The 56,063-nt window shown below is 60.7% G+C and carries 58 protein-coding genes (2 of these 58 cut by a window edge); 52 read left to right on the plus strand and 6 right to left on the minus strand.

Translation table 11 applies throughout. From position 1 onward, the window contains the following. Positions 1 to 35 carry the 5' portion of a hypothetical protein gene (locus ACIQAL_RS27890; RefSeq protein WP_166598006.1) on the minus strand. The gene continues 364 nt to the left of window position 1, outside the view, so only the first 35 of its 399 coding nucleotides appear in the window; its start codon is at positions 33 to 35; its stop codon lies off the left edge, out of view. Positions 36 to 419: 384 nt separating this feature from the next. Here ACIQAL_RS27890 and ACIQAL_RS27895 point away from each other — a divergent pair, with 384 nt between their 5' ends. From ACIQAL_RS27895 to ACIQAL_RS28095, 41 genes are all read left to right on the plus strand, one after another. Beyond that, positions 420 to 1,271: a flagellin domain-containing protein gene (locus ACIQAL_RS27895; RefSeq protein WP_401151141.1), complete on the plus strand. Its 852-nt coding sequence runs from the start codon at positions 420 to 422 to the stop codon at positions 1,269 to 1,271. A gap of 292 nt (positions 1,272 to 1,563) precedes the next feature. Continuing rightward, complete coding sequence (locus ACIQAL_RS27900; protein ID WP_401151144.1) at positions 1,564 to 2,412, plus strand: flagellin domain-containing protein; 849 nt, start codon at positions 1,564 to 1,566, stop codon at positions 2,410 to 2,412. Positions 2,413 to 2,485: 73 nt separating this feature from the next. After that, positions 2,486 to 2,872, plus strand: a complete 387-nt coding sequence (locus ACIQAL_RS27905) for a flagellar protein FlaG (RefSeq protein WP_401151146.1) — start codon at positions 2,486 to 2,488, stop codon at positions 2,870 to 2,872. A 76-nt stretch (positions 2,873 to 2,948) separates the two neighbouring features. Beyond that, the gene (fliD, locus tag ACIQAL_RS27910; protein WP_401151149.1) at positions 2,949 to 4,397 is read left to right on the plus strand and encodes a flagellar filament capping protein FliD; all 1,449 of its coding nucleotides are present in this window, start codon (positions 2,949 to 2,951) and stop codon (positions 4,395 to 4,397) included. Between the two features lie 124 nt (positions 4,398 to 4,521). Beyond that, positions 4,522 to 4,917, plus strand: coding sequence for a flagellar export chaperone FliS (gene fliS, locus ACIQAL_RS27915; RefSeq protein ID WP_166598001.1), 396 nt, complete (start codon positions 4,522 to 4,524; stop codon positions 4,915 to 4,917). 11 nt (positions 4,918 to 4,928) lie between these two features. Then, positions 4,929 to 5,225, plus strand: coding sequence for a flagellar protein FliT (gene fliT / locus ACIQAL_RS27920; protein ID WP_166598000.1), 297 nt, complete (start codon positions 4,929 to 4,931; stop codon positions 5,223 to 5,225). Between the two features lie 171 nt (positions 5,226 to 5,396). Continuing rightward, the gene (locus tag ACIQAL_RS27925; RefSeq protein WP_401151153.1) at positions 5,397 to 6,872 is read left to right on the plus strand and encodes a sigma-54 dependent transcriptional regulator; all 1,476 of its coding nucleotides are present in this window, start codon (positions 5,397 to 5,399) and stop codon (positions 6,870 to 6,872) included. Between the two features lie 138 nt (positions 6,873 to 7,010). After that, positions 7,011 to 8,219: a sensor histidine kinase gene (locus ACIQAL_RS27930; protein ID WP_401151155.1), complete on the plus strand. Its 1,209-nt coding sequence runs from the start codon at positions 7,011 to 7,013 to the stop codon at positions 8,217 to 8,219. Further along, positions 8,216 to 9,643, plus strand: coding sequence for a sigma-54-dependent transcriptional regulator (locus ACIQAL_RS27935; protein WP_401151158.1), 1,428 nt, complete (start codon positions 8,216 to 8,218; stop codon positions 9,641 to 9,643). Before ACIQAL_RS27930 ends, ACIQAL_RS27935 begins: the two co-directional genes overlap by 4 nt. A 296-nt stretch (positions 9,644 to 9,939) precedes the next feature. Further along, complete coding sequence (gene fliE, locus ACIQAL_RS27940) at positions 9,940 to 10,269, plus strand: flagellar hook-basal body complex protein FliE (protein WP_296182560.1); 330 nt, start codon at positions 9,940 to 9,942, stop codon at positions 10,267 to 10,269. 14 nt (positions 10,270 to 10,283) lie between these two features. Beyond that, complete coding sequence (fliF, locus tag ACIQAL_RS27945; protein WP_401151162.1) at positions 10,284 to 12,062, plus strand: flagellar basal-body MS-ring/collar protein FliF; 1,779 nt, start codon at positions 10,284 to 10,286, stop codon at positions 12,060 to 12,062. Beyond that, the gene (fliG, locus tag ACIQAL_RS27950) at positions 12,055 to 13,074 is read left to right on the plus strand and encodes a flagellar motor switch protein FliG (protein WP_074758780.1); all 1,020 of its coding nucleotides are present in this window, start codon (positions 12,055 to 12,057) and stop codon (positions 13,072 to 13,074) included. The genes fliF and fliG overlap by 8 nt, the downstream gene beginning before the upstream one ends. 15 nt (positions 13,075 to 13,089) lie before the next feature. Next, the gene (fliH, locus tag ACIQAL_RS27955; protein WP_401151166.1) at positions 13,090 to 13,905 is read left to right on the plus strand and encodes a flagellar assembly protein FliH; all 816 of its coding nucleotides are present in this window, start codon (positions 13,090 to 13,092) and stop codon (positions 13,903 to 13,905) included. Beyond that, a complete protein-coding gene (fliI, locus tag ACIQAL_RS27960) occupies positions 13,895 to 15,253 on the plus strand; it encodes a flagellar protein export ATPase FliI (protein ID WP_341958963.1) in 1,359 nt (452 codons plus the stop codon). The genes fliH and fliI overlap by 11 nt, the downstream gene beginning before the upstream one ends. 6 nt (positions 15,254 to 15,259) lie before the next feature. Beyond that, complete coding sequence (gene fliJ / locus ACIQAL_RS27965) at positions 15,260 to 15,712, plus strand: flagellar export protein FliJ (protein WP_401151170.1); 453 nt, start codon at positions 15,260 to 15,262, stop codon at positions 15,710 to 15,712. A 760-nt stretch (positions 15,713 to 16,472) separates the two neighbouring features. Next, the gene (locus ACIQAL_RS27970) at positions 16,473 to 16,775 is read left to right on the plus strand and encodes an STAS domain-containing protein (RefSeq protein ID WP_166598688.1); all 303 of its coding nucleotides are present in this window, start codon (positions 16,473 to 16,475) and stop codon (positions 16,773 to 16,775) included. Next, positions 16,775 to 18,487 carry a SpoIIE family protein phosphatase gene (locus ACIQAL_RS27975; protein WP_401151173.1) on the plus strand — a complete coding sequence of 571 codons (1,713 nt, stop codon included), beginning with the start codon at positions 16,775 to 16,777 and terminating at the stop codon, positions 18,485 to 18,487. Before ACIQAL_RS27970 ends, ACIQAL_RS27975 begins: the two co-directional genes overlap by 1 nt. Positions 18,488 to 18,520: 33 nt before the next feature. Continuing rightward, positions 18,521 to 18,910 carry an Hpt domain-containing protein gene (locus tag ACIQAL_RS27980; protein WP_401151176.1) on the plus strand — a complete coding sequence of 130 codons (390 nt, stop codon included), beginning with the start codon at positions 18,521 to 18,523 and terminating at the stop codon, positions 18,908 to 18,910. A gap of 90 nt (positions 18,911 to 19,000) precedes the next feature. Further along, positions 19,001 to 20,446, plus strand: a complete 1,446-nt coding sequence (locus ACIQAL_RS27985; protein WP_401151178.1) for a flagellar hook-length control protein FliK — start codon at positions 19,001 to 19,003, stop codon at positions 20,444 to 20,446. Between the two features lie 352 nt (positions 20,447 to 20,798). Further along, positions 20,799 to 21,302, plus strand: a complete 504-nt coding sequence (gene fliL / locus ACIQAL_RS27990; protein ID WP_166598684.1) for a flagellar basal body-associated protein FliL — start codon at positions 20,799 to 20,801, stop codon at positions 21,300 to 21,302. A gap of 9 nt (positions 21,303 to 21,311) precedes the next feature. Beyond that, entirely contained in the window at positions 21,312 to 22,280 is a 969-nt protein-coding gene (fliM, locus tag ACIQAL_RS27995; RefSeq protein ID WP_166598683.1) for a flagellar motor switch protein FliM, read from the plus strand. Between the two features lie 60 nt (positions 22,281 to 22,340). Further along, positions 22,341 to 22,802, plus strand: coding sequence for a flagellar motor switch protein FliN (gene fliN / locus ACIQAL_RS28000; protein WP_341958959.1), 462 nt, complete (start codon positions 22,341 to 22,343; stop codon positions 22,800 to 22,802). 72 nt (positions 22,803 to 22,874) lie between these two features. Continuing rightward, positions 22,875 to 23,399, plus strand: a complete 525-nt coding sequence (fliO, locus tag ACIQAL_RS28005) for a flagellar biosynthetic protein FliO (RefSeq protein ID WP_401151385.1) — start codon at positions 22,875 to 22,877, stop codon at positions 23,397 to 23,399. Next, positions 23,399 to 24,142, plus strand: coding sequence for a flagellar type III secretion system pore protein FliP (gene fliP / locus ACIQAL_RS28010; protein WP_401151181.1), 744 nt, complete (start codon positions 23,399 to 23,401; stop codon positions 24,140 to 24,142). The genes fliO and fliP overlap by 1 nt, the downstream gene beginning before the upstream one ends. A 25-nt stretch (positions 24,143 to 24,167) precedes the next feature. Continuing rightward, the gene (gene fliQ / locus ACIQAL_RS28015) at positions 24,168 to 24,437 is read left to right on the plus strand and encodes a flagellar biosynthesis protein FliQ (protein WP_166598680.1); all 270 of its coding nucleotides are present in this window, start codon (positions 24,168 to 24,170) and stop codon (positions 24,435 to 24,437) included. Between the two features lie 7 nt (positions 24,438 to 24,444). After that, on the plus strand, positions 24,445 to 25,230 hold the full coding sequence (fliR, locus tag ACIQAL_RS28020) for a flagellar biosynthetic protein FliR (protein ID WP_166598679.1): 786 nt from the start codon (positions 24,445 to 24,447) through the stop codon (positions 25,228 to 25,230). 1 nt (position 25,231) lies between these two features. Beyond that, positions 25,232 to 26,371 (plus strand): flagellar biosynthesis protein FlhB, encoded by a 1,140-nt coding sequence (gene flhB / locus ACIQAL_RS28025; RefSeq protein WP_166598678.1) that lies wholly within the window; start codon positions 25,232 to 25,234, stop codon positions 26,369 to 26,371. A gap of 293 nt (positions 26,372 to 26,664) precedes the next feature. Continuing rightward, positions 26,665 to 28,794 (plus strand): flagellar biosynthesis protein FlhA, encoded by a 2,130-nt coding sequence (flhA, locus tag ACIQAL_RS28030; protein ID WP_166598677.1) that lies wholly within the window; start codon positions 26,665 to 26,667, stop codon positions 28,792 to 28,794. A gap of 11 nt (positions 28,795 to 28,805) precedes the next feature. Further along, positions 28,806 to 30,161, plus strand: coding sequence for a flagellar biosynthesis protein FlhF (gene flhF, locus ACIQAL_RS28035; protein ID WP_166598676.1), 1,356 nt, complete (start codon positions 28,806 to 28,808; stop codon positions 30,159 to 30,161). A gap of 118 nt (positions 30,162 to 30,279) precedes the next feature. After that, complete coding sequence (gene fleN, locus ACIQAL_RS28040) at positions 30,280 to 31,113, plus strand: flagellar synthesis regulator FleN (RefSeq protein ID WP_166598675.1); 834 nt, start codon at positions 30,280 to 30,282, stop codon at positions 31,111 to 31,113. Beyond that, complete coding sequence (gene fliA / locus ACIQAL_RS28045) at positions 31,110 to 31,850, plus strand: RNA polymerase sigma factor FliA (RefSeq protein WP_081568863.1); 741 nt, start codon at positions 31,110 to 31,112, stop codon at positions 31,848 to 31,850. The genes fleN and fliA overlap by 4 nt, the downstream gene beginning before the upstream one ends. Positions 31,851 to 32,122: 272 nt before the next feature. Next, the gene (locus tag ACIQAL_RS28050; RefSeq protein ID WP_175500148.1) at positions 32,123 to 32,497 is read left to right on the plus strand and encodes a chemotaxis response regulator CheY; all 375 of its coding nucleotides are present in this window, start codon (positions 32,123 to 32,125) and stop codon (positions 32,495 to 32,497) included. Positions 32,498 to 32,516: 19 nt separating this feature from the next. Beyond that, on the plus strand, positions 32,517 to 33,305 hold the full coding sequence (locus ACIQAL_RS28055; protein WP_166598674.1) for a protein phosphatase CheZ: 789 nt from the start codon (positions 32,517 to 32,519) through the stop codon (positions 33,303 to 33,305). 129 nt (positions 33,306 to 33,434) lie between these two features. Beyond that, on the plus strand, positions 33,435 to 35,765 hold the full coding sequence (locus tag ACIQAL_RS28060) for a chemotaxis protein CheA (protein ID WP_401151188.1): 2,331 nt from the start codon (positions 33,435 to 33,437) through the stop codon (positions 35,763 to 35,765). A gap of 196 nt (positions 35,766 to 35,961) precedes the next feature. Then, complete coding sequence (locus ACIQAL_RS28065; RefSeq protein ID WP_341958953.1) at positions 35,962 to 37,110, plus strand: chemotaxis response regulator protein-glutamate methylesterase; 1,149 nt, start codon at positions 35,962 to 35,964, stop codon at positions 37,108 to 37,110. After that, entirely contained in the window at positions 37,110 to 37,850 is a 741-nt protein-coding gene (locus tag ACIQAL_RS28070; RefSeq protein WP_341958952.1) for a flagellar motor protein, read from the plus strand. Before ACIQAL_RS28065 ends, ACIQAL_RS28070 begins: the two co-directional genes overlap by 1 nt. A gap of 7 nt (positions 37,851 to 37,857) precedes the next feature. Next, entirely contained in the window at positions 37,858 to 38,742 is an 885-nt protein-coding gene (motD, locus tag ACIQAL_RS28075) for a flagellar motor protein MotD (protein ID WP_166598670.1), read from the plus strand. 45 nt (positions 38,743 to 38,787) lie between these two features. Continuing rightward, a complete protein-coding gene (locus ACIQAL_RS28080) occupies positions 38,788 to 39,576 on the plus strand; it encodes a ParA family protein (protein ID WP_401151193.1) in 789 nt (262 codons plus the stop codon). 114 nt (positions 39,577 to 39,690) lie between these two features. Then, positions 39,691 to 40,620, plus strand: coding sequence for a CheW domain-containing protein (locus ACIQAL_RS28085; RefSeq protein ID WP_401151195.1), 930 nt, complete (start codon positions 39,691 to 39,693; stop codon positions 40,618 to 40,620). An 83-nt stretch (positions 40,621 to 40,703) separates the two neighbouring features. Continuing rightward, the gene (locus ACIQAL_RS28090; protein ID WP_062385949.1) at positions 40,704 to 41,183 is read left to right on the plus strand and encodes a chemotaxis protein CheW; all 480 of its coding nucleotides are present in this window, start codon (positions 40,704 to 40,706) and stop codon (positions 41,181 to 41,183) included. Continuing rightward, positions 41,184 to 41,579 carry a DUF2802 domain-containing protein gene (locus ACIQAL_RS28095; RefSeq protein ID WP_401151198.1) on the plus strand — a complete coding sequence of 132 codons (396 nt, stop codon included), beginning with the start codon at positions 41,184 to 41,186 and terminating at the stop codon, positions 41,577 to 41,579. It begins immediately after the preceding gene. 655 nt (positions 41,580 to 42,234) lie between these two features. On the opposite strand, the gene ACIQAL_RS28100 is transcribed toward ACIQAL_RS28095, so the two are convergent. Then, positions 42,235 to 42,555: an EscU/YscU/HrcU family type III secretion system export apparatus switch protein gene (locus tag ACIQAL_RS28100; protein ID WP_401151201.1), complete on the minus strand. Its 321-nt coding sequence runs from the start codon at positions 42,553 to 42,555 to the stop codon at positions 42,235 to 42,237. Continuing rightward, the gene (locus tag ACIQAL_RS28105) at positions 42,555 to 44,189 is read right to left on the minus strand and encodes a flagellar hook-length control protein FliK (RefSeq protein WP_401151204.1); all 1,635 of its coding nucleotides are present in this window, start codon (positions 44,187 to 44,189) and stop codon (positions 42,555 to 42,557) included. Before ACIQAL_RS28105 ends, ACIQAL_RS28100 begins: the two co-directional genes overlap by 1 nt. 148 nt (positions 44,190 to 44,337) lie before the next feature. Between ACIQAL_RS28105 and ccmA the strand changes: the two genes are divergently transcribed. The 11 genes from ccmA to ACIQAL_RS28160 all read left to right on the plus strand — a co-directional run bounded on the left by ccmA (position 44,338) and on the right by ACIQAL_RS28160 (position 53,925). Next, positions 44,338 to 44,973 (plus strand): cytochrome c biogenesis heme-transporting ATPase CcmA, encoded by a 636-nt coding sequence (ccmA, locus tag ACIQAL_RS28110; protein WP_401151207.1) that lies wholly within the window; start codon positions 44,338 to 44,340, stop codon positions 44,971 to 44,973. Then, a complete protein-coding gene (gene ccmB, locus ACIQAL_RS28115; RefSeq protein WP_401151210.1) occupies positions 44,970 to 45,641 on the plus strand; it encodes a heme exporter protein CcmB in 672 nt (223 codons plus the stop codon). The genes ccmA and ccmB overlap by 4 nt, the downstream gene beginning before the upstream one ends. A gap of 168 nt (positions 45,642 to 45,809) precedes the next feature. Continuing rightward, a complete protein-coding gene (locus ACIQAL_RS28120; protein WP_401151212.1) occupies positions 45,810 to 46,613 on the plus strand; it encodes a heme ABC transporter permease in 804 nt (267 codons plus the stop codon). After that, positions 46,610 to 46,786 (plus strand): heme exporter protein CcmD, encoded by a 177-nt coding sequence (gene ccmD / locus ACIQAL_RS28125; protein ID WP_401151214.1) that lies wholly within the window; start codon positions 46,610 to 46,612, stop codon positions 46,784 to 46,786. Before ACIQAL_RS28120 ends, ccmD begins: the two co-directional genes overlap by 4 nt. Next, a complete protein-coding gene (gene ccmE, locus ACIQAL_RS28130; protein WP_401151217.1) occupies positions 46,783 to 47,262 on the plus strand; it encodes a cytochrome c maturation protein CcmE in 480 nt (159 codons plus the stop codon). Before ccmD ends, ccmE begins: the two co-directional genes overlap by 4 nt. 3 nt (positions 47,263 to 47,265) lie before the next feature. Continuing rightward, positions 47,266 to 49,239, plus strand: coding sequence for a heme lyase CcmF/NrfE family subunit (locus ACIQAL_RS28135; RefSeq protein WP_401151219.1), 1,974 nt, complete (start codon positions 47,266 to 47,268; stop codon positions 49,237 to 49,239). Beyond that, entirely contained in the window at positions 49,236 to 49,772 is a 537-nt protein-coding gene (locus tag ACIQAL_RS28140; protein WP_341958940.1) for a DsbE family thiol:disulfide interchange protein, read from the plus strand. Before ACIQAL_RS28135 ends, ACIQAL_RS28140 begins: the two co-directional genes overlap by 4 nt. A gap of 338 nt (positions 49,773 to 50,110) precedes the next feature. Next, entirely contained in the window at positions 50,111 to 50,572 is a 462-nt protein-coding gene (locus tag ACIQAL_RS28145) for a cytochrome c-type biogenesis protein (protein ID WP_401151387.1), read from the plus strand. Further along, positions 50,569 to 51,774 (plus strand): c-type cytochrome biogenesis protein CcmI, encoded by a 1,206-nt coding sequence (ccmI, locus tag ACIQAL_RS28150; RefSeq protein ID WP_401151221.1) that lies wholly within the window; start codon positions 50,569 to 50,571, stop codon positions 51,772 to 51,774. Before ACIQAL_RS28145 ends, ccmI begins: the two co-directional genes overlap by 4 nt. A 47-nt stretch (positions 51,775 to 51,821) precedes the next feature. Continuing rightward, positions 51,822 to 52,247 (plus strand): hypothetical protein, encoded by a 426-nt coding sequence (locus ACIQAL_RS28155; protein ID WP_401151224.1) that lies wholly within the window; start codon positions 51,822 to 51,824, stop codon positions 52,245 to 52,247. A gap of 310 nt (positions 52,248 to 52,557) precedes the next feature. Next, positions 52,558 to 53,925: a hypothetical protein gene (locus ACIQAL_RS28160; RefSeq protein WP_401151227.1), complete on the plus strand. Its 1,368-nt coding sequence runs from the start codon at positions 52,558 to 52,560 to the stop codon at positions 53,923 to 53,925. 24 nt (positions 53,926 to 53,949) lie between these two features. On the opposite strand, the gene ACIQAL_RS28165 is transcribed toward ACIQAL_RS28160, so the two are convergent. The 3 genes from ACIQAL_RS28165 to ACIQAL_RS28175 all read right to left on the minus strand — a co-directional run. Then, entirely contained in the window at positions 53,950 to 54,948 is a 999-nt protein-coding gene (locus ACIQAL_RS28165; protein WP_401151229.1) for a sulfate ABC transporter substrate-binding protein, read from the minus strand. A gap of 111 nt (positions 54,949 to 55,059) precedes the next feature. Next, positions 55,060 to 55,917 (minus strand): ion transporter, encoded by an 858-nt coding sequence (locus ACIQAL_RS28170; protein ID WP_401151231.1) that lies wholly within the window; start codon positions 55,915 to 55,917, stop codon positions 55,060 to 55,062. A 45-nt stretch (positions 55,918 to 55,962) separates the two neighbouring features. Next, a protein-coding gene (locus tag ACIQAL_RS28175) for an urea transporter (RefSeq protein ID WP_401151233.1) crosses the window boundary here: on the minus strand, positions 55,963 to 56,063 show its 3' end. It continues 784 nt past the right edge of the window; the window shows 101 of its 885 coding nt (coding positions 785-885); the start codon falls outside the window, past its right edge — the gene reads right to left on this strand; it ends in the stop codon at positions 55,963 to 55,965.

The following is a 56,063-nucleotide window of genomic DNA, read 5'->3' on the forward strand; positions in this document are numbered from 1 at the left end:
GATGCTAAGGTCGATACGATTTTTTTTGTTTTCATTATGATGATCTCGCATTTATTAATTTGTGGTTTTGCTGTGACGCAAAATCACGTAACTCTTCCTGCAAAATATTATCAATGCTGAAATTTCTGACCGACATGTAGGAACTTTCTTTTGCGTGTCTACAATGGATGCCATCAGTCTTGGTGGCGATATTTTTTGAGAACGGCATGTTTTGGAAAAAAACCTTTGCTATTCGTTATGTTGGATTTCTTTTTGTCCTACACATGTAGTGGTGGCATCTTCTTTTGAGGAGGGTTACCTAAATATTTTTACTAAAGTCAGCTTTTTCTGAGGCGATAACGAAGTTGTAGGTTTTCCGGGAGAAATGGACTTCCCCGCTTTTTGAAAACCTGCCGTTTCTATCAACGAGGGAATTCCAGATGGCTTTAACCGTAAATACCAACATTGCGTCGTTGTCTATCCAAACCAAACTCAACCGCACCAGCGATGCGTTGAGCACATCAATGAGTCGCTTATCTTCGGGGTTGCGTATCAACAGTGCCAAGGACGATGCCGCTGGCCTCCAGCTCGCAACAATGATGAGCAGCGAAATCCGAGGGCAGACTGTGGCGCTTCGAAATGCCAGTAATGGATTATCGATCGCTCAGGCGGCGGAGGGAGCTCTTCACGAAACGGCCCAGATCCTCATCAGGATGAAAGAGTTAGCAGTTCAGGCTCGTGATGACACAAATGGGCCTGATCAACGCGTCGCAATGAATAGCGAATTCGCAAAGATGAGCGATGAACTGACGCGCCTTTCTGAAAGCTCGAAACTTAACGGTCGACCACTTCTTGATGGAACAGCTGGGGTTTTGGAATTGCAGGTGGGCACTGGGACTGCTGCCGCAGACCGCATCAGTTTGGAGCTGAGTGCTAAATTTGATGCCGCTTCCTTAAGCGTTGCTTCCTCGACGCTAGCGTTGTCAGGTGCCACGACCTCAGATGCTCACGCTAATGCAGATGCAGCTATGTCTGCAGTTGATGCAGCGTTGGCACTTGTGACCTCGACGCGGGCAGGTTTGGGTGCTGCTCAGAACAGGCTGACCTCGACCGTTGCCAACCTCCAAAGCATGCGTGAGAACACTGATGCTGCTCGCGGCCGCATTCAAGACGTCGACTTCGCCGCCGAAACCGCCGAGCTGACCAAACAACAAACCCTCCAACAGGCTTCCACGGCCATTCTTGCCCAGGCGAACCAACTGCCTGCGGCGGTGTTGAAGCTGCTTCAGTAAGGCGGGTCTTTTCAGGTAAACCGCTGAACCGGGCACGTCCAGGCGACGTGTCCGTCTTGAATCCCGTTGGTAATCATAGGTTTAACGTCTTGATTAAAGCTTGCGAGGATCGCGCCGAAACGCTGTGTAACCCCCGTCGAAAGCAGGGGTGGCGCTCTGGTGGCAAAAAATTTTTGAAAAGCCCTCAAGCTCCTGGCAACCACGACGATAAACATTACGAAGGTTCTCTAGGCCACACCCGGCGCTTGCCAGGGCCGGAAAGCCGCAGTACCCAACCAACGAGGAATTCATCATGGCTTTAGGCGTAAACACTAACGTAGCTTCCCTCTCCGTTCAGAAGAACCTTGGTAAAGCTTCCGACGCTCTGGCAACTTCCATGCAGCGCCTGTCTTCCGGCCTGAAAATCAACAGCGCCAAAGACGACGCCGCCGGCCTGCAGATCGCTACTCGCGAAACTTCGCAAATCCGTGGTCAGACCGTAGCAATCAAGAACGCCAACGACGGTATCTCGATGGCTCAGACCGCTGAAGGCGCTCTGCAAGAATCGACCAACATTCTGCAACGTATGCGTGAACTGGCTGTTCAGTCGCGAAACGACACCAACGGCTCGGCTGACCGTACCGCTCTGAACGCTGAATTCGCTCAGATGTCGGACGAACTGACCCGTATCTCGGCTTCGACCAACCTCAACGGCAAGAACCTGCTCGACGGCTCCGCCGGCAGCATGACTCTGCAAGTGGGTTCGGACGTAGGTTCGGCTAACCAGATCACCCTGACCCTGACCGGCAAGTTCGACGCCACTTCCCTGTCGGTTGCCAGCGGTTCGGTTGCCATCTCCGGTACCAGCTCCACTGCTTCGGGCAACATTGACAAGGCGATCACTTCGATCGACGCGGCTCTGGCCTCGATCAACTCCACCCGTGCTGCTCTCGGTGCTTCGCAAAACCGTCTGACCAGCACCATTTCCAACCTGCAAAACGTCAACGAAAACGCCACCGCTGCACTGGGCCGTATTCAAGACACCGACTTCGCAGCTGAAACCGCTAACCTGACCAAACAGCAAACTCTGCAACAAGCTTCCACCGCTGTTCTGGCCCAGGCTAACCAACTGCCTTCCGCTGTACTGAAACTGCTTCAGTAATATCGGAATGAGTTTTGGCGGGGGAGTGTGCTTGCGTACTCTCCCGCTTTTTACTTTTGAGAGGTGAGTAGACATGGACATAAGTACGCGGCTGAATCTGTCTTATGCTGCTGTGCAGACGACGCCATTGGTCACGGATAAGACCCCGGTATCTCCTCCGGTTATTCCTGCTCCCGTTCCCGTGTCGGCTTCTGATACGGACACGAACAAAAGTAAAGACTCAAACTCCGACAAAGGTGATCAAGCCTTGAAGGCCGCCGTCGATCAGATCGAAAAGTTCGTTCAGTCGGTTCGGCGTAATCTGGAATTCTCCATTGATGAGGCATCCGGTAAGGTCGTTGTGAAAGTCATTGCCAGCGAAACGGGTGAAGTGGTGCGGCAGTTGCCGTCCGCCGAAGCACTGAAAATCGCTGACAGCCTTCAGAACGCTCATAGCCTGTTGTTCGACGCTAAAGTCTGAGTGGCATGAAACGTGTACGCGGTTGTTTTGAGCTGTGATTAGTCAAAAGACCGACTCAACCTGAAAGGAGACACACATGGCGAGTCCAATTACCCCATCAACCGGCCTGGGATCTGGCCTGGCGATTGGCGATATCGTTACCGCACTGGTCAACTCTGACAAGCTCGCGAAGCAAACGCAGATCACCACCCAGACCAAACTGGTCACGACCAAACTTTCCGGCATCGGCACGCTGCAATCGGCGTTGTCGGCGTTTCAGACATTGCTCAAGCCTCCAACCGGCACCACCAGCAAACTGCAATTCGCAGGCTATGCGGCGACTTCGTCGGACGCCACCAAGGTGAGCGTAACCTCCGACAACTCTGCCGTGCCTGGCACCCACACGGTTGTCGTGAACAAAGTTGCAACCAGTTCCAGCGTCGCAACGGCGGCGTTCGCCGGTGACGCCAAGAGCAGTGCTATTCCGACTGGGGGGTCGCTGACCGTCAGTCAGAATGGCATTGGCAAGACTTACACGATTGCCGATGGCGACACATTGGCTTCCGTTGCCAAACAGATCAATGCTGATACCAAAACCACGGGTATCAGCGCCAACATCATCACCGATACCAATGGTTCCCGGTTGGTGTTTGGCTCTACCGCTACAGGTGCCGGCTCTGATATCACTACCACCAGTGATATCACAGGCCTTCAGATCGACGCGGGTGTTCCTGTCGACACGACCTCGGCGTCTTCCGCCGGTTACATCGGTGCCCAGCCGATCGATGCTGACGTCACCATCGACGGCTTTAACTTCACCAGCAAAAGCAACACCATCGATAAGAACCTCGGTGGTGTGTCGCTGACGTTGCTGCCGGGCAGTGACAAATCGACGACGCCGGTGACCGTGACGGTCGCCACCAACACCGACGGGCTCAAGGCGTCGCTGCAAGCGTTCGTCGATTCCTACAACTCGGTCGTCAAAGCCGTCAGCACGGTCACCAAGGCCACGGTCAGCGCCACGCCTGACCCCACCACCGGCGCGACCGTGACCCCTGCGGCCCTGACCGGCGACTCGATGCCGCGCTCCATTCTGTCGGCACTGCGCAACGAGCTGGTCACCACGGGCGCGGGCGGCGACCTGTCGGTGCTTTCGCAGCTCGGCATCACCACGGCCCAGGCAGACGGTACGCTTTCGCTGGACAGCACCAAGTTCGATGCGGCCATGAGCAAAGGTCTGGCGGGCGATGTGCAGACACTGTTCAGCGGGACCGGTGACGGCAGCAACGGCCTGATCGCGCGCATGAACACCGCCATCACGCCATACACCCAGACTGGCGGTATTTTCGCCACTCGGACCACCAGCCTGAACAAGCAGCAGAGCGACTTGCAGGATCAGCAGGCGGCACTGGACCTGCGTGTGACCACGCTGACCGCTACACTCACTGCGAAATACAACGCGATGGACTTGCTGGTCGGACAGTTGAAGGCGTCGGCGACGAGCATCACCTCGTTCTTCGACTCTTTGAACGCGTCGAAAGGCTGATCCTTAGCGCTCTAAACCATGACCCGGCCCAAGTGCCGGGTTTTTGGCATCTGGCCTTAAAGTTTCCCAAGGCCGTGTCGATACATTGAATATACGAACTTCGAGTTGTGCGAGGTAAGAAAACATGAACCGTATGGCAGCCCTTCGGCAGTATCAGAAGGTTAATTCACAGGCGCAGACCGCCGTGGCCACGCCGCACCGTCTGGTACAAATGCTCATGGAAGCCGGCCTGGACCGCATCGCTCAGGCCAAAGGTGCCATCGAGCGTAAAGACATTGCGGCCAAAGGCGTATTGATTGGCAAAGCCATCGAGGTTATCGGTGGTCTGCGTGAGGGGTTGGACATGGAGAAGCAGGCTGAAGCCCTGGCTCACGTCGACAACCTGTATGTGTACATGATGAAGCGTCTGGCCGAAGCCAACATCAAGACCAGCCCGAAAATCCTCGATGAAGTCAGCGATTTGCTGACCACCGTCAAGGAAGGTTGGGACGGTATCGGCGATCAGCAACCCGCGCTGTGAAGGAGACGACCATGAGCGCTGCACTCAAGCGAATCGAAGAAACCCGCGAAGCCTTGGTCGATGCCCTCGCCGAACGCGACTGGGAGACGATTGGCAAGCTCGACCTGGCCTGCCGTGCCTGTGTCGACGACGTGATTCGTGAGGCGAATGACGATGAGCCTGACTTGCGCAGCAATCTGGAAGAGTTGTTGGGGGTCTATCGGCAGTTGATAGATATCGCTGTGGGCGAACGCCAAGCGATTGTCGATGAAATGTCGCAGATCCAGCGAGCGAAATCTGCGGCAAAGGTTTACCATCTGTTCGGTTGACGCTGGGTTGATCGAAAAAATATGTGCGCCATAAAATTGACTGTGTACGGTTTTTTGACTTAACTAGTGATGTTCACTAATTTCTGGCTGTTGTAAACGTCTCTGCGGACCATACACAGGCCAAGCTTGCCCCTGAATGGGCATCGAGTTGACTAGGGAAGTTGCTATTGCATGTGGCGTGAAATCAAGATTCTGCTGATCGATGACGATAGCCAGCGCCGCCGTGACATGGCGGTGATTCTGAATTTTCTCGGCGACGAGAACCTGTCCTGCTCCAGTACCGACTGGCAGCAAGTCGTGGGTTCTTTGACGTCCACTCGGGAAGTCCTGTGCGTATTGGTCGGCACCGTAAATGCCCCTGGCAGTCTTCAAGGGCTGCTTAAGACCGTCGCGGCATGGGATGAGTTCCTTCCTGTTTTGCTGATGGGCGAAAATTCTTCGGCTGACCTGGCCGAAGACCTGCGTCGACGCGTGTTGTCCACCGTCGAAATGCCGCCGAGCTACAGCAAGCTGCTGGATTCCCTGCACCGCGCTCAGGTGTATCGCGAGATGTATGACCAGGCCCGTGAGCGTGGCCGTCAACGCGAACCCAATCTGTTCCGCAGCCTTGTTGGCACCAGCCGTGCGATCCAGCACGTGCGCCAGATGATGCAGCAAGTGGCCGACACCGACGCCAGCGTGCTGATCCTTGGCGAATCCGGCACCGGCAAGGAAGTGGTCGCGCGTAACCTCCATTACCATTCCAAACGCCGTGACGCGCCGTTCGTGCCCGTGAACTGTGGCGCCATCCCTGCCGAACTGCTGGAAAGCGAACTGTTCGGGCATGAGAAAGGCGCGTTCACCGGTGCGATCACCAGCCGGGCAGGACGCTTCGAACTGGCCAATGGTGGCACGCTGTTCCTCGATGAAATCGGTGACATGCCGCTGCCGATGCAGGTCAAGCTGCTGCGTGTGTTGCAGGAACGTACCTTCGAGCGCGTGGGCAGCAACAAGACCCAGAGCGTCGATGTGCGCATCATTGCGGCGACCCACAAGAACCTCGAAGACATGATCGAGACCGGTGGCTTCCGCGAAGACTTGTACTACCGCCTCAACGTGTTCCCGATCGAGATGGCGCCGTTGCGTGAGCGTGTGGAAGACATCCCGCTGCTGATGAACGAGCTGATCTCGCGCATGGAGCACGAAAAGCGTGGGTCCATCCGTTTCAATTCGGCGGCGATCATGTCGCTGTGTCGCCACGGCTGGCCGGGCAACGTTCGCGAGCTGGCCAACCTGGTGGAGCGCATGGCGATCATGCACCCGTACGGTGTGATCGGTGTGGCTGAGCTGCCGAAGAAATTCCGCTACGTCGACGACGAAGACGAGCAGTTGGTGGACAGTCTGCGCAGCGACCTCGAAGAGCGCGTGGCCATCAACGGGCATACGCCGAACTTCGCCAACAGCGCGATGCTGCCGCCGGAAGGCCTGGACCTGAAAGACTACCTCGGTGGTCTGGAACAGGGCCTGATCCAGCAGGCGCTCGACGACGCCAACGGCATTGTGGCCCGTGCCGCCGAACGTCTGCGCATCCGCCGCACCACGCTGGTGGAGAAAATGCGCAAGTACGGAATGAGCCGTCGCGAAGGCGATGATCAGCTCGACGACTGACGCTCGATTGACGCCCTCCAAAAAGACCGCTGATTTTTCAGCGGTTTTTTTTCGGCACGAGGATTGCTAAGTCTCTCGCAACATACCGTTTACTGACGGTTCGCCACTGAGAGATCAACTATGCCCCAGGCCGCTCAGATGTCTTCCGAACCCGTCTTGCCAGGTTCGCAAGTGCAGCCGTCCCCGGAAGTGGAAAGTCGACAGGGTTTGGAGCAGGCGTTCGCCCTGTTCAACCAGATGTCGGTGCAACTGACCGATTCCTACAGCCTGCTGGAAGCGCGGGTCACCGAACTCAAGGGTGAATTGGCGGTGGTCAGTGCCCAGCGCATGGAGGAGCTGGCGGAGAAAGAGCGTCTGGCGAACCGCCTTCAACACCTGCTGGACCTCCTGCCCGGTGGCGTTATCGTCATCGATGGCACTGGTACCGTGCGCGAGGCCAACCCGGCGGCGATCGATTTGCTGGGCGAACCGCTGATCGGCATGCTCTGGCGTCACGTCATCGCCCGTTGCTTCGCGCCTCGCGAGGACGACGGTCACGAAATCTCCTTGAAAGATGGCCGTCGCCTGTCCATCGCCACCCGTTCGCTGGACGCCGAGCCAGGTCAGTTGGTCTTGCTCAACGACCTGACTGAAACCCGCCACCTGCAAAGCCAGTTGGCGCGCCACGAACGCCTTTCATCGCTGGGTCGAATGGTCGCGTCGCTGGCCCATCAGATTCGCACGCCGCTTTCTGCGGCGATGATTTACGCCAGTCATTTGACCGAGCAGGTCCTGAACGTCGAAACCCAGCAGCGTTTCGCGGGGCGCTTGAAAGAGCGCCTGCATGAGCTGGAGCATCAGGTGCGTGACATGCTGGTGTTCGCCCGTGGCGAACTGCCGCTGACCGACCGCTTGGCGCCGCAAGCCTTGGTCGAGGCGCTGGAGTCAGCGGCCCAGACTCACGTGCGTGACGTTTCTGTGCGTTGGCAGTGCAACAGCGCTGGCGGCGAATTGCTGTGCAACCGTGACACCCTCGTCGGGGCGCTGCTCAACCTCGTCGAAAACGCCGTGCAGGCCAGTGGTCCGGGCGCGCGCGTCAAAATTCATGCGTACAACCGGGGCAACACGCTGCGGCTGTGCATCAGCGACAACGGCAGTGGCATCGACGCCGCTGCGTTGGCGCGGATCGGCGAGCCGTTCTTCACCACCAAGACCACGGGCACTGGGCTGGGGCTGGCGGTGGTCACGGCGGTCGCCCGCGCTCACCAGGGACAGGTGCAATTCCGTTCGCGTCCGGGTCGCGGCACCTGTGCCATCGTTTCTCTGCCGCTGATTCAGGGGGTCAGCGCCACAGGTAACGACTCATGACGATCAACGTATTGCTGGTCGAGGACGATCATTCGCTCCGCGAAGCTCTGGGCGAAACCCTGGAGCTCGCCGGTCACGATTTCCATGCCGTCGGTTCGGCGGAAGACGCCTTGCTGGCGGCGGCCGAGCGTTCGTTCAGTCTGGTGATCAGCGACGTCAACATGCCCGGCATGGACGGCCACCAGTTGCTCGCTCAGTTGCGCAGCCGTTACCCGCAACTGCCGGTGCTGCTGATGACCGCCCATGGCGCAGTGGATCGGGCCGTTGAAGCGATGCGTCAAGGCGCCGCCGATTACCTGGTCAAGCCGTTTGAGCCAAAGGCCTTGCTGGCGCTGGTCGCTCGCCACGCGCTGGGCCGTCTGGGGCCTGCCGATGGCGAGGGGCCGATTGCCGTCGAGCCTGCCAGTGCGCAATTGCTGAACCTGGCGAGCCGCGTGGCGAAGAGTGATTCCACCGTGCTCATTTCCGGCGAGTCCGGGACCGGCAAGGAAGTGTTGGCGCGTTTCATTCACCAGCAGTCGCCCCGGGCGGGCAAGCCGTTCATCGCCATCAACTGCGCCGCCATTCCGGACAACATGCTGGAGGCCACGCTGTTTGGCCACGAGAAGGGCTCCTTTACCGGCGCCATCGCGGCCCAGGCGGGCAAATTCGAACAAGCCGATGGCGGCACGATTCTGCTCGACGAGATTTCCGAGATGCCCATGGGCTTGCAGGCCAAGCTGCTGCGGGTTTTGCAGGAACGCGAAGTGGAGCGCGTCGGTGCGCGCAAGCCCATCGAACTGGACATCCGCGTGCTCGCCACCACCAACCGCGATCTGGCGGGCGAAGTGGCGGCGGGGCGTTTCCGTGAAGACCTGTTCTATCGCCTGTCGGTGTTTCCACTGGCGTGGCAGCCGCTGCGTCAGCGTCCTGGCGATATTCTGCCGTTGGCTGAGCGTCTGCTGGCCAAGCACGTCAATAAAATGAAGCACGCGCCGGTGCGTTTATCGGCCGAGGCCCAGAAGTGCCTGGTCGGTTACAGCTGGCCAGGCAATGTTCGCGAGCTGGACAACGCCGTGCAGCGTGCGTTGATTCTGCAGCAGGGCGGAGTGATTCAGGCTGAGGACTTCTGCCTCGCAGGCCCGATCAGCTTCGCGTCGGTGATTCCGTCTGCGCCGGTGCTTCAGGTTCTGCCGCCGCTGCCGACAATGCCCAGTGTCACGGAATCGTCGTCGGATGCAATCGGCGGCGAATTGGCCGGGGCGCTGGGTGAAGACCTGCGTCGCCGCGAGTTCCAGATGATCATCGACACCCTGCGCGCCGAGCGCGGCCGCCGCAAGGAGGCCGCCGAACGCCTGGGTATCAGCCCGCGTACATTGCGCTACAAGCTTGCGCAGATGAGGGATGCGGGGATGGACGTCGAGGGGTATCTGTTCGCGTCCTGAACACACAACTATCGAACGCTCAATCTGCGGGAGCCGGCTTGCTGCGGGCGGCGTTCCGACGAATGCTGAGTGTCAGACACCTTACTGTTGACTGACACATCGTATTCGTCGGAACGCCGCCCGCAGCCATTAGGCTCCCACCGTTTTGCGCGGTCATTTAGCGCTTGTGTAACCACCCCAATACTTTCATGAAAAGCTGGCACAGTGCCGCCATTGGTCTGGCACCGTTGTTGCTACTACATGGGTAACCGCTGAATCGGTGTCAAAAATTTGCGGCCCCTTTGAGAGAGAAGTCCATGAGCCAAGGTGTTGAATTTAATCGCTTGATGTTGGACATGCGCTCCATGCAGATGGACGCCATGGCCAAGCCGAAGGGCATCGAAGCCCCGGAAATGGCCAGTGGGACCAGTTTTTCCGACATGCTCGGCATGGCGGTTAACAAGGTCAACGACACTCAGCAAGCGTCGAACCAATTGTCGACCGCATTCGAGATGGGCAAGAGCGGCGTGGACCTCACCGATGTGATGATTTCCTCGCAGAAAGCCAGCGTTTCGTTTCAAGCGCTGACCCAGGTACGCAACAAGCTGGTTCAGGCGTACCAAGACATCATGCAAATGCCGGTTTGAGGACGATTTAAGTCATGGCTGAAGCCGTCGCCGATAACGTACCTGCAAAAGCGGGTGCGACAGGAAGCAAGCCCCCGGTGTTCGGGCTGGCGTTCCTGCAAAATCTTTCCGAGATGACCATGCTGCGTCAGGTCGGCCTCATGGTCGGTCTGGCCGCCAGCGTGGCGATTGGTTTTGCCGTCGTGCTTTGGTCGCAACAGCCAGACTACAAGCCGCTTTACGGCAGTCTGTCGGGCATGGACACCAAGCAGGTGATGGACACGCTGGCCCAGGCTGACATTCCGTACACCGTTGAGCCGAACTCCGGTGCCTTGCTGGTCAAGTCCGACGACCTGTCCCGTGCCCGCATCAAGCTGGCCGGTGCCGGTATCGCGCAGACCGATGGCAACGTCGGCTTCGAGATTCTCGACAAGGATCAAGGCCTCGGCACCAGCCAGTTCATGGAAGCCACCCGTTATCGTCGTGGCCTGGAAGGCGAACTGGCGCGCACCATTTCCAGCCTGAACAACATCAAGGCCGCTCGCGTTCACTTGGCGATTCCGAAAAGCTCGGTGTTCGTCCGTGACGACCGCAAGCCGACCGCTTCGGTGCTGGTTGAAATGTACGCTGGCCGCAGCCTCGAACCAGGCCAAGTGGCTGCCATCGTCAATCTGGTGGCGACCAGTGTTCCCGAGCTGACCAAGTCTCAGGTCACCGTCGTCGACCAAAAAGGCAACCTGCTGTCGGACCTGGGTGAGAACTCGGAACTGACCATGGCGGGCAAGCAATTCGACTACACCCGTCGCATGGAAACCATGCTGACTCAGCGTGTCCAGAACATCCTGCAGCCAGTGCTGGGCAATGACCGCTACAAAGCAGAAGTGTCGGCCGACGTTGATTTCAGCGCGGTCGAGTCCACTGCCGAGAGCTTCAACCCTGACCAACCTGCATTGCGCAGCGAGCAGACCACCACCGAACAACGCTCCAGCGGCAGCGGTCCGCAAGGCGTGCCGGGTGCCTTGAGCAACCAGCCACCGGGCCCGGCCACTGCGCCACAGAACGCCACCGCCGGTGCCGCAGGCGCTGCCGGTCCGATCGCCCCGGGCCAACCGTTGTTGGACGCCAATGGTCAGCAGATCATGGACCCGGCCACCGGTCAGCCGATGCTCGCGCCGTACCCGGCCGACAAGCGTAATCAGTCGACCAAGAACTTCGAGCTGGACCGCTCCATCAGCCACACCAAACAACAGCAGGGCAAGATCAATCGCCTCTCTGTCGCTGTCGTGGTGGACGATCAGGTCAAGCTCAACCCGGCCAACGGCGAAACCACCATGGTGCCGTGGACCGCCGATCAATTGGCGCGCTTCACCCGTCTGGTGCAGGACGCCGTCGGCTTTGACGCAGCCCGTGGCGACAGCGTGAGCGTGATCAACGTGCCGTTCTCCACCGACCGTGGCGAAGTGATTCCTGACATCGCGTTCTATCAGCAGCCGTGGTTCTGGGACATCGTCAAGCAGGCGATGGGCGTGATCTTCATCCTGGTGCTGGTGTTCGGCGTGCTGCGTCCGGTGCTGAACAACATCACCAATCCGAAGGGCAAGCATGCTGACGGGGACGTGGAACTGGGCGGCATGGTCGGTCTGGACGGTGAGCTGGCCAACGACCGCGTGAGCCTGGGTGGCCCGCAAAGTATCCTGCTGCCGAGCCCGACCGAGGGTTATGACGCGCAGCTCAACGCAATCAAGAGCCTGGTGGCTGAAGACCCGGCTCGGGTGGCTCAGGTCGTAAAAGAGTGGATTAACACAGATGAGTGATAGTCGTGCTGCTGCGGTCAAAATGACCCGTGTCGATAAGGCTGCGATCCTGCTCCTCACCCTCGGTGAGACGGACGCCGCTCAAGTGTTGCGCCACATGGGCCCTAAAGAGGTTCAGCGTGTGGGCGTGGCCATGGCGCAGATGCGCAACGTGCACCGCGAGCAGGTCGAGCAGGTGATGAGCGAGTTCGTCGACGTCATCGGCGACCAGACCGGCGTGGGCATCGGCTCCGACGGCTATATTCGTAAAATGCTGACGCAGGCGCTGGGCGAAGACAAGGCCAACGGCCTGATCGACCGCATCCTGCTGGGCGGCAACACCAGCGGCCTGGACAGCCTCAAGTGGATGGAGCCGCGCGCCGTCGCCGACGTCATTCGCTACGAGCACCCGCAGATTCAGGCCATCGTCGTCGCGTACCTCGACGCCGACCAGGCCGGTGAAGTGCTGAGCCATTTCGACCACAAGGTGCGTCTGGACATCATCCTGCGCGTATCGTCGTTGAACACCGTACAGCCGGCGGCCCTGAAAGAGCTGAACCAGATTCTTGAGAAGCAGTTCTCGGGCAACGCCAACACGTCGCGTACCACCTTGGGCGGTATCAAGCGTGCAGCGGACATCATGAACTTCCTCGACAGCTCGATCGAAGGCCAGCTCATGGACTCCATCCGCGAAGTGGATGAAGACCTGTCGACGCAGATCGAAGACCTCATGTTCGTCTTCAACAACCTGTCCGACGTCGACGACCGTGGCATTCAGGCCCTGTTGCGCGAAGTCTCTTCCGATGTGCTGGTGCTGGCCCTCAAGGGTTCGGACGACGCCATCAAAGAAAAGATTTTCAAGAACATGTCCAAACGTGCTGCCGAGCTGTTGCGCGACGACCTGGAAGCCAAAGGCCCGGTTCGTGTCAGCGACGTGGAAGCGGCACAGAAAGAAATCCTCACCATTGCCCGTCGTATGGCGGAGGCCGGGGAGATCGTTCTCGGCGGCAAAGGTGGCGAGGAAATGATTTAACAGTAGGTGCAGTCGATGTTCAGCTCCGATAAAGAAGCACCCAGCGAGCTTATCCGCGCCAAGGATCTGCGTGGGATCGATGTCTGGACATTGCCCAGCTTCGATCCTCATGTGGAAGCGCCGGAGCCGGAACCGGTCGTCGAGCCGGAGCCTCAGGAAAGCGAAGAAGTGCCGCTGGAGGAAGTCCAGCCACTGACCCTGGAAGAGCTGGAAAGCATCCGTCAGGACGCCTACAACGAAGGTTTCGCCATTGGCGAGAAAGAGGGTTTCCACAGCACCCAGCTCAAGGTTCGCCAGGAGGCCGAAGTGGCTTTGGCGGCCAAGTTGGAAAGCCTCGAAACCCTGATGACGCACCTGCTCGAGCCCATCGCCGAGCAGGATGCGCAGATTGAAAAATCCATGATCCAGTTGGTCGAGCACCTCGCCCGGCAGGTCATTCAGCGCGAGCTGAAAACCGATTCCAGCCAGATCGGCAAAGTGCTTCAGGACGCCCTGCGGCTGTTGCCCATGGGCGCCACCAACGTGCGCATTCTGGTCAACTCCCAGGACTTCGCCCAGGTCAAGGCGCTGCGTGAGCGTCATGAAGAAAACTGGCGCATTCTCGAAGACGACACCTTGCAGCCGGGCGGGTGCCGGGTCGAAACCGAACACAGCCGCATCGACGCGACTATCGAGACACGCTTGAGCGTGGCCATCGCCAAGATGTTCGACCAGCTGCACGAACAGGCGCTGCACCCGACGGTGCCGGACGTGAGTGTCGATCTGGAAGCCGCGATCAAAAGCGCCGAAGACCTGATGCAGAAAAACGCGGACGCGTCCGATGCGTCTTGAGCGCACCAGCTTCGGCAAACGCCTGAGCGCCTACCCTGACGCCATCAGCTTGCCCGTCCAGCCCGTGGTCGAAGGCCGCCTGCTGCGCATGGTGGGCCTGACGCTTGAGGCGGAAGGTCTGCGTGCGGCGATGGGCAGCCGCTGCGTGGTGATCAACGACGACAGCCATCAACCGGTGGAAGTTGAAGCGGAAGTCATGGGCTTTGCCGGTGGCAAGGTTTTCCTGATGCCCGTGGGCAGCGTCGCCGGCATTGCGCCGGGCGCCCGCGTGGTGCCGCTGCCTGACACCGGGCGTTTGCCGATGGGCATGACCATGCTCGGTCGCGTGCTCGATGGCGCCGGTCGTCCGCTGGACGGTAAGGGCGGCATGAAGGCCGAAGACTGGGTGCCGCTGGACGGCCCGACCATCAACCCGCTCAAACGCGACCCCATCAGCCAGCCGCTGGATGTTGGCATTCGCAGCATCAACGGTTTGTTGACGGTGGGTCGCGGCCAGCGTCTGGGCCTGTTCGCCGGTACCGGCGTGGGTAAATCCGTGCTGCTGGGGATGATGACCCGCTTCACCGAGGCCGACATCATCGTCGTCGGGCTGATCGGTGAACGGGGCCGCGAGGTGAAGGAATTCATCGAACACATCCTCGGCGAAGAAGGCCTCAAGCGTTCTGTAGTCGTCGCATCCCCTGCAGACGACGCGCCCCTGATGCGTCTGCGGGCGGCGATGTATTGCACGCGGATCGCCGAATATTTCCGCGACAAGGGCAAGAACGTCCTGTTGCTGATGGACTCCCTGACCCGTTTCGCCCAGGCCCAGCGGGAAATCGCCCTGGCCATCGGCGAACCGCCCGCAACCAAAGGCTATCCGCCCTCAGTGTTCGCCAAACTGCCGAAGCTGGTGGAGCGCGCCGGTAACGCGGAGAAGGGCGGCGGTTCGATCACCGCGTTCTACACCGTTTTGTCCGAAGGCGACGACCAACAGGACCCGATTGCCGACTCGGCGCGGGGCGTGCTCGACGGCCACATCGTGCTGTCGCGGCGCCTGGCGGAAGAGGGGCATTACCCGGCCATCGACATCGAAGCGTCCATCAGCCGGGTCATGCCGTCCGTGGTCTCGCCCGAGCACATGGTTCAGGCCCAGTACTTCAAGCAATTGTGGTCACGCTACCAGCAGAGCCGTGACTTGATCAGCGTCGGTGCCTACGTCGCCGGGGGTGACCGCGAAACGGACACGGCGATCAATCTGCAGCCGCAACTCGTGCGTTATCTGCGTCAAGGGCTGCACGACAACGAGAGCATGGAGAGCAGCGAAGCGCAGCTGGCGAGGATCTTCAATCCTCAGGCCGGGGGCTGATAGCCCATGGCCCAGAGTCGCGCCGCCCGACTGGCGCCGGTGGTGGACATGGCCGAAAAGGCCGAAAAGACCGCCGTTCAGCGTCTGGGGCATTTTCAAGGACAGGTTCGGCTGGCCGAGAGCAAACTCGGCGAGCTGGAGAAGTTTCGCTCCGACTATCAACAGCAATGGATCGACAAAGGCGCCCATGGCGTGTCCGGCCAGTGGCTGATGAATTACCAGCGCTTTCTCAACCAGCTTGAGACGGCGGTGAGTCAACAGCGGCAGAGTCTGAACTGGCACCAGAACAACCTGAACAAAGCCCGGGGTGAATGGCAGAAGGCGTATGCCCGGGTCGAGGGATTGCGCAAGCTGGTGCAGCGGTACATCGACGAGGCGAGGGCGCTGGAAGATAAGCGCGAGCAGAAACTGCTGGATGAGTTGTCGCAGCGGTTGCCCCGGGTTGATCAGCAATTTTAGGGGGCGTTGGGTTTCAGGTGCATATCCGTTTCTTCGGGTGTTGCTGATATTGGTTCCGCTCTTACAGCGGGTCACTTTTCTTTCGGGAAAAGTAACCAAAACCATCTGCTCCTGGTTTGGCCCTCCTTCGTCGGGTTCCCTCACTTCGGCGACGCTCCGTGGGTTCGCCGCGAAGGGCCATCCATGGCCCAGCGCGGCTCTCGCGGCATCCATGCCGCTCGACCCACTCCGCGTCGCCTGCGTTCAGCCTGCACCCAAGTCGCGTTCTGCGGTGTCTGGACTGTCGCAATTGAAGATCAAGAGCCGCTTGCTGGAGCTAACGCTCCTCGCGGTGTATGGCTGTTCGAGGCTTCATTCCGTGCACATCTTCAAACTGTGGCAGCGAATTCATTCGCGAAAAATAGATCAGGCGATGGAGATGTATTGTCTGTACCGGCCATTCGCGAATGAATTCGCTCCCACAGTGGGATTTGCGGTGCAACAGATAAAGAGCGAATACCCACAACCGCGAAGAGCGTTAGCTCCAGCCAGATGCCGTTGCTCTTCGAACACGGAGGATCAGACACCGCAGAACGCGACTTGGGTGCAGGCCAAACCAGGAGCAGGCACCCTTGGTTACTTGGGGTGCTTTTCCAAGTAACTCGCCGGAGGCGAAATCTTCTGCCCCCAGGCAGAACCCACAGCAAACTCCATTTGCCGCGCCGCACAACCAATGCTAAAACTTCACCCGTCTGACACCGTTTCACATAAGGGATTTGTCATGTCAGTAACTTCCGATCGTTCTGCAGACGAGCAGCAACTGACCATCAAGATCAAGGGACGCTTTGACTTCTCGACGCACCAGGACTTCCGTGGTGCCTACGAAAAGGAAAACAAGGCCAAACGGTACGTGGTCGACCTCAAGGAAACCAACTACCTCGACAGCTCGGCCTTGGGCATGTTGCTGTTGTTGCGCGACCACGCCGGTGGCGATCGCTCCGATGTGCGGCTGGAAAACTGCAGCAACGACGTTCAGAAAATCCTCGCCATCTCCAACTTCTCCAAACTCTTCCGCATCGGCTGATGGTGGGTTCCGCGCCACCCGAGCGCCTGACGATCCTCATCGCCGATGACAATGCCAGCGACCGCATGCTGCTCTCGGCGATCATCAGCCGTCAGGGCCATGAGGCGCTGAGCGCGTGCGATGGGGCCGAAGCGGTGGCGATGTTCGAACAGCGCCGCCCGCAACTAATCTTGATGGACGCCCTGATGCCCGTGATGGACGGTTTCGAGGCTGCTCGTCGTATCAAAGAGCTGGCGGGCGAATCGCTGGTGCCGATCATCTTCCTCACCTCCATGACCGAAGGCGAAGGCCTGGCGCGCTGTCTCGACGCTGGCGGTGATGACTTCGTCGCCAAACCCTATAACCAGGTGGTGCTGGCGGCGAAGATCAACGCCATGAACCGCCTGCGGCTGTTGCAGGAAACGGTCCTGCAACAACGCGACCTGATTGCCCGGCACCACAAATATCTGCTCAATGAACAGCGCGTCGCCAAGGCGGTGTTCGATCAGATCGCCCACTCCGGTTGCCTGAGCGCGCCGAACATCCGCTACCTGCAATCGCCTTACGCGCTGTTCAACGGCGATTTGCTGCTGGCGGCCTGGGCGCCGTCGGGCAACATGCACGTGCTGCTCGGCGATTTCACCGGCCATGGCCTGCCTGCGGCAGTGGGCGCGATGCCGCTGGCGGAGGTGTTCTATGGCATGACGGCCAAGGGGTACGGTCTGCCGGAAACCCTGCGCGAGATGAACGCCAAGCTCAAGCGTATCCTGCCCGTGGACATGTTCTGCTGCGCCGCGCTGCTGTGCGTCAACTTCAAGCAGCACCTGGTCGAGGTGTGGAATGGTGGTTTGCCGGACGGTTACCTCCTGCATGGCGACGGTCGCCCGCACACGCCGCTGGTGTCGGCCCACTTGCCGCTAGGCGTGTTGAGTGCCGGCACGTTCGATGACAACACCCAGGTCTACCCCTTCGGCCCCGGTGATCGGGTGTTCCTGCTGTCCGACGGCGTGGTGGACAGCACTGACGAAACAGGCGAGATGTTCGGCGCCCGGCGTTTGCAGAACGTATTCGTGACCAACCGCAACCCGGCGATGCTGATCGAAGAGGTGCAATGGGCGTTGGCGCGGTTTCGCGGGCAGGTGCGGGATGACGTCAGCATGCTGGAAGTGGGCTTCACCGAGCCGGAATCCCTCGGCCCGCCGTCGGTCATCTACACCGACAGCGGCGATTCCAGCCCGCTCGACTGGTCCGCGAGTTTCGAATTCCGCGCCTCGACGCTCAAACGCTTCAATCCGTTGCCCTATCTATTGCAGCTGTTGCAGGAGGTTCATGGCCTGCGCCAGCAGAGCAGCGAGCTCTACATCGTGCTGGCCGAGCTGTACAGCAATGCCTTGGAACACGGGGTGCTGGGGCTGGATTCGGCGCTCAAGCAGAACGCCGAAGGGTTTGCGCTGTACTATCAGCAGCGAGGTGAGCGGCTGGACAACCTGGAAGACGGGTTCATCCGCTTTAATTTCCAGGTAATCCCGATGGGGCAGGGTGGACGCCTGACCGTCGAGGTGCACGACAGTGGCCATGGTTTCGATGCCGAGCATGTGCTGGCATTGCCGCCTGCGGTCGATCAATTGTCCGGGCGAGGTCTGAGTCTGGTGCGTCAACTCAGCGACCGGTGTCGCTGGTCGGAGGATGGCCGCACGGCGTCTGTGGAGTTTGCGTGGGAGGGTCTGGCATAATCCCGCGCATCTTGATCAAGGAGCGAGCAAGCATTGAACACTCATGTGGATTTGACCGTGCTCAGTACATTGCGCGATGTCATGGAAACCGAATACCCGGCATTGCTGCACATCTTCATCAAGGACTCGGAGGCCCGGGTCACGGATTTGAACGGGCTGATTCACCATCCCGACTTTTCCCCGGCGTCACCCACTCAACTGCAAACCCTGCGCTCGATGGCCCATAGCTTCAAAGGCAGCAGCGGCAACATGGGTGCTTCGCATCTGGCGGAATTGTGCCACCAACTCGAAGAGCTCGTCCGGGATCAAAGCGCTGTCAGCGGCGCGCGGATTTCGGAGCTGGTCCGGGCCATTCATGTGGAATTCAACGTGGTGCGGGACCTCTTTGACGTTGAATTACAGACCACGCTGACTCGGCACTGACACGTCGCCGCCACTGGAAAACCGAGTTGATACAGATGTGGCCCGCCATTTGCTAGGTCTCTGGGTAATCGTGTCCTTGCGGAGATCAACATGGCCCTCGCCAACAACCCCCTACTGACGGCTCTGACGGCTGCCAAAGCCCAGAAAGCCAGCGCCGCCACGTCGGCGAAGGCCCCGGACCCTGTCAAGGACAAGGCTTCCAGCTTTTCCACTGTGTTCGCCAAGCAGTCTGCGCCGAAGTCGAATTCTGTCGACGACAGTCCGTCCAAGCCGGCCAGCGCCAAGACTTCGGCGGTCGACAACAAGCACGACGACAAGCAAACGTCTGCCGCTTCCGACAAGACCGTTGCCGAAAACGGCAATGCCTTGCCTGCCAAATCCGTGCACGCCAAGGACAGCGACGACGGCAAGGGCAGCAGTAGCGGCAACGATGACGACGATGACGACGACAGCGAAGATGACACCACCGAAGCGGCTAACGCGGCCGACGAGACCACGGTGGCGGATGGGTCGGTAGCGACTCCGGTCGTTGATCCTTCGCTGTTGGTCGTCGCGCCTCAGGCGCCTGTCCCTGCGCCGGTGGTAGACGCGCAGCCTGTGGTTGACCCTGCGTTGCTGGCAGCCACTGCGGCTCCGGTCGTTGCGCCGCCTGTTGCTCAGGCGCCGACGACGTCCACTGACGATCAATTCGATCCGTCGGCTGACCCGCTGGAAGGTCTGACGGCCGTGCAGGTCGCCTTGCAGAACAAGACCCAACAGACCGCCCAATTGAACGGTCACACCAACGACGCGAGCAAAACCGACGCCAAGCAGGACACGAATGCCGACCCTGCCCAGATGTTGGCAGGCACGCTGGCGGCGCTGGGCGACAAGGCGGCGGACAAAGACGCCACGGAAGGCGGGGGTGACAAGGCGTTCAGCGGCTTGCTCGCCGATGGCCTGAAAGACGTCAAGACCGCCACCAGCGACACCCGCGTCGATAACTTTGCCGAGCGTCTGGCCGCGTTGTCCCAGGCTGCACAGGTGAGGACCGGCACGCCAGCGCCCGCGCCGCTGATCAACCAGCCATTGGCCATGAACCAGAGCGGCTGGACCGAAGGCGTGGTCAACCGCGTGATGTACCTGTCCAGTCAGAACCTGAAACAGGCCGACATTCAGTTGCAACCGGCTGAATTGGGTCGTCTGGACATCCGCGTCAATATGGCGGCAGACCAGCAGACCCAAGTCACCTTCATGAGCGCCCACGTCGGTGTCCGTGAAGCGCTGGAAAGCCAGATGGGCCGTCTGCGTGAGTCGTTTGTTCAGCAAGGCATGGGGCAGGTCAACGTCAACGTGTCTGACCAGTCCCAAGGCTGGCAGCAACAGGCTCAGCAGCAACAGTCCGGCGACGGCCAGCGGGGTAACGGTTCGCGCGGCGTCGGCGGTGCCGGCGACAGCGACCTCATCGCCGACGGCGCCCCGGTTGACGCAGCCTCTTCAGCGGCCAACGCGCCGTTGACGGTCGTGGGCTCCAGCGCCGTCGATTACTACGCCTGATCTCTCACGGCAAGCCCGCTTCTGCCGAAGGCGTAGGAGCTGGCTTGCCTGCGATCTGCTGCGCAGCAGTAGCAAACCCTTTATCCGAGGTGTCTCTGACACAACTGGGGCGTCTGGGTTTGCTGCCGCTTCGCGCCAGATCGCAGGCAAGGTGGAGCGCCACCCCGGCACTCCCACGGCTTGCGGCCAGAATCAAAGGCGTGATCGCGCTCCTTCCACGAAGTCGCTCAGAATTCCTTCTCCGCTTTTCCGAAGCTTGCCGCTCAAAGCTCGCCGCTGCCGTTCTGGCACACACCTTGCTCTCCCTCTGTCACGCAACACCGAACCCCTTGGATAGTGACGGATTATTGGCATGGCGAAGAGCGACGACGCAGTTAAAGACCCTGCGAAGAAAGGCAAGTTGAAGGTCATCATTCTGGTGGTGGTGGGCTTGTTGCTGGCCATTGGTCTGTCGGTCGGCGCGACCTGGTTCATCATGCACAAGGCCGAAAGCAAGCCTGATCCAGCGGCTGTCGCCGAGGCCGCCAACGCCAAGAAAGAGGCGATCTTTGAACCGCTGACGCCGCCTTTTGTCGTCAACTACAACGTCAACGGCCGTCAGCGCTACATGCAGGTCAGCATTACCCTCCTGGCCCGTGATCACGCGGACCTGGAAGCGCTGAAGGTGCACATGCCGGTCATCCGCAATAACCTGGTGATGATGTTCTCCGGCCAGCCGTTCGACACCATCGCGACCCCTGTCGGCATGGAAATGCTGCGTCAGAAGGCTGCCGCGGTGGTGCAGGAAGTCGGACAGAAAGAGCTGAACAAAAGCGTCATCGAACAGGTTCTTTTCACTAACTACGTACTGCAGTAGGACCACGACATGGCCGTGCAAGACCTGCTGTCCCAGGATGAAATCGACGCGCTGTTGCACGGTGTGGACGATGGTCTGGTGCAGACCGAAAGCGTTATCGAACCGGGCAGCGTCAAGAGTTATGACCTGACCAGCCAGGACCGCATCGTCCGCGGACGCATGCCGACCCTGGAAATGATCAACGAGCGTTTCGCCCGTTACACCCGTATCAGCATGTTCAACCTGCTGCGCCGTTCTGCGGACGTGGCGGTGGGTGGCGTGCAGGTGATGAAGTTCGGCGAATACGTGCACTCGCTGTACGTGCCGACCAGTCTGAATCTGGTCAAGATCAAGCCGTTGCGCGGCACCGCGCTGTTCATTCTGGACGCCAAGCTGGTGTTCAAGCTGGTGGACAACTTCTTCGGCGGCGACGGTCGTCACGCCAAGATCGAAGGCCGGGAATTCACCCCGACCGAGCTGCGTGTGGTGCGGATCGTGCTGGATCAGGCGTTCATCGACCTGAAAGAAGCCTGGCAGGCGATCATGGAAGTCAACTTCGAGTACATCAACTCGGAAGTGAACCCGGCCATGGCCAACATCGTCGGCCCAAGTGAAGCCATTGTGGTCTCGACGTTCCATATCGAACTCGACGGCGGTGGCGGCGACCTGCACGTGACCATGCCGTACTCGATGATCGAGCCCGTGCGTGAAATGCTCGACGCCGGTTTCCAGTCCGACCTGGACGATCAGGACGAACGCTGGGTCAACGCGCTCAAGCAGGACGTGATGGACGTGTCGGTGCCGTTGAGCGCCACGGTGGCCCGTCGGCAGCTCAAACTGCGGGACATCCTGCACATGCAACCGGGTGACGTGATTCCGGTAGAGCTGAACGATCATCTGGTGATGCGCGCCAACGGCGTACCGTCGTTCAAGGTCAAGCTGGGTTCGCACAAGGGCAATCTGGCCCTGCAAGTGGTCGAGCCGGTCGAACGCCGCTGACGCTTTGCCGTCAGCTTCAAAATGTGCTGTGTAAACGAATAATGCTTGTCGAGGATCACCATGGCTGATGAAAACGAAATGAACTCCACAGACGACCAGGCACTGGCCGACGAGTGGGCTGCGGCCCTGGGTGAAGCGGGCGAGGGCGGTCAGGCTGACATCGACGCGCTGTTGGCGGCCGACGCCGGTAATTCGACCAATCGTCTGGCGATGGAAGAGTTCGGCAGCATGCCGAAGAACAACGGCCCGGTGTCGCTGGACGGTCCGAACCTGGATGTGATTCTCGACATTCCCGTGTCCATTTCCATGGAAGTGGGCAGCACCGACATCAACATCCGCAACCTGCTGCAACTGAACCAGGGTTCGGTGATCGAGCTGGATCGTCTGGCGGGTGAGCCGCTGGACGTGCTGGTCAACGGCACGTTGATCGCCCACGGTGAGGTGGTGGTGGTGAACGAGAAGTTCGGCATCCGCCTGACCGACGTGATCAGCCCGAGCGAACGCATCAAGAAGCTGCGTTAAGTGGGCGGTTTCTGGGTGAAGGGGCTCAAGGCCCTGTCGGGGCTGGCGCTGCTGGCCACGTCCTGGCTCGTCATGGCCGCCGATCCGGCGGCACCGGTCGCGCACGCCAGCCCGGCTGTTGCCCCCGCTGCGGCTACCGTGGCCTCAACGGTTGCGCCAGCGGCCGCTCCGCAAGTGTCCAGCGCGCTGGGCAGTGGTGTCGCCGGGCAATTGACCCAACTGGTGTTGGGCCTGTTGCTGGTGGTCGGCCTGATCTTCGTGCTGGCCTGGCTGATGCGTCGCGTGCAGCGTGCAGGCCCTGCCGGTAATCAGGTGATCGAGCTGGTCGGTTCCCGCGCGCTGGGGCCTCGTGACCGGCTGGTGCTGGTGCAGATCGGCAACGAGCAAGTATTGCTCGGTGTCTCCCCCGGCAGTATCACGGCGCTGCATGTGATGAATGAGCCTGTGGTCGTGCCGGACACGCAAAACACGACACCTGAATTCGCCAGGCGCCTGATGGAAGCCTTGGGCAATAAGGGCATGGGTGCCTCCCGAGGCGACAAAGGCCGCGTGGGCAATGACGGCCTTGGCAATCCGGGTCAGAAGGACAAGAACTGATGCGTATCGTTTTGACGCTGCTGTTGTTGCTGGCAGCCCCGATGGCCTTCGCTGCCGACCCGTTGTCGATTCCGGCGATCACGCTGGGCACCGGCGCCAACGGCCAGCAGGAATACTCGGTCAGCCTGCAAATCCTGCTGATCATGACGGCGCTGAGTTTTATTCCGGCGTTCGTCATGCTGATGACCAGCTTTACCCGGATCATCATCGTGTTCTCGATCGTGCGTCAGGCGCTGGGCTTGCAGCAGACACCGTCGAACCAGATCCTCACAGGCATGGCCTTGTTTTTGACCCTGTTCATCATGGCCCCGGTGTTCGACCGCGTGAACAGCGACGCCTTGCAGCCGTATCTGGCCGAGAAGATCACGGCCCAGGACGCGGTCGCCAAGGCTGAGGTGCCCATCAAGAACTTCATGCTCGCGCAGACCCGTTCCAGCGACATGGAGCTGTTCATGCGCCTGTCCAAGCGCACCGACATCCCGACCCCAGACGCTGCGCCGCTGACGATCATCGTTCCGGCGTTCGTGACGTCGGAGCTGAAAACCGCGTTTCAGATCGGCTTCATGATCTTCATTCCGTTCCTGATCATCGACCTGGTGATCGCCAGCGTGCTGATGGCCATGGGGATGATGATGCTGTCTCCGCTGATCATTTCCCTGCCGTTCAAAATCATGCTGTTCGTGCTGGTGGATGGCTGGGCGTTGATCATTGGCACGCTGGCTGGCAGTTTTGGTGGCGTATGACCTTGTTTGATACGGAGTGCCTGGCATGACCCCGGAAGTCGCCCTCGATATTTTTCGCGAAGCCCTCTGGTTGATCGTCACCATGGTGGCGATTCTCGTTGTCCCGAGCCTGGTGGTGGGGCTGCTGGTGTCGATGTTTCAGGCCGCCACGCAGATCAACGAACAGACCCTGAGCTTCTTGCCGCGTCTGCTGGTGATGCTGGTCACCCTGATCGTGATCGGGCCGTGGATGGTGCGCACCTTCATGGAATACATCATTTCGCTGTACACCAGCATTCCTCAAGTCATCGGCTGACCGGCGCATGGAGCCTGTACTGGCGCTGACCGACACGCAGATCAGCAGCTGGGTGGCGGCGTTCGTGCTGCCGCTGTTCCGGATCGTGACCGTGCTGATGACCATGCCGATCATCGGCACGACCCTGGTGCCCCGACGCATTCGCCTGTATTTCGGGTTGGCCATCACGGTGGTCATCGCCCCCAGCCTTCCGCCCATGCCCGAAGTTCACGCCCTGGACCTCAGTGCGCTGTTGCTGGTCGCTCAGCAGATCATCATCGGCGCGGCATTTGGGTTGTCGTTACAGTTGTTTTTTCAGGCGTTCGTGATCGCCGGGCAAATCGTGGCGACTCAGATGGGCATGAGCTTCGCGTCGATGATCGACCCCATCAACGGGGTGTCGAGCGCGATCATCGGGCAATTTTTCACCATGCTCCTCACGCTGCTGTTTCTCGCCACCAATGGCCATCTGGTGGTCTTCGAGGTGCTGGTTGAAAGCTTCACGACGTTGCCGGTGGGGCAGGGGCTGATGCCGTCGGACTTCTGGGCATTGGTGGTGCGGCTGGGCTGGGTTTTCGGTGCTGCGCTGGTGCTGGTGCTGCCCGCGATCACGGCGCTGCTGGTGCTCAACGTCGCCATGGGTGTCATGACCCGCGCCGCGCCGCAGTTGAACATCTTCACCATCGGTTTTCCGTTGACGCTGGTGCTGGGCATGGGGATTCTGTGGGTCTCACTCGGCGACATCCTCAATCAGTACCAGCCGCTGGCGGTCGAAGCCTTGCAGGTACTCAGGGACATGGTCAAGGCGCACTGACATGGCAGAAAGCGAAAGCGGTCAGGACAAGACAGAAGACCCCACGGACAAGCGCAGACGTGATGCCAGGGAGAAGGGCGAGATTGCCCGCTCCAAAGACCTGAACACGGTCATCGTGATGGTCGTCGGCGCGGCGGGCCTGCTGGCGTTCGGCGGGTCCATGGCCGAGATGATGATGCACTTGATGCGCGACAACTTCACCATCACCCGCGAGGCGTTGATGGATGAGCGCAGCATGGGCCTGATGTTGATGGTGTCCGGCAAGGCAGCCCTGGCATCGGTAACACCGCTGTTGGTGTCGTTGATGATCGCCTCGCTGATCGGCCCGATTTCGCTGGGCGGCTGGTTGTTCGCGCCGGATTCGCTATCACCCAAATTCAGCCGTCTGAACCCGCTGGCCGGTTTGAAGCGCATGGTGTCGCCCCAGGCGCTGATCGAATTGCTCAAATCGTTCGGTAAGTTCTTGATCGTCCTGACGGTGGCGGTGGTGGTGCTGTCCAAGGACAAAAAAGACCTGCTTGCCATTGCTCACGAACCCATGGAGATGGCGGTCGTGCACAGCCTGCAATTGGTGGGCTGGAGCACGCTGTGGATGGCGATGGGGCTGTTGATCATCGCGGCGATCGATGTTCCGGTGCAGTTGTATCAGGCGCGTCAGAAGCTGTTGATGACCAAGCAGGAAGTGCGCGACGAGCACAAGGACAATGAGGGGCGGCCTGAGGTCAAGGGTCGTATTCGTCAGTTGCAGCGCGAGATGTCGCAGCGTCGGATGATGGCGGCGGTGCCCGAGGCGGATGTCATCATCACCAACCCGACTCACTATGCCGTGGCCTTGAAGTACGACGCGGACAAGGGCGGGGCGCCGGTGCTGTTGGCCAAGGGCACGGATTTCATGGCGTTGAAAATCCGCGAGATCGCGGCGCAGCATCAGATTCTGCTGTTGGAATCGCCAGGACTGGCGCGTTCGATTTATTACAGCACGGAACTGGAACAGGAGATTCCGGCGGGGCTGTACCTGGCCGTGGCGCAGGTGCTGGCGTACGTGTACCAGATCCGCCAGTTCCAGGCGGGACGCGGCAAGCGGCCTGATCCGTTGAATGACAACTTGCCGATTCCGCCGGATTTGAGACGGGATTCGTAAGGCTCTCGATTGCTACACGGATGCCCTTCGGGCCTTATCGCGAGCAAGCTCACTCCTACATTGGCTTAAACGTGCCCGTGCCTGATGGACCGAGTCGTTAGCGTCTCAAACCGCACAAACCAGCTCTGCACCGATCCCTGGCCACTCCCAAAAAAATGCCAACGTCTCCACATTTCTACATGATGGCACTCTGACATTTTTCACCCATTCCACAAGTTGGACAGGTTTTTGCAATAACCCTGTTACAACGCCTCTGGCGTCAAAGTTTTGATCAACGCGCAGGTACGGAATCGGTGGATCGCTCACAGTTAATCTCTAACGCTCGCGTTGGCCTGGCCGGTCTGGGTCGTGGTCAGTTGGGCGTGCCGTTCTTGCTGCTGGTCATGTTGGCAATGATGATGTTGCCCATGCCGCCGTTCCTGCTGGACGTGTTTTTCACGTTCAACATTGCGCTCTCCATCGTCGTACTGCTGGTCTGCGTCTACGCGCTGCGTCCGCTCGACTTCTCGGTATTCCCCACCATCCTGCTTGTCGCCACCTTGCTCCGGCTGGCGCTCAACGTCGCGTCCACCCGTGTGGTCATGCTTCACGGGCAGGACGGTCATGCCGCCGCCGGTAAGGTGATCCAGGCGTTCGGTGAAGTGGTGATCGGCGGTAACTACGTCGTCGGTATCGTGGTGTTCGCGATCCTCATGATCATCAACTTCGTGGTCGTGACCAAAGGTGCCGGTCGTATCTCCGAGGTGAGCGCGCGCTTCACCCTCGACGCGATGCCCGGTAAACAGATGGCCATCGACGCCGACCTCAACGCCGGTCTGATCGATCAGCCCGAAGCCAAGCGCCGTCGTCTGGAAGTCGCCCAGGAGGCTGAGTTCTACGGTTCCATGGACGGTGCCAGTAAATTCGTTCGCGGTGACGCCATCGCCGGTCTGTTGATTCTGTTCATCAACCTCATCGGCGGCATGCTGGTGGGCATCATCCAGCACAGCATGAGCTTTGCTGACGCGGGCAAGGTCTACGCGCTGTTGACCATCGGTGACGGTTTGGTGGCGCAATTGCCGTCCCTGCTGCTGTCCACCGCCGCTGCGATCATGGTGACCCGTGCTTCCGGTTCGGAAGAAATGGGCAAGCTGGTCAAGCGCCAGATGTTCGCTTCTCACCAGGCACTGGCCGTATCAGCCGGCATCATGATCGTCATGGGTCTGGTGCCCGGCATGCCGCACTTCTCGTTCATCAGCCTCGGGCTGGCGGCGGCGGGTGGCGCTTACCTGCTGTGGAAGAAACAGAACATGGTCAAGCTGGCCGCGATTCAGGAAGTCAAACGCCAGCAGGACTTGCTGCCTGCGCCGAATCGCGCCCAAGAGTCAAAAGAGCTGGGCTGGGACGACGTGACGCCGATCGACATGATCGGCCTGGAAGTGGGCTATCGCCTGATTCCGCTGGTGGACCGCAACCAGGGTGGTCAATTGCTGGCGCGGATCAAGGGCGTGCGCAAGAAGCTGTCGCAGGAGCTGGGCTTCCTGATGCCGACCGTTCACATTCGCGACAACCTCGACCTGGCGCCGAGTGCCTACCGCCTGACGCTGATGGGCGTGACCCTCGCCGAGGCCGAGATTTACCCGGACCGCGAGTTGGCGATCAACCCCGGTCAGGTGTTTGGCAGCCTCAACGGCATCACTGCCAAAGACCCGGCGTTCGGGCTTGAAGCGGTCTGGATCGAGATTTCCCAGCGTGCCCAGGCGCAGTCTCTCGGCTACACCGTAGTCGACGCCAGCACCGTAGTGGCAACCCACTTGAACCAGATTCTCTACAAACACTCTCATGAGCTGATCGGGCACGAGGAAGTTCAGCAACTGATGACGTTGCTGGCTAAAAGCTCGCCCAAGTTGGCTGAAGAGTTGGTACCCGGCGTGCTGTCGTTGTCGGCGCTGCTCAAGGTATTGCAAGCGCTGCTGGCGGAACAGGTCCCGGTACGCGATATTCGCAGCATTGCCGAGGCCATCGCCAACAACGCTGCGCGGAGTCAAGATACCGCCGCATTGGTGGCGGCCGTACGGGTCGGATTGTCCCGCGCCATCGTGCAAAGCATTGTCGGCATTGAGCCGGAGCTGCCTGTTATCACGCTTGAGCCAAGGTTGGAACAGATATTGCTCAATAGTCTGCAGAAGGCAGGACAGGGTCAGGAAGAAGGCGTTCTCCTCGAACCGAGCATGGCTGAGAAACTTCAGCGCTCGTTGATCGAAGCGGCGCAGCGTCAGGAGATGCAGGGTCAGCCGGTTATTTTGTTGGTCGCAGGTCCGGTTCGCGCCATGTTGTCCCGCTTTGGACGCCTGGCAGTCCCGAACATGCATGTTTTGGCGTATCAGGAAATTCCTGACAATAAGCAAGTCACCATCGTAGCGACTGTCGGGCCGAACGGCTGAGGTAGTGAGTCATGCAAGTTAAGCGTTTTTTCGCCGCCGATATGCGACAAGCCATGAAACTGGTTCGCGATGAGCTGGGCGCTGAAGCCGCCATCATCGGGAATCGGCGGATCGCGGGCGGTGTGGAACTGACTGCCGCACTGGACTACAAATTGTCTGCGCTGGCCCCACGCGTGCCGAACATCGAGCTGGAAGACGAACTGCGCAAGACCCAGTCGCGCATCGTGACCGCTCAGGCCGAGCTGACCCATCGCAGCGAGCTGGACACCGTCGCCAATCGCCAGCTGTTCACCGGCGTGGCCATGGACGACAGCAAACAGATCGAACCGACGCTGGACGAACCGTTTCGCCCGTCGATCCACGCGGCCATTGCGGCTGATCGTGCTGAGCGCGCCGAGCGTCAATCGGCCGAGCCGGGCATCAGCCAGCGTGCGTACGACTCGATGCGCTCTGAATTGAACGGCCTGCGTGAACTGCTGGAAGTCCAGCTGGGTTCGCTGGCCTGGAACCAACTGCAAGGCAGCCGCCCGCAGCAGGCTAACCTGTGGCGCCGTCTGCAACGCGTCGGTCTGTCAGGGCCTCTGTCTCGTGACCTGCTGGCGATGGTGCCGGACACCGACGATCAGCCCCACGCCTGGCGCATGTTGCTGGCGCACCTGGCGCGCATGATCGTCACCCCTGATGTCGAGCCGCTGGAAGAGGGCGGTGTGATTGCGATGGTCGGCCCGGCAGGCATGGGCAAGACCACGACGCTGGCCAAGCTGGCGGCGCGTTACGTGTTGAAGTACGGCGCACAAAACATCGCGCTGGTGAGCATGGACAGCTTCCGCATCGGGGCGCAGGAACAGCTCAAGACGCTGGGCCGCATCCTGAATGTGCCGGTGACCCACGTTGACCCCGGTCAATCGCTGGCTCAGGCGCTGGAGCCGTTGCTGCGCAAGCGTGTGGTGTTGATTGACACCGCCGGCTTGCAAGCCAGTGATCCGGCCTTGCGCCTGCAACTGGAGAGTCTGGCCGGTCGCGGGATCAAGGCGCGTAATTACCTGGTGCTCGCCACCACCAGCCAGAAGCAGGTGCTGACGGCGGCGTACCACAGTTACAAGCGTTGCGGTTTGGCCGGGTGCATCCTGACCAAACTCGACGAAACCGCCAGCCTCGGCGAAGTGCTGAGCCTGGCGGTGACACATGAATTGCCCGTGGCCTATCTCACCGATGGCCCGCGCATTCCGGATGATCTGCATCTGCCACGTCGGCACCAGCTGGTCAGCAGGGCTGTCAGCGTCCAGATGCAGGAGGAGCCTAGCGAGGAAGCGATGGCGGATATGTTTGCGGATCTTTATCACAGCCCCGGCAAGCGCGCGGGCTAGGTAAGGAAAATGACAGTGGAATATACCTGCATCGATGGTCTGCCAAGCATTGTTCACACAGTGAACGTGCAGCCCGAAATGTGGCTTTGGTCTAAGCAAGACAAGGTAAAAAATTAACATGGGCAGCATGCATCCCGTACAGGTTATCGCGGTGACCGGTGGCAAAGGTGGCGTCGGCAAGACCAACGTGTCAGTGAACCTCTCGCTGGCCCTGGCTGAGCTGGGACGTCGCGTCATGTTGCTGGACGCCGATCTGGGTCTCGCCAACGTTGACGTATTGTTGGGACTGACGCCTAAACGCACCTTGGCGGACGTCATCGAAGGACGCTGCGAGCTGCGCGATGTTCTGTTGCAGGGCCCGGGCGGTGTGCGCATCGTGCCTGCGGCGTCGGGCACCCAGACCATGGTTCACCTGAGCCCTGCGCAACACGCGGGCCTGATTCAGGCGTTCAGCGACATCGGCGACAACCTGGACGTGCTGGTGATCGACACCGCTGCCGGGATTGGCGAATCGGTGGTCAGCTTCGTGCGCGCCGCGCAGGAAGTGCTGTTGGTGGTCTGCGATGAACCGACCTCGATTACCGACGCCTACGCGCTGATCAAACTGCTGAACCGCGACTACGGCATGAACCGTTTCCGCGTGCTGGCCAACATGGCGCAGAGCCCGCAGGAAGGCCGCAACTTGTTCGCCAAGCTGACCAAGGTCACCGACCGCTTCCTCGACGTGGCCCTGCAATACGTCGGCGCCGTGCCGTACGACGAATGCGTGCGCAAGGCCGTGCAGAAACAGCGTGCGGTGTACGAGGCGTTTCCACGTTCCAAATGCGCGCTGGCGTTCAAGGCCATCGCGCAGAAGGTCGATACCTGGCCATTGCCGGCGAACCCGCGAGGCCACCTTGAATTTTTCGTTGAGCGCCTGGTTCATCAGACCAGTGCAGGGCCTGTGTCATGACTGCAAGTGGCTATCGCATGTACAGCAAATCGTCCAAAGATTCCCAGTATGAGCTGATCGAGCGCTATGCCCCTTTGGTCAAGCGCATCGCCTACCACTTGCTGGCGCGTCTGCCGGCCAGCGTGCAGGTCGAGGATCTGATCCAGGCCGGCATGATCGGCCTGCTCGAAGTCTCGACCAAATACGACTCCACCAAGGGTGCGAGTTTCGAGACCTACGCCGGTATTCGTATTCGCGGCGCGATGCTCGATGAAGTGCGCAAGGGGGACTGGGCGCCACGCTCGGTCCACCGCAATACGCGCATGGTCAGTGACGCGATTCGTGCAATTGAAGCGAAAACAGGTCGCGACGCTAAAGATCATGAAGTTGCGGCCGAACTTCAATTGAGTCTCGACGATTACTACGGGATTCTGAACGATACCTTGGGCAGCCGCTTGTTCAGCTTCGACGACCTGTTGCAGGACGGCGAGCATGAAGGGTTGCACGAGGACGGCGCGAGCCAGTCGCTCGAACCGTCGCGGGATCTGGAAGATGAACGTTTCCAGAGCGCGCTGGCGGACGCTATCGCCAACCTGCCCGAGCGTGAGCGCCTGGTGCTGGCGTTGTACTACGACGAAGAGCTGAACCTCAAAGAGATCGGGGAGGTCTTGGGGGTCAGCGAATCCCGTGTCAGCCAGCTGCATAGCCAGTGCGCCGCACGTCTGCGGGGCCGGTTGGGAGAATGGCGCGCGCGTTGACGCATTGACGCGGGCCCGTCTTTTCACAAAGATGCCTGCGTTTTGGGTGGTAAGGCCGGCTGTGCAAGGCGTTGTGTGGGAAGCAAAAGGGACAAGGCAGGAGCCGCTGGGATCAGGTCTTCGGACTTTTTCCGTGGCGCTCATCACAAGTTTCTTCGAAAGGCCCCCTCGTTTTCGTATGACCGGTGGAGCGATGTTGCCGGTATTGATTGAACGCGCGTCCAGGCACTGGGCGCGTTAAAGACTGCTTGGAGGTCGAATTGGACAAGAACATGAAAATCCTCATCGTTGATGACTTTTCAACGATGCGGCGGATCATAAAAAACCTGTTGCGTGACCTTGGGTTCACCAACACGGCCGAAGCAGATGACGGTACCACCGCATTGCCGATGCTGCAGAGCGGTGCTTTTGACTTTCTGGTGACCGACTGGAACATGCCTGGCATGTCCGGCATCGACCTGCTGCGTCAGGTGCGTGCCGACGAACGTCTGCGTCACCTGCCTGTGTTGATGGTGACCGCCGAAGCCAAGCGCGAGCAGATCATCGAAGCCGCTCAGGCGGGCGTGAACGGTTACGTGGTCAAGCCTTTCACGGCTCAGGTGCTCAAAGAAAAGATCGAGAAGATATTCGAGCGCGTCAATTCCTGATGTCGGCTGTGAGGGCGCTATGGATTCCAAAGATTCGACAATGGGTGACTTCGAGTCGACCCTGAAGAAACACGCACAAGAACTGGTCGCCAGCCTCGAAAAAGGCAAGTTCGGCGACGCCGTGCAACTTATCCATGAGCTTAATCAGACCCGGGACCGCGGCCTGTATCAGGAAGTGGGCAAGCTGACGCGCGAGCTGCACAGTGCAATCGTCAATTTCCAGATTGACCCGCACATGCCGCAAGCCGAGGAAGTGTCGCAGATCACGGATGCCACCGAGCGTCTGTCGTACGTTGTCCGCCTCACTGAAGGCGCGGCCAACCGCACGATGGACCTGGTGGAGCAGAGCACACCGCTGATGAACGGCCTGAGCGCCGACGCCAAGGCGTTGAGCGTCGATTGGGGCCGCTTCATGCGCCGCGAAATCGGTGCTGAAGAGTTTCGTGATCTGGCCCGCCGCGTCGAAGGTTTTCTGACCCGCAGCGAGAAGGAGACCCACGAGGTCGCCAGTCACCTGAACGACATTCTGCTGGCTCAGGATTATCAGGACCTGACCGGCCAAGTGATCAAGCGTGTGACCACGCTGGTGACCGAAGTCGAGAGCAATTTGCTCAAGTTGGTGCTGATGGCCAGTCAGGTCGATCGCTTCGCCGGGATCGAACACGACCAGGAAGAGTTCCGTAAGCAAAAAGAACAGGAAAAACTTCATTCCAAGGGTGAAGGTCCGCAGATTCATGCCGATAAACGTGAAGACGTCGTATCCGGTCAGGATGATGTAGACGATCTGCTATCCAGCCTCGGCTTCTGAAATCCAGAGTCAGGGTTCTATGTGAAAGTGGCTGTGGGCTTGCGCGCCAATGTCTCGACGAAGGCAATGCGCGCAGGCCATCGACGCAGCTCCTGGATCGGTTGACGGTTAATTTTAGGAGCACCCCCAATGAGCTTCGGCGCCGATGAAGAGATCCTTCAGGATTTTCTGGTAGAGGCCGGCGAGATTCTGGAGCAGTTGTCCGAGCAGTTGGTCGAGCTGGAAAGCCGACCGGACGATGCGGACCTGCTCAATGCAATTTTTCGCGGTTTTCACACTGTAAAAGGGGGCGCAGGCTTCCTCCAGCTCAACGAGCTGGTCGAATGCTGCCACATCGCCGAAAACGTGTTCGACATCCTGCGCAAAGGTGAGCGCCGGGTCGACGCGGAACTCATGGATGTCGTGCTCGAAGCACTGGACACCGTCAACAGCATGTTCGGCCAGGTCCGTGAGCGTTCGGACGTCACCCCGGCCACGCCTGAGCTGCTCGCCGCGCTGTCGCGTCTGGCTGAGCCTGCGTCTGCCGACGAAATCGCCGCTGCCCCTGCGCCGGTGGTTGAAGAGGTGGCCGAAGCGCCTTCCGACGACATCACCGATCAGGAATTCGAACAGTTGCTGGACTCGCTGAATGCCGTGAAGGCTGAAGCGGCGAGCGCAGCCGTGTCTGCGCCACCGGCACCTGCACCCGCTGCGCCTGCAACGGAAGCCGCCAGCGACGATATTACCGACGCCGAGTTTGAATCCCTCTTGGATCAACTGCATGGCAAAGGCCAGTTCGCGGTCGATGCCGTAGCGCCTGCTGCTGCACCGGCTGCGTCTTCTGCGCCGGCTGCCGCGCCTGCCGGCGATGAAATCACCGACGACGAATTCGAAGCGTTGCTTGATCAACTGCACGGCAAGGGCTCGTTTTCCGCCGACACAGCGACGGCCGTTGCCCCCGCTCCGGTAGCGGCCGCGCCTGCCGCTGCCGAGTCCGGCGCTCCGGCCTCGGATGAAATCACCGATCACGAATTCGAAGCGCTGCTCGACCAACTGCATGGCAAGGGCACCTTCTCGGCGGACGTTGCCGCGAGCGCGCCCGTTGCCACGGCACCCGTGAAAAAAGCCGAACCGGCCAAGGCCGAGGCCCCCAAAGCCGAGCCAGCCAAACCAGCGGCCGCGCCTGCTCCGGCTGCGGCACCTGCTGCTGCAAAAGCGGCCGCTGCGCCTGCACCTGCAGCGGCGGCACCGACAACGCCAGCACCGGCCCGGCCACCTGCACCGGCAGCCGCCGACAAGGCGCCGACCGAAGCGGAAACCACCGTGCGCGTCGACACCGCGCGGCTGGACGAAATCATGAACATGGTCGGCGAGTTGGTGCTGGTGCGTAACCGTCTGGTGCGCCTGGGCCTCAATAGCGGCGACGAAGCCATGTCCAAGGCCGTGTCCAACCTGGACGTGGTCACCGCTGACCTGCAAACCGCCGTCATGAAGACCCGGATGCAGCCGATCAAGAAAGTCTTCGGTCGCTTCCCGCGACTGGTTCGCGATCTGGCCCGTCAGCTCAAGAAAGAAATCAACCTTGAACTGGTGGGTGAAGAAACCGACCTGGACAAGAACCTGGTCGAGGCCCTGGCCGACCCGCTGGTCCACTTGGTGCGCAACGCGGTTGACCACGGCATCGAATCGCCGGAAGAGCGCGAAGCATCGGGCAAGGCCCGTGGCGGTCGCGTGGTGCTCTCGGCGGAACAGGAAGGCGACCACATCCTGCTGTCAATTTCCGATGACGGCAAAGGCATGGACCCGGCGGTGCTGCGCGCCATCGCGGTCAAGCGTGGGGTGATGGACAAGGATGCGGCGGATCGTCTGAGCGACACCGACTGCTACAACCTGATCTTCGCGCCGGGCTTCTCGACCAAGACCGAGATTTCCGACGTGTCGGGCCGTGGCGTGGGCATGGACGTGGTGAAAACCAAGATCGCCCAGCTCAACGGCACCATCAATATCTACTCAACCAAGGGCCAGGGCTCGAAGATCGTCATCAAGGTCCCGTTGACCCTGGCGATCATGCCGACCCTGATGGTGATGCTGGGCAACCAGGCGTTCGCGTTCCCGCTGGTCAACGTCAACGAAATCTTCCACCTGGACCTCTCGACCACCAACGTCGTCGACGGTCAGGAAGTGGTGATCGTGCGTGACAAGGCGCTGCCGCTGTTCTACCTCAAGCGCTGGCTGGTCAGCTCGGCTGCGCACGAGGAACAACGCGAAGGTCACGTGGTGATCCTTTCCGTCGGCACCCAACGCATCGGCTTCGTGGTCGATCAACTGGTGGGTCAGGAAGAAGTCGTGATCAAACCGCTGGGCAAGATGTTGCAAGGCACGCCAGGCATGTCGGGCGCCACCATCACCGGTGACGGCCGCATCGCGCTGATTCTCGATGTGCCGAGCATGCTCAAGCGGTACGCCGCGCGGCGTATTTGATGCCCGGTATGCAGTGAACCTCGTGTGGGCGAATTCATTCGCGAAAATCGGTCAGGCGACACCTCTGTAGGGTCTGTCCCGCCGCTTCGCGAATACATTCGCTCCCACAGGTTCGTTATCCATCCATGAAAGACGGGTGGATCAGAGGTTGATGAAACGGGATGGCCCCTGAGGGGGCAGGCCCTACGGAGTGTTTATGGCAGTCAAGGTTCTGGTGGTAGACGATTCCGGTTTTTTCCGCCGGCGCGTCTCGGAAATTCTTTCCTCTGACACAACGATTCAAGTGGTCGGCACCGCCACCAACGGCAAGGAAGCGATCGAGCAGGCCCTGGCCCTGAAGCCCGATGTGATCACCATGGACTACGAAATGCCGATGATGGATGGCATTACTGCCGTCCGTCACATCATGCAGCGTTGCCCGACACCGGTGTTGATGTTCTCCTCGCTGACCCACGAAGGCGCCCGGGTGACCCTGGATGCGCTGGATGCCGGTGCGGTCGATTACCTGCCCAAGAATTTCGAAGACATCTCGCGCAACCCCGAGAAGGTCAAACAAATGCTGTGCGAAAAGGTGCATACCATTTCCCGCAGCAACCGTCGTTTTAGCGGTTACAGCAGTGCGCCCGTTGCGCCATCGCCTGCCCCTACTGCGCCAGCGCCGTCCACCGGTTCGCTGCGCAGTCCGGCCCCGACGCCCGGTGCGACGACCCGACCTGCGCCAGCCCCCGCACCGACCCGTGCGCCTGCGGCTCATGCGCCGACGTCGCCCGCGCCCAAGCGCAAGGCCTACAAACTGGTTGCCATCGGTACATCGACGGGCGGGCCTGTGGCGCTGCAACGTGTGCTGACGCAATTGCCCGCGAACTTTCCGGCCCCCATCGTGCTGATCCAGCACATGCCCGCCGCCTTCACCAAAGCCTTCGCCGAACGGCTGGACAAGCTGTGCCGCATCAGCGTCAAGGAAGCCGAGGACGGCGACATCCTGCGTCCGGGACTGGCGCTGCTGGCCCCTGGCGGCAAGCAGATGATGGTCGATGGCCGTGGCGCGGTGAAAATCCTGCCGGGCGACGAGCGTCTGAATTACAAACCGTGCGTAGACATCACCTTCGGTTCGGCGGCCAAATCCTACGGCGACAAAGTGCTGGCGGTGGTGCTCACCGGCATGGGCGCCGATGGCCGTGAAGGCGCGCGTCTGCTCAAGCAGGGCGGGAGCCACATCTGGGCCCAGGACGAAGCCAGCTGCGTGATTTACGGCATGCCGATGGCCATCGTCAAAGCCGATCTCGCCGACGCGGTCTACAGCCTGGATGACATCGGGCGTCACCTGGTCGAGGCGTGTCTCTGATGGATGTCTTGACGCTCATAGGGATCATTCTGGCGTTCGTCGCGATCATTGGCGGCAACTTCCTCGAAGGCGGTCATCTCGGCGCCTTGCTCAATGGCCCGGCGGCGCTGATCGTCCTCGGCGGCACGCTGGCAGCGTGCCTGTTGCAGACACCGATGAGCGCCTTCAAACGGGCGATTCAGATCTTCATCTGGATTCTGTTTCCGCCACGCATCGACCTTGCCGGGGGCATCGACCGCGTCGTGTCCTGGAGCCTGACCGCACGCAAGGAAGGCCTGCTGGGCCTGGAAACCGTGGCCGACACCGAGCCGGATGCCTATTCACGCAAGGGCCTGCAATTGCTGGTGGACGGGGTCGAACCCGAAGCCATCCGCAGCATTCTGGAAGTGGACTTTCTGACCCAGGAAAGCCGCGACATTCAGGCCGCCAAAGTCTTTGAAAGCATGGGCGGCTACGCGCCGACCGTGGGCATCATTGGTGCGGTCATGGGCCTGATCCATGTGATGGGCAACCTGGCCGATCCGAACCAGTTGGGCAGCGGCATTGCCGTGGCCTTCGTCGCGACCATTTATGGTGTGGCGTCGGCCAACCTGATTCTTTTGCCGGTGGCGAACAAGCTCAAGGCCGTGGCGATTCGTCAGTCCCGTTACCGCGAAATGCTGCTTGAAGGCCTGCTGTCGATTGCCGAAGGCGAGAACCCGCGCTCGATTGAATTGAAGCTGCAAGGCTTCATGGAGTGATGGACTGATGGCCCGTCGACGTCGCCACCACGAAGAGCACGAAAACCACGAACGCTGGCTGGTGTCCTACGCGGACTTCATCACCTTGCTGTTCGCGTTTTTCGTGGTCATGTACTCGATCTCGTCGCTGAACGAGGGCAAGTACAAAGTGCTGTCCGAGGCACTGGTCGGGGTGTTCAACGAAGCCGAGCGCAGCGTCAAGCCGATCCCCATTGGCGAGCAGAAACCCCAGACCGTGCGCCCGGCCGACCCGCTGGTGCAAGACAGCGAGCAGACCGACGCGGCGCTGGGGCAGGGCGCCCAGGACCCGCTCAAGTCGATTGCCGATGACGTCAACGCGGCGTTTGGTGATTTGATCGCCTCCAATCAGATGACCGTGCGCGGCAACGAGCTGTGGATCGAGATCGAACTCAATTCCAGCCTGCTGTTCGGCAGTGGCGACGCCTTGCCCAGCAATCAGGCCTTCGACCTGATCGACAAAGTGGCCAAAATCATCAAGCCGTTTGACAACCCGATCCACGTTGAAGGCTTCACCGACAACCAGCCCATCAACTCGTCGCAGTACCCGAGCAATTGGGAGCTGTCGTCGGCGCGGGCGTCGAGCATCGTCCGCATGCTGGCCATGGACGGGATCAACCCGGTGCGTATGGCCTCGGTGGGTTACGGCGAATTCCAGCCGCTGACCTCCAACGCCACCGCCGACGGACGTGCCCGCAACCGCCGTGTGGTGCTGGTGATCTCGCGCAATCTGGACGTACGTCGCAGCCTGACCGGCTCCGGCACCGCCGCCAATGCGAAACCCGATGCGGCGCTGCGGCGTGCTGGCACACAAACTGCACCGGCACCCGCCAAGCCGCCGCAAGGCGTCAAATCTTCGTCACCTGCCCCTTGAATCGGTCTCGGTCATGGTTGTGATGGCTGGGGGGAACGCGAACACATGAGAGTCTGGGCAGTAGCCAATCAGAAAGGCGGGGTCGGGAAGACCACCACCTCCATCGCTTTAGCCGGATTGCTGGCTGAGGCGGGCAAGCGCGTGGTCGTCGTCGACCTGGACCCTCATGGCTCGATGACCAGCTATTTCGGCCACGACCCTGATGCGCTGGAACACAGCAGCTTCGACCTGTTCTTGCACAAGGGCGCGGTGCCGGAAGGCCTGCCAGGCCAACTGCTGCTGCCCACCAGCGACAAACGCATTTCCCTGCTGCCGTCGAGCACTGCGCTCGCCACCCTTGAGCGCCAATCGCCGGGGCAGAGCGGCCTGGGTCTGGTGATCGCCAAGAGCCTCGCGCAGCTGTGGCAGGATTTCGATTACGCGATCATCGACAGCCCGCCGTTGCTGGGCGTGTTGATGGTCAATGCGCTGGCCGCGAGTCAGCAATTGGCAATCCCGGTGCAGACCGAGTTTCTGGCGGTCAAGGGCCTGGAGCGCATGGTCAACACGCTGGCGATGATCAACCGCTCGCGCAAAGTGCCGCTGCCGTACACCATCGTTCCGACCCTGTTCGACCGTCGCACCCAAGCGTCGATGGGCACCCTCAAACTGCTGCGCGACAGCTACCCGGAACACGTCTGGAAAGCCTACATTCCTGTGGATACCCGTTTGCGCGATGCCAGCCGGGCCGGGGTGACGCCCTCGCAGTTCGACAACAAGAGCCGGGGCGTGCTGGCGTACTGCACGTTGCTCAAACACATGCTCACCGAGCAGCTTGTCGGGCAGGTGGCCTGAAGTGTCCGCTGATCGTTTATTCACACGCCTTGCGCCTGCGCGCTCAAGTCGGCCTGCAGTGCAGCCGATAAAAAAGACAGGCGGTAATCGCATCACTTATTTTCGGGCTCCTGTATGAACCGCCCTCTGGACATCGCATCCCGGCCACAGCTGGCGCTGCAAAACTACCTCGATGCGTTGTTGCAGGACGCCACCGAAGAGCTGGACGTCGGCGACGGCATCGATGAATTTCAAGCGGCCGTGCTCGAAGAGCAGGCCCACGACGCGCGCATGCGTTCGGCGGTCGCTGAAGCGGTCGCGGCGGCGGTGCCTGTGCGTCCTGCGACGCCGATCAGCCAGCCTGCGCCGCATGCCCAGCCTGCGGCGCGTCCGGTTGCCGAGCCGATCGCCGCCCGGGTGATGGAGCGTCCGGTGATATTGCCGCCGGTCATCGCACCGCCGATGGTCGTGCCGGTGGTCGAGCCGGTTATTTCCGAGCCCACTGTCGAACCGACGGTGGCCGTGGTCGAGCCGGTTGCCGAAGTGCATCTGCCATCGCAGCGCACACCGACACCTCCGCCGACCGCCGATGACCGTCCGGACTGGGCTGCCGAGCCGTTCGAATGCCTGCTGTTCGACGTCGCGGGCCTGACGCTGGCGGTGCCGCTGGTGTGCCTGGGGTCGATCTATCCCTTGGCCGGGCATGACCTGACACCGTTGTTCGGCCAGCCGGACTGGTTTCTCGGCATCCTGCCTAGCCAGGCGGGCAACCTGAAAGTGCTGGATACGGCGCGCTGGATCATGCCGGACCGCTACCGCGACGATTTCCGCCAGGGTTTGCAGTACGTGATTTCGGTTCAAGGGTACGAATGGGGATTGGCGGTGCATCAGGTCAGCCGTTCGCTGCGCCTGGAGCCTGACGAAATCAAATGGCGCACCCATCGGGGTCAACGTCCGTGGCTGGCCGGGACGGTGATCGAGCACATGTGCGCGCTGCTGGACGTGTCCGAACTGGCCGAGCTGATCGCCAGCGGCGCGGTCAAGCAGATGCAGACACGCAAATAGCTGTATTTAAAAGCATCTTCCAATAAACACAGGGCGGCGCGAGTGCGTCGCCTGAAGAGCACAACACGCAAGGGGTTAGGGGTATGAAGAAGTCGTCAGCACAGGGTTCCGAAGATCCGATCCTGCAATGGGTCACCTTCCGCCTGGACAACGAAACGTATGGCATCAACGTGATGCAGGTTCAGGAAGTGCTGCGCTACACCGAGATTGCGCCAGTGCCGGGTGCGCCGAGCTACGTGCTGGGCATCATCAACCTGCGCGGTAACGTCGTAACCGTGATCGACACCCGCCAGCGCTTTGGTCTGCCGCCGGTTGAAGTCAGCGACAACACGCGTATCGTGATCATCGAGGCCGACAAGCAAGTGGTCGGGATTCTGGTCGATAGCGTGGCGGAAGTGGTGTACCTGCGTCAGTCGGAAGTCGAAACCGCGCCGAACGTGGGCAACGACGAATCTGCCAAGTTCATCCAGGGTGTTTGCAACAAAAACGGCGAGCTGCTGATCCTCGTGGAGCTGGACAAGATGATGTCCGAGGAAGAGTGGTCCGAGCTGGAGAACATCTGATTGATTCTTGAGGTTGCGGTCATTTTTCTGGCGGTGTTGTGGGTCGCGTCCGTTGCGATGTTCATGGCCCACACCAAACGCCTGCGCACGCTGGCCACGCAGCAGCTCGAAGCTGACTCGCTGCGGGACCAGCGTATCCGTGAATTGGCCCGCCGTCTGGAGAATTACCAGAGTGGTACGGTGAAGATGGGCGAGGATTTGCAGGATTTGCGTTCGATGGTCTCGCCGTTGCCGGACAAGGTGACGGCGCTGGAGCAGCGCGATCCTTCGACGCTGTCTTTCGCTCAGGCGGCGCGCCTGGTGAGTATGGGGGCAAGTGTGGATGAGCTGACTCAGTCCTGCGGGTTGACTCAGGCTGAGGCGCAGTTGATGAGTAAGTTGCACGGGAATGGGTGATTTTTGCCGGTTTAGGGTGTTGCTGCTAGTCGGGTGAATATCCATTTCTTCGGTAACGGCTGATTACGGTTCCGCCCTTACGGCGGGTCACTTTTTCCAAGAGCCGAAAAAGTAACCAAAAAGGCCCTGCTCCTGGCTTGGCCCTCGTTCCTCGGGTTCCCTCACTCCGGCGACGCTCCGTGGGCCCGCGCCGAACGGACATCCATGTCCTTGCGGCGCTCTCGCGGCATCCATGCCGCTCGACCCACTCCGCGCCGCCTGCGCTCGGCCTGCACCCAAGTCGCGTTCTGCGGTGTCTGGACTGGCGTGTGTGAAGAGCAACAGCGACTCGGGCTGGAGCTAACGCTCTTCGCATGCGCGCAAACTCTTCTGCCGAGCCTCAATCAACCTGTGGGAGCGAATTCATTCTGGGCGGCACTCCGACGAATGGTCGGTACAGCCGACACATCTCCATCGACTGTACTTCTTTCGCGAATAAATTCGCTCCCACAGTAGATCCCGGGCGTGCACACACTCCTTGTCATGCCCCAATCCCCCTGTAGGAGCGAATTCATTCGCGAGAGGCCGGTACAGCCAACACATCTCCATCGCCAGATCCGTTTTTCGCGAATAAATTCGCTCCTACAGTAGATCCCGGGCGTGCACACAGCCTCGATCAACGCGGTGTGATATCCCGCTCCACCGGCTGCGGATCGGGGTCGAACCCTTCCGGAAATTTCCCTTTCAATCGCCAGGCAAACGCAATGATTTCGGCAATCGTCAGGTAAAGCTCCTGAGGAATGCTGTCGCCCAGTTCCATTCGGGCGAGCATTTTGACCAGTTCGGCGTTTTCGTAGATCGGGACTTTGTATTCCCGGGCGATGGCGAGGATGGCTTCGGCGAGGGCGTCGTCGCCTTTGGCGGTGAGGGTCGGGGCCTGGTGGCCGTCGTAGCTCAGGGCGATGGCCTGACGGGGAGCTTGGTCGGGCGTGTTCATCAGGCGTTCTCGTCGATCCAGCGTTGTTCGAGCACGGTGCGGCTGCCTTGGGCGGGAACGCCCCGGTTGCACGCCAGTTCTTTCACGTTCAGGCCACAGGCCACCAGCCTTGCGCGCAGGCTGTCGAGTTCGCCGGAGATCAGTTCCGCCGCGCCTTCGCGCTCGGCCCACATCTGGCTGGAGAGGCTGCCCGCCACCAGTTGCGCCTGAACCTGCAATGGCCCGAGCGGTTCCAGATCAAACGCCAGGTCCACCCGCCACAGTTTCTCTTTTGCCTTGACCTCTTGCGTGGCGGTCTCGGGAGTCTCCTCGCGATCAGGCGTGTCCTCGCGTTGAACCTTGACCTGCAACGGCACGATGTCGTGAGCATTGCGCATGGGGATTTCCAGCTGCCAGGTGGTCACTTGCGTGCCGTCGGCGTTCATCCGTGTCTGTTCGAGGCCGCCCAGTTGGTGGCTTTGCAGGCGGGAAATCGCACCGGCCGCAAGCTTGAGCAGCGTTTCCAGGTCGTCGTTGTTCTCCGCGTTGGCCAGCGTGCGCGACGGTAATGGGAAGTTGGTCGGCACCTTCGGAGCAGCGACCAGCCCCAGCGTACCCAAGGCATTGCGGATCACGTTGGGCATGAGGCGGGCGAGGGTGTTGGCGGCGGCTGCGTCGTTGTAACTGACATTGCCCGGCAGCCCCGGCAGGATTTGCGCGATGACCCTCAGCAGGTTGGCCTTCATGTCCGGGACCAGCGTCGGGTCCTGCCCGGCCAGCAAGCGCGACTCCATGAACAGCCCGCTGGCGCTCAGCGCCTGAGCGACCCCTTTGACGGTGGTCATCTGTGGCAGGTCGGGCAGGTCGTCGAGCAACTGAGTGATGCTGGCGCGCAGCTGCGGCGACAGATCGTCGGCCGCGCTGGCGTCTGAAGTCGGTGGCGGCAGATTCTGCAACGCGGTGAGCAGGCTTTGCAGCGAGCCTTGACGGCTTTGTTGGGTCGACAGTTGCTGCGCCAGCGCCAGTTCGTCGAGCCGGTTGGGCATGGCGATGAAATTCAGCGCCTGACTGTTTTGCACCTGAGCGCTGAGCAGGCTGCCCACGCGCAAGGGTTGCGGGCTGTCGAGGGTCAGGCTGGTGCCCGCGAGTGCGGTGTTGAGCAGCATCACGATGGAGCGGTACGTGGCGGGTTGAGTCACCGCGCTGCCAGTGGATTGCCCCGTCAGTTGCGCCACGTTATCGGCCATCACCTGCGTGGTCAGTACCTTGCCTTGTAGCAGGGTGCCGGGGGGCAGTTGGCGCGTGTCGAGGCTGGTCAGGCTGTTGGTGATGGCTTTCTGCAGGTCTTGCACGCTGATGGTCAGCGTGTCCGCCGAACCTTGCGCGACGTTCACTGTGGTGCCCGGCGTCAACGGCAGGCTGCTACTGACGGGGAGGGTAGTCTGGCGGCCGTTGTCCATGGTCAGTTTGAGCAGCAACTGGAAATCCTGTCCCAGCTGTTTGAGGCTGACCACCTCGGCATTGGCCACCTGACCGGAATTGAGCAGGCCTTCTCGCGGCTCCATGAGCTTGAGCACTTCGCCCGGTGGCACGCCAGCGCGCAGTAGAGCGGTCGCGGCGGCGACGGGGGATAGATTGGGTATATCGCCTGTCATTGAATTCCAACTCGGTAAATGTGCGCATGAACTGGCATAATCCTGCCCCGATGTCTTCGGTGGCCCGTCAGGCTGCCACCAGTATAACGGCCGCGCCGACCCCGACTTGAACCGCCGCGCGCCCCTGTCATCCGAAAAGAAGGACCTCATGTCGATCCCTGTTCTTGAAGCCGTGGCCCTGGCCTGCGAGCGCGACTGGCGGCTGCTGTTCGAGCATTTCGACCTGCGCCTGACGGCGGGTGACATGGTGCAGATCAGCGGCCCCAACGGCAGCGGCAAGACCAGCCTGTTGCGCCTGCTCAGCGGCCTCATGCAGCCCACGGCCGGTGAAGTGCTGCTCGGCGGCCAACCCCTTGTCCGGCAACGTCACGAACTCGCGCAGCACCTGCTGTGGATCGGCCACGCCGCCGGAATCAAGGACTTACTCACCCCGGTCGAAAACCTCACCTGGTTGTGCGCCCTGCATCAGAGCGCCGACACCGACGCCCTTTGGCACGCCCTTGAAGCGGTTGGACTGCGGGGTTTTGAAGATGTGCCGTGTCACACGCTGTCTGCCGGACAAAAGCGCCGGGTGGCACTGGCCCGTTTGTACCTGCCAGGCCCTGGCCTGTGGATGCTCGACGAGCCGTTCACCGCGCTGGACAAGCAGGGCGTGGCGCAACTGGAGGCCCATCTCGCTGATCACTGTGAACAGGGCGGCGTCGTGGTGCTGACCACCCACCACACCTTGAACCACACGCCGACCGGTTATCGCGACCTGAATCTGGGAGAGTGGGCGCCATGAGCCACGTGTTCACCCTGCTGATCGCCCGCGAAGCCCGCCTGTTGTTTCGCCGTCCCGCCGAACTGCTCAACCCGCTGGTGTTTTTCGCCATTGTCATTGCGCTGTTTCCGCTGGCGGTGGGGCCGGAATCGCAGCTCTTGAGGACGATTTCCCCTGGCTTGGTCTGGGTCGCGGCGCTGCTCGCGGTGCTGCTGTCGCTGGACGGGTTGTTCCGCAGCGATTTCGAGGACGGCTCGCTTGAGCAGTGGGTCCTTTCGCCGCACCCCTTGGCGCTTCTGGTGTTGGCAAAGGTGATGGCACACTGGGCTTTTTCCGGGCTGGCACTCGTGTTGCTGGCGCCGGTGCTGGCCCTGATGCTCGGCCTTCCGGGTGAGTGCCTGCCGGTGTTGCTATTGTCATTGTTACTGGGCACGCCGGTGTTGAGCCTACTGGGCGCGGTGGGCGCGGCACTGACCGTCGGTCTCAAGCGTGGCGGCCTGCTGCTGGCGCTGCTGATTCTGCCGTTGTACATCCCGGTGCTGATTCTGGGCAGCGGCGCCTTGCAGGCAGCACTTCAGGGCATGGCAGCGACCGGCTATCTGCTTTGGCTTGGCAGCCTGACGGCGCTCGCGATAACCCTGACACCTTTTGCAATTGCCGCTGGCTTGAAAATCAGTGTTGGCGAATAATCAGAACCTGATCGACCGGACAGCTTTTTTTTGTGGTCCGGACCTGAATTGTTAATGTTCGAAAAAGAGTGCTTCGGTTAAAAGAGGCGCCTGAAGATGCAATGCCCGTGATGAAACGCATTTTAATGACCGCATTGATGAGAAGCAGCGTGATGAAAAGGCAGCGTGATGAACACAAGCGCCAAGGCTAAAAGCGGCATCAGTTGGGCGTGGTTCCACAAGCTCGGTTCGCCTAAGTGGTTCTATGGCATCAGCGGCCGTCTGCTGCCGTGGCTGAGCATCGCCGCCGCGTTGCTGATCGGCATTGGCGTGGTCTGGGGCCTGGCCTTCGCGCCGCCCGACTATCAGCAGGGCAACAGCTTCCGCATCCTCTACATCCACGTGCCGTCGGCGATGCTGGCGCAGTCCTGCTACGTGATGCTGGCGGTCTGCGGTGTGGTCGGGCTGGTGTGGAAAATGAAGATGGCCGACGTTGCACTGCAATGCGCGGCACCCATCGGCGCCTGGATGACCGCCGTGGCGCTGTTGACCGGGGCCATCTGGGGCAAACCGACCTGGGGCGCGTGGTGGGTCTGGGACGCGCGGCTGACCTCGATGCTGATCCTGCTGTTTCTGTATTTCGGCCTGATCGCGTTGCGCAACGCCATCACCAACCGCGAGAGCGCAGCGAAGGCCTGCGCGGTGCTCGCTATCGTTGGCGTGGTGAACATTCCGATCATCAAATATTCGGTGGAGTGGTGGAGCACGCTGCACCAGGGCGCGACCTTCAGCCTCACTGAAAAACCGGCGATGCCTGCCGAAATGTGGCTGCCGCTGCTGTTCACCGCGCTGGGCTTCTATTGCTTCTTCGGCGCCGTGTTGCTGGTGCGCATGCGTCTGGAGGTGCTCAAGCGTGAGTCCCGTGCCGCATGGGTGAAGGAAGAAGTGGTGAAAGCCCTCGGCCAGAATCTGCGCAAGGGGGGCGGTCAATGAGCTTCGATTCCTTCAGCGATTTTCTGGCCATGGGCAAACACGGTCTGTATGTCTGGACCGCCTATGGCATTTGTCTGGCCGTGTTGGCGATCAACGTCGCGTCACCGTTATTGGCGCGTCGGCGTTACCTGCAACAAGAGGCGCGCCGTTTACGCCGGGAGAGCAACACGTGAATCCGCTGCGAAAAAAGCGACTGTTGATCATCGTGGCGATTCTCGCCGGGGTTGGCATCGCGGTTAGCCTGGCGCTCAGCGCCCTGCAAGATAACATCAATCTGTTCTACACCCCGACTCAGATCGCCAGTGGCGAGGCGCCTCACGGCACGCGGATTCGCGCAGGTGGCATGGTGGAGAAAGGATCATTGCAACGTTCCGCCGATTCGCTGGACGTGACCTTTGTGGTCACCGATTTCAACAAGTCGGTGACCATTACCTACCGTGGCATTCTTCCCGACCTGTTCCGCGAAGGGCAGGGCATCGTCGCGCTGGGCAAACTCAATGCCGATGGCGTGGTGGTCGCCGATGAAGTGCTGGCCAAACACGACGAGAAATACATGCCGCCGGAAGTCACCAAGGCGTTGAAAGACAGCGGTCAATCTGCACCGAACGCACCGGCGGGCGCGTCCTACACACCCGCCAAACAGGGGTAAACCATGATTCCCGAACTCGGCCATCTGGCCATGATCCTGGCCCTGTGCTTCGCTGCCGTGCAGGCCGTCGTGCCGCTGTACGGCGCGTGGCGCGGCGACCGCGTGTGGATGGGCCTGGCGCAACCGGCGGCGTGGGGGCAATTTGCGTTTCTGTTGTTCGCGTTCGGTTGCCTGAGCTATTCGTTCATGGTCGACGATTTTTCGGTGGGCTACGTCGCCGAAAACTCCAACAGCGCCTTGCCGTGGTACTACAAATTCAGCGCGGTGTGGGGCGCCCACGAAGGCTCGTTGCTGCTGTGGGCCTTGATTCTCGGGGGCTGGACCTTTGCGGTGTCGGTGTTTTCCCGGCAGTTGCCGCAGGTGATGCTGGCGCGGGTGCTGGCGGTGATGGGCATGATCAGCATTGGCTTTTTGCTGTTTCTGATCCTCACCTCCAACCCGTTCAGCCGCATCCTGCCGCAGATTCCCCAGGACGGTCGCGACCTCAACCCGCTGCTGCAAGACCCCGGCCTGATCATTCACCCGCCGATGCTCTACATGGGCTACGTCGGGTTTTCGGTGGCCTTCGCCTTCGCCATCGCCGCGTTGCTTGGCGGTCGCCTCGACGCGGCGTGGGCTCGTTGGTCGCGCCCGTGGACCATCGTCGCCTGGGCCTTCCTCGGCATCGGCATCACCCTCGGCTCCTGGTGGGCCTATTACGAACTGGGTTGGGGCGGCTGGTGGTTCTGGGACCCGGTGGAAAACGCCTCGTTCATGCCGTGGTTGGTGGGCACTGCGCTGATTCACTCGCTGGCGGTCACTGAAAAACGCGGCGTGTTCAAGAGTTGGACCGTGTTGCTGGCCATCGCAGCGTTTTCCCTGAGCCTGCTCGGCACCTTCCTCGTGCGCTCCGGGGTGCTGACCTCGGTCCACGCGTTTGCGTCCGACCCGGCCCGTGGCGTATTCATTCTGATCTTCCTGTTGATGGTGGTGGGCGGTTCGCTAACGCTGTTTGCCATCCGCGCGCCGGTGGTGAAAAGCCACGTCGGCTTCGGCCTGTGGTCGCGGGAAACCCTGCTGCTGGGCAATAACCTCGTTCTGGTCGTGGCCGCGTCGATGATTCTGCTCGGCACGCTGTACCCGCTGGTGCTTGACGCCATGAGCGGGGCGAAGATGTCCGTGGGCCCGCCGTACTTCAACGCGCTGTTCGTGCCGTTGATGGGGCTGTTGATGGTGGTGATGGCGGTCGGCGTGCTGGTGCGCTGGAAAGACACCCCGGTGAAATGGCTGATGAGCATGCTGGCGCCGGTATTGGTGGGCAGTGCAGTGCTGGCGGTCATCGCCGGTTTCGCGATGGCCGATTTCCACTGGGCGGTGCTCGCCACCGTGATGTTGGCGGCGTGGGTCTTGCTGGCCGGCGTGCGCGATTTGCTCGACAAAACCCGGCACAAAGGCCTGATCAAGGGCGCAGGCGCGCTGACCCGCAGTTACTGGGGCATGCAGCTGGCGCACTTCGGCATCGCCGTGGTAGCGCTGGGCGTGGTGCTGTCCAGCCAGAACAGCGCCGAACGGGACCTGCGCATGGCCCCCGGCGATTCGGTCGAGCTGGGCGGCTACACCTTTGTATTCGAAGGCGCCAGACACGTTCAAGGCCCGAACTTCACCTCGGACGAAGGCACGATTCGCGTGCTGCAAGACGGCAAGGAAGTAACGGCGTTGTACCCGGAAAAACGCCTGTACACCGTGCAACGTTCGATGATGACCGAGGCCGGTATCGACGGCGGTTTCAGCCGCGATCTATACGTGGCGCTGGGAGAACCGCTGGACAACGGCGCGTGGGCGGTGCGGGTGCACGTCAAACCCTTCGTGCGCTGGATCTGGTTCGGTGGGCTGATCACCGCACTCGGCGGTTTGCTGGCGGCGCTGGACAAGCGCTACCGGGTCAAGGTGCGGGCGAAAGTGCGGGACGCGTTGGGTCTGTCGGGAGCTGCGGTATGAAGCGTTGGGTGTTGTTGATTCCGCTGGTACTGTTTCTCGGCATGGCGGTGGTTCTGTATCGCGGGCTGTACCTGGACCCGTCCGAGCTGCCGTCGGCGTTGATCGATAAACCGTTCCCGGAATTCGCGCTGCCTGCGGTGCAAGACGGGAAACCGCTGACCCGCGCCAACCTGCTAGGCAAACCGGCGCTGGTCAATGTCTGGGGCACTTGGTGCATCGCCTGCCGGGTCGAGCACCCGGTGCTGACCAAACTGGCGCAGCAGGGCGTGGTGATCTACGGCGTCAATTACAAGGACGTCAACGCCGACGCCTTGAAGTGGCTCAGCGAGTTTCATGACCCGTACCAGCTGAACATCAATGACGAAGCCGGCAGTCTGGGTTTGAATCTGGGCGTCTACGGCGCCCCGGAAACCTTCCTGATCGACCGGAAGGGCATCATTCGCTACAAGCACGTCGGCGTGATCGACGAAACCGTCTGGCGCGAGAAACTGGCCGGGTTGTATCAGGGGCTGGTGGACGAGGGCAAACAATGAGCTTTCTCCACCGCCTCTCGACCTGTGGGCACTCCGCGATGGCCCAGGCTCGTCGAGGACTCTTCAGGGGGAGCGAATTCATTCTCGAATCGGTGGTTCGGGCAACGCACCTCGGTCGGATGTACGGACGCCTCGCGAATGAATTCGCTCCCACAGGTTTGAATCGTGGGCACTCCGCGATGGCTCAGGCGCGCCGAGAATTCCTCTGTGGGAGCGAATTCATTCGCGAATCGGTGGTTCGGGCAACGCACCTCGGTCGGATGTACGGCCGCCTCGCGAATAAATTCGCTCCTACAGGTTTGAACCGTGATCGGCCATGCAGTGCCAGGGGGCGACGGCTGCTCGCCGCTGCGATATGCGCACTGGGTTTCGCGGGCACTGCCCACGCCGCCATCGACGCTTATACCTTCAAGGACGACGCCGAGCGGGCGCGTTACTCCGAGCTGACCCGCGAGTTGCGGTGCCCGAAATGCCAGAACCAGGACATCGCCGATTCCAACGCGCCCATCGCCGCCGACTTGCGCAAAGAGATTTACCGCATGCTCGGCGAAGGCCAGAGCAATCAGCAGATCATCGACTTCATGGTCGACCGCTACGGCGAATTCGTGCGTTACAAGCCCGAACTCAACGCCCACACCTGGTTGCTCTGGTTTGGTCCTGCCGGTCTGCTGCTGGGCGGTGCGGTGCTGATTGGCGTGATCGTTGTGCGTCGTCGCGGTCAGCGTGCCGAAGACGCCGATGTGCTTTCCGACGAGGAGCGTCAGCGCCTCGCCCACCTGTTGGATAAAAAACACGAATGATCGATTTCTGGCTCGCCGCTGGCCTGCTGTTGCTGGTGGCCTTGGGTTTCCTGTTGATCCCGTTGCTGCGCGGCCGTCGCGCACAGCGGGAAGAAGACCGCACCGCCCTTAACGTCGCGCTGTATCAGGAACGCGTGGCTGAACTGCACGCGCAACAGGCCGAGGGCGTGTTGTCCGCCGCGCAAATGGACACTGGCCGTGCCGAGGCGGCGCGCGAGTTGCTGGCCGACACTGAAGGCGCCTCTGCAGAGCGTGTGTCGCGCTTAGGTACGCCGCTGCCTTTGTTGGCGGCGGTGCTGGTGCCGTTGGTGGCGCTGGGGCTCTATCTGCACTTCGGCGCCAGCGACAAGGTCGAACTGACCCGCGAATTCGCCCAGCCGCCGACCTCGCTGGCGCAGATGACCGACCGGCTGGAGCGTGCAGTGAAGGCTCAGCCCGACTCGGCAGAAAGCCTCTACTTCCTCGCCCGCACCTACATGTCCCAGGACCGGCCCGCCGATGCGGCGAACATGTTCGAGCGCGCCGTTGCGTTGGCGGGGCGTCAGCCGGAATTGCTGGGGCAGTGGGCGCAGGCGTTGTATTTCGCCGACAACAAAGCCTGGACCCCGCAGATTCAAGCCCTGGCGGATGAAGCACTGAAAACTGACCCCAAGGAAGTCACCAGCCTCGGTCTCAAGGGGATCAACGCTTTCGAAAGCCAGCACTTCCAGGACGCCGTGGATTACTGGAAACGGTTGCTCGCGGTATTGCCGCCGAACGACCCGTCGCGTCCGGCGCTGGAAGGGGGTATCGCCCGCGCCGCCGAGAAGGTCGTACAGAGTGGCGGCCAAGTGCAGGACGCCACGCTGATCGCCGCGCCGGGTGCGCATTTGAAGGTCCGCGTGACGCTGTCCGACGACCTTAAGGCCAAGGTCCAGCCCGGTGACACGGTGTTCGTGTTTGCCCGCGCGGTGTCAGGTCCGCCCGCGCCGTTGGCGGTGAAGCGCGTGACCGTGGCCGATCTGCCCGTCGAGGTGGAATTGACCGACGCTGACGCGATGATGCCGCAACTGAAACTGTCGAACTTACCGGAAGTCCAACTCGTTGCTCGGGTATCCCGCGCAGGCCAGCCCACTTCCGGAGAGTGGATCGGTCGCAGCCAGCCGTTGCCCAGCAACGTCACGGCGCGACAGGCCCTGACCATCGACAGCCCCGATCAGTAGCGTTCCGCTCTTCCTGATCGTGCGGCCCAGACACAGTAGAGAATCCTATGTATCGCGTCGCACGATTTGCCTTGTTGAGTGTGGTGGTGGCGTTGAGCGCCGCCTGTGCGGTCCAGCGCCCCGGGCCGCAGAGTTCCGAACCGATCCCGACGATTCCTCGCGGCTCATCGAGTCCGTCGCCAACGCCCCAGCCAGGAACCCCACGCACCACACCTCAGACCCCGCCCTCGACGCCGATCCCGTCCGGCCCGAAAACCTCCGCCAACTTCGCTCCGCCGCCCGGTGGCAACAGCCATTGGGATGCCAGGCTGGGCGTGCACGTGCTGGATAACGTGCCCAACACCTTCTACCGCCAACGCACCTACTACCGCTGGAACAACGGCTGGACCTGGTCCACCTCGCCGAGCGGCCCTTGGCAGGAAACCGATTCCAGCGGCGTGCCACCCGGGTTGAGCCGACAGTTCAGGAATTGAGTGTCATGTAACGCCGAAAGAGCTCGTGGGAGACGCCGGAGGTTACGACGGCAGCGAAAGCGGTGTGTCAGGTGACGCCTGCGTGTCTGAACGCCGCTGGCTTGTGATTTTGCCCCAAAGGCGTAGCGCCGCTGCTACGAGGGCGGGGCAATCCCTATCATTCGAAGCAGCGCCAAAAACGTTTATTGCCAATGGGTCTGAACGCGGTCATTTCAAAGCAACCTTGCCAACTAGCCTGTTTACAACGAGGTTCGCGATACGCAAGGTAGCGCTCACGGGCCTGGAGATTGTATTAGACAGGGACCGTGCCATGACCGCAAAACGTGAAGAACCCTCATCCACCCACGCCACTGAAGTGATGGGGCCTTTCGTCATACAGATTCCCGAGAGTGGGATCAGTTATCTGCAGACATTGGCGTTGGCCAGTGACGAACAAAACAGGATCTACGTCGCGGCGTTGTTGCCAGACGACTATCGCTTTTATCTGGCCCGGCTGGTCGCCGAAGGCTCGCAAGACGGAGCAGTCGCTCAGTTGGACACGACATTTGAACCCGGTGGCTACGTTCAAATAATCGTCGAAGGGATGACCCCCACTTCCGTGTCGCATATCGTTGTCTCGGCGGTGGACGGCAGCATCACCCTGGGGGTGGAAGGTTTTTTCGACAGCGTCCTGGAATTCGTACTCTGCCGTTATCTGGGCAACGGGACAGTTGATCACGCGTTTGGCGATAACGGCGTCGTCAGGTTTTCCGGGCTTCCCGCCTTGGACCTACAGACGAAGGTCTCTCCCGCCCACGCACCCATCCCTCGCGCCAACGTCGGCGGTGGCGGTGGCGAGGTGAAGCTACTGGCCGCCGGGCAAATGCTCGTCGTGGCGTACCGGTTTGCTCGCGGGCGTCGTCACTCCTGTCTCGCCAAGGTCAACGCTGATGGAAGGCTAGACCCCTCTTTCGGGGAGTCGGCGGGGTACACCGAGCTTTTCTTTTCAGGCAGTGTGGAGAGCGCGATTTACCGTTTGGCGGTGGGGGACGATGAGTCGGCGGTCGTGGTATGCGAAAACGAATTCGGGCGATGCCTCGCCGCCCGATATACCGCATCCGGCCAGTTTGACAGGGCGTTCGGATCAGGCGGGATCAAAGAGTTCAGTGATCCGGAAGGCCAACTCCATGATCCTCATATCCAGATTGATCGTGCTGGAAAGATCGTCGTCAGTCTGAATTTCGCCAATCAGTCCACCGAGGGAACCGTCCATCTCTACCGCCTGAGCGAAGAGGGCGAACCGGACCCCGACTTCAATCAGGGCCTCCCGTTGGAGCTGACGATCAATATGCGTTATACCGCCTCCGCGATTGACGTGGACGAGCAGCGCCGAATCTACGTGCGAGGCCGAAGTTCCGATTCCTCGGACAGTTCCGCCGTGCTGAGTCGATGCACCGCCGAAGGTCTGGACCCTGCTTTTGGCACGGCGGGGCATCTGCTGTTGCCGGGTGGGATTGAGTCTGGGGACGTCACCGTCCAACGTGGACCGCTGGACCCGTACTGGCGAGGGGTTGTCACGAACGACGGCCCGAGCCTTTACAGGGCAACCGATGCGAGCGGGTCCCGGATAGGCGCCCACGGTGAAGAGGGCTTCGTGCAGCGATGGCTGTCGTTGATCAGACGAGTATGGGGTCGTTGAACGGCCCCATACCCGTTCACGCGTTTACTTGGCCGGGTAAATCTGGTCGAACACGCCACCGTCGTTGAAGTGGGTCTTCTGGATGTCGGGCCAGGTGCCAAAGGTTTTTTCGATGTTGAGGAAGTCGACTTTCGGGAAGCGGTCGGTGTACTTCGCCAGCACTTTCGGGTCGCGCGGACGCAGATAGTTGGCGGCGGCGATTTCTTGGCCTTCCGGAGACCACAGGTATTTCAGGTAATCCTCGGCGAGGGCACGGGTGCCTTTCTTATCGACGACTTTGTCCACCACGCTCACCGGTGGCTCGGCTTCAGCAGATACGCTCGGATAGACCACTTCGAACTGGTCGCGGCCAAACTCGCGGGCGATCATCTCCGCTTCGTTTTCAAAGGTCACCAGCACATCGCCGATGTGGTTGGTCATGAACGTGGTGGTTGCGCCACGGCCGCCCGTGTCGAGGACCGGCACATGGCTGAACACTTGGCCGACGAATTTTTTCGCAGCGGCTTCATCGCCACCGTTTTTCAGGGTGTAGCCCCACGCCGACAGGTAGGTGTAGCGCCCGTTGCCCGAGGTCTTCGGGTTCGGCACGATCACCTCAACACCGTCCTTCACCAGATCGTTCCAGTCTTTCAGCGCTTTTGGGTTGCCCTTGCGCACGATGAACACCGTGGCTGAGGTGAACGGCGCGCTGTTGTTCGGCAGGCGCGCGACCCAATTCTTCGGCACCAGCCCGCCATTGTCCGCCAGGGCATTGATGTCGGTGGCCATGTTCATGGTGATCACGTCAGCGGGCAGGCCATCAATGACCGAACGGGCCTGTTTGCTCGACCCGCCGAAGGACATCTTCAGGGTCACGTCTTCCTTGTGCTCGGCCTGCCAATGTTTCTGGAAGGCGGCGTTGTAGTCCTTGTAGAAGTCGCGCATCACGTCGTACGAAACGTTGAGCAATTCAGGCGCGGCCTGGGCAGCGCTGCCGAAGGCCATTCCGGCGGCCAGAAGAGAAGCGGCGAAGAGTTTGTTCACTGCGAATTCCTTTGTCGTATGTGGAAATTGTTCTTATGAATAAAGGGCTGGCTAATGGCCGCGACTATAACGAAAAGCTTCAGTCGCTTAATAGATTAAAAACGTCTGTGCTTATGAATTCTCGGCGCCCTGGGACCCGGCAATCGCATCGACTTTCGGAAACAGCGCGTTGCCACACCGCGAACAGAACGCCGAATGGGGCTCATGGCTGTCCTTGGCGCACACCGGGCAATCGTGCTGGAGCTGATCACCGCGCATGGCGGTGGCCAGTTCAGCGGTGAAGATGCCGGTGGGCACCGCAATGATCGAGTAACCCGTGATCATCACCAGCGACGACAGGATCTGGCCGACGGGCGTTTTCGGCACGATGTCGCCGAAGCCCACGGTGGTCAGCGTGACGATGGCCCAGTAAATCCCCTTGGGGATGCTGGTGAAGCCATGTTCAGGGCCTTCGACGACGTACATCAGCGTGCCGAACACCGTGACCAGCGTCGAGACGGTCACCAGAAACACGATGATCTTTTGCTTGCTGCCGCGCAGGGCTGCCAGCAGGTAGTTCGCCTGTTTCAGATAGGGGCTGAGTTTGAGGACGCGGAAGATCCGCAGCATCCGCACCACGCGGATGATCAACAGGTACTGAGCGTCGGCGTTATACAGCGCCAGAATCCCCGGCACGATGGCCAGCAGATCGATCAGGCCGTAGAAGCTGAAGGCATATTTCAGCGGCTGCGGCGAGCAGTACAGGCGCAGGATGTACTCGACGAGGAACACGAACGTGAAGCCCCATTCGATGTAGGCCAGCAGGTCGGCGTAGTCGCGATGAATGGCCTGGATGCTGTCGAGCATCACAATGGCGAGGCTGGCGAGGATGATCAGCAGCAGGGCCTTGTCGAAGCGCCGACCGGCCTTGGTGTCTGTCTGAAAAACGATGATGCGCAGTTGTTCGCGCCAACCGGTGTTGCTGTCCATGAGGGTTTTCCGAATGCGAGGTCGGCAGAGCCTGTGACAAACCGCTCAGGAGCGCAACCGCTGATCGCTGATCGTCTGGCGCATTAGCCGGCTGCCAGCCTGCACCAGCCAGCAAGCGAGAATGAACGGGGCGGTCAGCGTCGCCA

The sequence above is a fragment of the Pseudomonas sp. NPDC088368 genome (genome assembly GCF_044753445.1).
GTDB lineage: Bacteria > Pseudomonadota > Gammaproteobacteria > Pseudomonadales > Pseudomonadaceae > Aquipseudomonas > Aquipseudomonas bambusae.

Excerpts from the sequence above, each read along its gene's own strand:
- ccmD (WP_401151214.1), top strand. The coding sequence starts at position 46,610 with ATGAGCTTCGATTCCTTCAGCGATTTTCTGGCCATGGGCAAACACGGT.
- ACIQAL_RS28050 (WP_175500148.1), top strand. The coding sequence starts at position 32,123 with ATGAAAATCCTCATCGTTGATGACTTTTCAACGATGCGGCGGATCATA.
- ACIQAL_RS28100 (WP_401151201.1), bottom strand. The coding sequence starts at position 42,555 with ATGAACACGCCCGACCAAGCTCCCCGTCAGGCCATCGCCCTGAGCTAC.
- fliI (WP_341958963.1), top strand. The coding sequence starts at position 13,895 with ATGCGTCTTGAGCGCACCAGCTTCGGCAAACGCCTGAGCGCCTACCCT.
- fliS (WP_166598001.1), top strand. The coding sequence starts at position 4,522 with ATGAACCGTATGGCAGCCCTTCGGCAGTATCAGAAGGTTAATTCACAG.
- fliD (WP_401151149.1), top strand. The coding sequence starts at position 2,949 with ATGGCGAGTCCAATTACCCCATCAACCGGCCTGGGATCTGGCCTGGCG.
- fliA (WP_081568863.1), top strand. The coding sequence starts at position 31,110 with ATGACTGCAAGTGGCTATCGCATGTACAGCAAATCGTCCAAAGATTCC.
- ccmA (WP_401151207.1), top strand. The coding sequence starts at position 44,338 with ATGTCGATCCCTGTTCTTGAAGCCGTGGCCCTGGCCTGCGAGCGCGAC.
- ACIQAL_RS27935 (WP_401151158.1), top strand. The coding sequence starts at position 8,216 with ATGACGATCAACGTATTGCTGGTCGAGGACGATCATTCGCTCCGCGAA.
- ACIQAL_RS28105 (WP_401151204.1), bottom strand. The coding sequence starts at position 44,189 with ATGACAGGCGATATACCCAATCTATCCCCCGTCGCCGCCGCGACCGCT.
- fliM (WP_166598683.1), top strand. The coding sequence starts at position 21,312 with ATGGCCGTGCAAGACCTGCTGTCCCAGGATGAAATCGACGCGCTGTTG.
- fliJ (WP_401151170.1), top strand. The coding sequence starts at position 15,260 with ATGGCCCAGAGTCGCGCCGCCCGACTGGCGCCGGTGGTGGACATGGCC.
- ACIQAL_RS28155 (WP_401151224.1), top strand. The coding sequence starts at position 51,822 with ATGTATCGCGTCGCACGATTTGCCTTGTTGAGTGTGGTGGTGGCGTTG.
- ACIQAL_RS28055 (WP_166598674.1), top strand. The coding sequence starts at position 32,517 with ATGGATTCCAAAGATTCGACAATGGGTGACTTCGAGTCGACCCTGAAG.
- ACIQAL_RS27905 (WP_401151146.1), top strand. The coding sequence starts at position 2,486 with ATGGACATAAGTACGCGGCTGAATCTGTCTTATGCTGCTGTGCAGACG.
- ACIQAL_RS28120 (WP_401151212.1), top strand. The coding sequence starts at position 45,810 with ATGAACACAAGCGCCAAGGCTAAAAGCGGCATCAGTTGGGCGTGGTTC.
- flhF (WP_166598676.1), top strand. The coding sequence starts at position 28,806 with ATGCAAGTTAAGCGTTTTTTCGCCGCCGATATGCGACAAGCCATGAAA.
- fliN (WP_341958959.1), top strand. The coding sequence starts at position 22,341 with ATGGCTGATGAAAACGAAATGAACTCCACAGACGACCAGGCACTGGCC.
- ACIQAL_RS27900 (WP_401151144.1), top strand. The coding sequence starts at position 1,564 with ATGGCTTTAGGCGTAAACACTAACGTAGCTTCCCTCTCCGTTCAGAAG.
- fliF (WP_401151162.1), top strand. The coding sequence starts at position 10,284 with ATGGCTGAAGCCGTCGCCGATAACGTACCTGCAAAAGCGGGTGCGACA.
- fliP (WP_401151181.1), top strand. The coding sequence starts at position 23,399 with ATGCGTATCGTTTTGACGCTGCTGTTGTTGCTGGCAGCCCCGATGGCC.
- ACIQAL_RS28135 (WP_401151219.1), top strand. The coding sequence starts at position 47,266 with ATGATTCCCGAACTCGGCCATCTGGCCATGATCCTGGCCCTGTGCTTC.
- ACIQAL_RS28065 (WP_341958953.1), top strand. The coding sequence starts at position 35,962 with ATGGCAGTCAAGGTTCTGGTGGTAGACGATTCCGGTTTTTTCCGCCGG.
- motD (WP_166598670.1), top strand. The coding sequence starts at position 37,858 with ATGGCCCGTCGACGTCGCCACCACGAAGAGCACGAAAACCACGAACGC.
- ACIQAL_RS27985 (WP_401151178.1), top strand. The coding sequence starts at position 19,001 with ATGGCCCTCGCCAACAACCCCCTACTGACGGCTCTGACGGCTGCCAAA.
- fleN (WP_166598675.1), top strand. The coding sequence starts at position 30,280 with ATGGGCAGCATGCATCCCGTACAGGTTATCGCGGTGACCGGTGGCAAA.
- fliT (WP_166598000.1), top strand. The coding sequence starts at position 4,929 with ATGAGCGCTGCACTCAAGCGAATCGAAGAAACCCGCGAAGCCTTGGTC.
- fliQ (WP_166598680.1), top strand. The coding sequence starts at position 24,168 with ATGACCCCGGAAGTCGCCCTCGATATTTTTCGCGAAGCCCTCTGGTTG.
- ACIQAL_RS28170 (WP_401151231.1), bottom strand. The coding sequence starts at position 55,917 with ATGGACAGCAACACCGGTTGGCGCGAACAACTGCGCATCATCGTTTTT.
- ACIQAL_RS27895 (WP_401151141.1), top strand. The coding sequence starts at position 420 with ATGGCTTTAACCGTAAATACCAACATTGCGTCGTTGTCTATCCAAACC.
- fliG (WP_074758780.1), top strand. The coding sequence starts at position 12,055 with ATGAGTGATAGTCGTGCTGCTGCGGTCAAAATGACCCGTGTCGATAAG.
- flhB (WP_166598678.1), top strand. The coding sequence starts at position 25,232 with ATGGCAGAAAGCGAAAGCGGTCAGGACAAGACAGAAGACCCCACGGAC.
- fliO (WP_401151385.1), top strand. The coding sequence starts at position 22,875 with ATGGCCGCCGATCCGGCGGCACCGGTCGCGCACGCCAGCCCGGCTGTT.
- fliH (WP_401151166.1), top strand. The coding sequence starts at position 13,090 with ATGTTCAGCTCCGATAAAGAAGCACCCAGCGAGCTTATCCGCGCCAAG.
- ACIQAL_RS28085 (WP_401151195.1), top strand. The coding sequence starts at position 39,691 with ATGAACCGCCCTCTGGACATCGCATCCCGGCCACAGCTGGCGCTGCAA.
- fliR (WP_166598679.1), top strand. The coding sequence starts at position 24,445 with ATGGAGCCTGTACTGGCGCTGACCGACACGCAGATCAGCAGCTGGGTG.
- ACIQAL_RS28140 (WP_341958940.1), top strand. The coding sequence starts at position 49,236 with ATGAAGCGTTGGGTGTTGTTGATTCCGCTGGTACTGTTTCTCGGCATG.
- ccmB (WP_401151210.1), top strand. The coding sequence starts at position 44,970 with ATGAGCCACGTGTTCACCCTGCTGATCGCCCGCGAAGCCCGCCTGTTG.
- ACIQAL_RS28070 (WP_341958952.1), top strand. The coding sequence starts at position 37,110 with ATGGATGTCTTGACGCTCATAGGGATCATTCTGGCGTTCGTCGCGATC.
- fliL (WP_166598684.1), top strand. The coding sequence starts at position 20,799 with ATGGCGAAGAGCGACGACGCAGTTAAAGACCCTGCGAAGAAAGGCAAG.
- ACIQAL_RS28080 (WP_401151193.1), top strand. The coding sequence starts at position 38,788 with ATGAGAGTCTGGGCAGTAGCCAATCAGAAAGGCGGGGTCGGGAAGACC.
- ACIQAL_RS27975 (WP_401151173.1), top strand. The coding sequence starts at position 16,775 with ATGGTGGGTTCCGCGCCACCCGAGCGCCTGACGATCCTCATCGCCGAT.
- ACIQAL_RS28060 (WP_401151188.1), top strand. The coding sequence starts at position 33,435 with ATGAGCTTCGGCGCCGATGAAGAGATCCTTCAGGATTTTCTGGTAGAG.
- ACIQAL_RS28090 (WP_062385949.1), top strand. The coding sequence starts at position 40,704 with ATGAAGAAGTCGTCAGCACAGGGTTCCGAAGATCCGATCCTGCAATGG.
- ACIQAL_RS27970 (WP_166598688.1), top strand. The coding sequence starts at position 16,473 with ATGTCAGTAACTTCCGATCGTTCTGCAGACGAGCAGCAACTGACCATC.
- ACIQAL_RS27930 (WP_401151155.1), top strand. The coding sequence starts at position 7,011 with ATGTCTTCCGAACCCGTCTTGCCAGGTTCGCAAGTGCAGCCGTCCCCG.
- ACIQAL_RS28160 (WP_401151227.1), top strand. The coding sequence starts at position 52,558 with ATGACCGCAAAACGTGAAGAACCCTCATCCACCCACGCCACTGAAGTG.
- fliE (WP_296182560.1), top strand. The coding sequence starts at position 9,940 with ATGAGCCAAGGTGTTGAATTTAATCGCTTGATGTTGGACATGCGCTCC.
- ccmI (WP_401151221.1), top strand. The coding sequence starts at position 50,569 with ATGATCGATTTCTGGCTCGCCGCTGGCCTGCTGTTGCTGGTGGCCTTG.
- ACIQAL_RS27925 (WP_401151153.1), top strand. The coding sequence starts at position 5,397 with ATGTGGCGTGAAATCAAGATTCTGCTGATCGATGACGATAGCCAGCGC.